The following is a 52,983-nucleotide window of genomic DNA, read 5'->3' on the forward strand; positions in this document are numbered from 1 at the left end:
CGCTTCACGGTCTATCTTTGGACTGAGGGCAATGCCTTCCATGCCGCGACTCTGCTTTGCACAAAAGGTAAGAATAGCCTACTTGGCTAAATGAAATTTTGCTGCCAACTCTACCCAAAAAAGCCGCGGGATCACCACACATGATAATATAGGCGGTTATTTGAAGCTGGCACCCACACCCAAGAATCACATTACAGAACCAAGAATTTAAACATGGAAAAGCAATATGAATGCTGAGTTGCACAAAACGGTTGAGCCATTAATGTCCGATAATAATAGGCTTCAAGTGGTAGATGGCTTGAGGGGCCTTGCCATTTTGCTTGTGATATACCAACACGGCTTCGCCACGAGCTTCAGCAAGTATTTCAAACAAGTAACAGGTCTAGACTTCCCATACATAATCGCAAACGGCTGGATGGGTGTCGGGTTCTTTTTTGTGCTTTCCGGCTTTGTGCTTGCGCTTCCATATTTTTCTGGAAATCGCTCGATGCTAACACGAGAGGACCGAAAGGAATATCTGCTGCATCGTGGCAAAAGACTCATGCCGTTATTTGTATTTATGGCTTTTGTTAGTTTAGCCTTTTACATTCACAAAGGGGACAGAGGTGCTTACAAATCATTTTTCATGACAATAACTTCAGCTAGCATGTTCACCAGAGACTATTTTTTCCCTAAGATTAACGGCCCTTTCTGGTCTTTACTCATTGAAATTTACTTCAGTGCAGCCCTGCCATTAATACTAATTTCAATATACAAGTTCGGGTTAAAAAAAACCGCGATTGCAACTATCACCATTTCGCTTTTACTTCGACTGGCCGGGGCTTATTTCGAGTTTGGAGCTATACACCAGAACCCTGTGAAAGATTTTTTTATTGCTCGATTTGACGACTTTATAGCCGGTATGGTCGTCTGCTATTTATATGTAAATGGAAAACTTCCAAAAAATACGAAGCTTTGCATAGCCTTAGGCATATCCATGATATTGATTGCTGCTTTGATGTGGGATCTTCGACTCCAGAACCAGATACCAATATTTTTGGTGGCTTTTACAAATAATCTTACAAATATTGGATTTTCTCTAACTCTAATAGCAGCTCTCCAATCTAAAGGATTCATAAAAGCATTTCTCTCAATATGGCTATTACGGATTATTGGCGCAATGTGTTTCTCCATTTACTGCTGGCATGGCTTACTCATAGGGCCGCAGCTATTAGAGAATCCACTCAAGCTGAACAATCAGCTCAGCTTTTGGATAACCTTAGCCGCATTGTCCGCATTTACCTACAGGTACATCGAGTTCCCCCAAGCAACGTCGCTTAGAAAGTTATTTCTCCTAAAGCCTAAAGCACTAAAAGTGCCAACAACCTGAGTGCAATTTTTTAGCATTTATGACAGCACTCCTCCAGCTTGGCGGTATTGTTTCAACAGATCGTCAAGCAGATGCTCGCGCTGCCCATATCCAGCAGCTGGCAAGCTGGCCCAGATATTCCTGCACTTCGAAATAGCAGTCTCAATACGACCGGCCACTACGTCAGGCAGCGCACGGGATTCGCGAATGTGCTGGATGGCCAAAAGGTCCTGGCTAATCGGGCTGAAGTCCGGAAGCTTGAGAAACGCCTTGTAATAAGGCCAGTCCTTCAGCATCTGCTGGTACCGGCCAGAAGCATTCGACCTCAAGCCTTTGCTGTTGATGACCTTCGACGCTCGCCCCTTGGCGAACGGGTGGTCGGTGAAGTCATTGAACACCTCCGGCTTGCCGTCGATTCCGGTGACGATCACGTCATAGCCATCAATGGCAGTGGCGCGTGACGTGCTGGTCCCCTCTGCCCAAGCGAGCATATCAAGATACGCCAATACGTTGCGGCCACCGGCAAGCAATTCAGAAATTCGGGACATTACTTTTCTCCAGACAAAAAAAGCCGACTCATCAGCCGGCGCGGGGAGGGTCTGCAGCAACTTCTGCTGGGTGATCGGCATGGCGCCCTACTTCAAAAGAATTCGTCGTATAACTGGGCCATAGTTCCGTCATAGTGAAAAGTATTTCGTCGTGCGATAGTTAGTTGGTCGCCAGTCAAGTAGACACCATAGACTTTTCCATCAAGCTCAACCATGGACAGGTCACTGGCATTTTTGCCTTCGGTGCCAGGATCTGCATCAAGTAGGTAGCTACCTGCCGGGTTTGGCCCGTTGCTGGTGAAATAGCTGAAAGTAAAACAGTTGTCTGAGGATTTTGCCGGGCGCGTTACGAACTTTCCGGACACTGACTTCAAAAACGTCAGCAGGAATGCATTGCGATCAGGCACCCAGTGGATGCTCGGGCAGCCTACGTATTCCCCCGGCGCACCGAGGCGGCCGCCCCTGTAAACCCAATTCACAAGATCTGACGATTCTGCAAAGTAAATAGCTGGCCCTTGGTCATTGGATATCTCAACGATAGCGCGCCACTTGGTCCCGTACTTTGTAATGTCCAAATTATAGAATTTGAACGGAGAGTTCACCAATAGCGCGTCAATTGGTGCTGATGGCGTGAAGGTAGCGGGGTCAAGCGTGGACTTAATGATTTTGTTGTTATACGACGCCCAGTTCGTATTGCCGAAAACATGGATGACATGCGCATCGTCAACCACTACAGTTCCCATGCCGCCCGCCCATGGGTGTGATGCAAGCAATTGATCTGTAAAGAAATCCCGGATTTCGAGCGTGTGCGCAAATGTCGAAAACCAGTCTCGCCTGAATGCTGCCTCTAGTAGCCTCCCTTGGTGAACGAACAGTGAACACTCAAGCCTGCTGTCAAGTTTTGTTTTGCGCAATGCGCTTATTGTACTCATGAATTAATCCTTATATATCAACGACATGGATGTTAATCGGCGATGAATATGAGTCATTGGCAGCGTGCAAAACTGTTACGCGCTCGCCTAAATTTGTTACTAAAAATCTCATCAGTTTGTATTGCAGCAAAATTTGCAACAAATCACTGATTGGTAGAAAATGAAGCATATTACTAAAGAGAATATAAACTGTGCCTATACCTAGATTCATGGCTGCATTGGCATTTATCTGCGTCTCCGCTCACGCCCAGACATCAAATTCAAGCAACCCACCGCTGGTTGATTTTTCATTACAGAGCGGAAGTTACAAAATATCTGAAGCTGCGCTAGGGGGTGGAAGCTATGTTGTTGAGGTTCACTTGGTGAAAAATGGCGATGGATACGATCTCTTTCATCAGTGCGAAATAAACAAGGTTTGCCTGATAAAAGATGCGCAGATCAGTACATCACCGAAGAAGTCATCACCACCAATAATGAAGGAGTCCTGCAGATTTCCTTACTTCTTTACTTATAAACAAACGTATTATTTAACTTGCGGAAAATCAGAAGGTTCTGACGACATGTATCTGTACTCGTCAAAGGATCAAAAGAATTGGATTCCGGCAAATGGAGGCGAGCCGATTGTTAGGCAATCCCCCGGTACAAACTGGGGGCATATCTGGAATGTAGCAATTTTACCTGTCGGCAACAGATGGCACATGCTTGCAGAAACTTCGATATCTTTGGATAGAATGGATATCGCATATAGCTATGTTGATTTTGGTGAAAAAATAGACTTCACGCCAAATCAATCAGGAGTTGTCATACAGAATGGTGGCAACCCCGAGCTAATCATGAAAGAAGGAAGAATGATTGCTTTGCATGGTCTTTATCATGATAGAAGTTCAGAAGATGCCTGGTATATAACCATGAGCATTGCCTCACCTGAAAACCCTCTCAAGTGGACTACGCGCCGCGACAAGCTTTTAATCGAACAAAAAGGAATTCATATAGCAGATCCAACTTACATAGAGTTTAATGGCAAGGGCATACTCGGAATTAGCTATAACCAAAATAGAGTGCTTATGCTAGAGGGCCCACCAATAGAGCCTTAATGCAAGTTATTTAGTGGCCAGTATCTAATCTGGAGCTACTGGCCAAGTTATATTAAGCGGGTATCCGGGCGCGCTTGATACCCGGTTAACTGCTATTCTGTATTGCTTCCAGCGATTTAGCCTTTCAATATCATCGTGGAGGGCCAGATCCAGGTCAATTGCATCCTGCAAAGGGGCAATTCTAAGCGCAGCAACTGCTAATAGCTCATCACGTTTGAGGTCGGCCGAGGCTTTCGCTTGCTCTTCAGTAGGCGGCAGCGCAACAGGCTCTGGTGGTGGTCCGTCGGCTGTAGCTATATAACGTTCAAATCCTTTAATAACATCTTCTGGAGAGTCTATCGACCTGCAGCCAGCGCCGTCTAATCTTATTGCCCAACTCATAAGCCATCCTCCCAGCCAAAAACTTGCGTAAAATTGGTCGATGTTTGTTGTGCGACGTACACGTTCCCAGACTCGAGAATCATGGAAATAAATCCAGTATTTGTTGTGCCTGTACCAGACTGACCAACTACTAATGGCGGCGGATTGGTTGCAGAGTTTGAAGCGCCAAAAGAGTTATTTGGCGCGACTAACAACGTGCCTGTGCCTGTGCCAGTAGTGGCGACAATGCCGATTTTACTGGCGCCAGGGGGAACCAGGGCCGCCACCGACACTGGAACGTAGGTAGGCGTATTGATAGCCCCCTGAATGCCACTGGCAACCAAAGGAAGCGCCGAGAGATTTGAGCCTACAGCTACTTTGTACTGCGAGTAACGTCCAGACTTACTGAAAGAGAGTGGGTATTTGTTCGCCGTAGCGTCCGTCCTCACCCAGGCCACTCGAGCCGCATGCGTATAGCCGGGCGGTAGCGTTGGCGCTGTGGCGCTCAACGACAGAAGTCCGGCGATGGTTGCTCCATTCCAGATTACCCAGACGCTGTACCAGGTCGAGGCCGTTTGTGAGCCTGCCGCGCCAACGTCCAGACCGTTAGCGCCCGCAGCAGCAAAGGAAGGCGCGATGGCGACCGCACGAAGCGTCGCGTAGGCATTGGCGGCATTTTCGACTACGAGCTCGTCAGCGGACGCGGTAACGACTGCGCTAGTGCCCGTCGTCGAAACCTTCAAGTTCTTCGCTGCCCCTACAACTCCCACCAAATTGTTTGTCGCGGTAGGCAATTGATCTAGGAGCACCCAGTCTGTGCCGTCGTAGACCACATCGCCGACTTGATCGGCGAAAAATACCGCAGCCACCTTGGCGCCGGCTGCATTGTACTGCTTCAGCCCTTTCGCCCCTTTCGCAGAGGCGTTCAATGTCGGATTGGCGCCACTATCTATGTGAAACTTGACGCTGAACCGCTGGTTCACCGCGTATGCAGAAATTGCGGGGCTCGGGGTCAGTGTTAGCGCGGTCGCGCTGCCGCCAGTAGCAAAGGCAGTGGCCTTCTGCGCCTGAGCCAATTTGTAAATGGATTGGAGCAATTGATCCTGGGTGCCTTTAACCGGGGTTACGCCGGCGGCGGCGAGAAGGCTGATGAGTTCTTCCTGAACATCGTTCATGAAGTCGTCAGTGACAACCGTGGCCGGGGTGCCGGCGACCGGGTCGCCCTCGGTGAACCTGCTCTCGGCCGTCGCCCCTGGCCCGTCAATTCTGTGCATGCGTTAATCTCCGTAGGCGAAGAGCGCAATGGTGTGCGCGGGCTTCAATTGATTTATTTTGCATTCGAGGGTGTCGTTGCCCCAGGTGCGCAGACGCTCACCCACTGCGGACTGACCGACACGAAAACTTGTTACGGTGACCGCCGGTGCTTTTATCCGCCAGGTAAATACCCAGGCGCCGTTGGTGAGTGCGTCACCTACGCTGGAGAGCCCGACCCGGAACGGCCGGAATTGCTCGATGGTTACGACGTAGCCGAGAGACGCCGCCAACTCGACGAAGTAAGCAGCTGATTGACCGCCAGTGCTTGAGAGCTTTGCCAATAGGACGTTCTTCCGGCCCTGCAGCGTTTCCTCCAATACACCAGAGCATTTGTCGGGCAGGCCGGCGACTCGCTCCCAATCGACCAGTAGCTCGCTGGAGCTGGATGGAATCGCCTCCAAGGGCAGCGCTTCGCCACGGGCATCTACTCGCGCCAGTTCAATCGACATCCCATCAAGTAGGCTGTGGAGCGTGGTGCCGGCTTCGCGAGGGAAGGCCTGGCCAGGAGGCAGCAGCGTTTTCAGCTGCTCCAGGTAGTCGGCAGCTGTCGGCATTACGCCTCCTTAAAAGCTGGAGAAGATTATGTTGCCAGGTACCGCCATGTGCCCGGTGGCATGAACCACATCTGCCGTAGGTGACGTGATCTGGTTGTCGGCTTCGCCGGCGGCAATGGATACAGCCTCGCGCAATCGGCTGATCAACGTCGGACTCCCGGGCTTAGAGTCGCGGACGATCAGATCTTCAACCTCGGCCAGCACGGCAGCTTGGACGGCGGCGGTGTTTGGCGAAAGCTTGACGGCAAGGTTCAGGGGATCAGGTACGGGGGCTGCGACAAATACCTCGGCGGTTACAGGGGCGCGCTCGCTGATGTAAGCCTGCACCTCTGCGACCTTTGCAGCATCAGGAATGATGTCGTCCTCTCCATCACAGACGAAGAGCACAGTGACGGTGCCAGCGCCCATCTGGAGCGGATACACCCACACCCGCGTTACTCCAGGCACCTCCAGTGCCCACAGCTCGTAATCCGTTGCTGCCCCGCCGTGTGGCGGCTGGCGGATTCGCTTCAGAAGCCGGTTGAGCAGTTGCGGGTCGGTTTCAACATCGAGCCCTCCGTCAATGTCCGTGGCCGCTGAACCAGTCGACTGCACCCCGGCCACTGGCGATACCAGAAAAAGCGGAGTACCCGCCGGTGCGTCGCCGTCTGCACCTGCCTCTACCGCGACAATGGTCGGTTGAAGCGAAGTCCCAGTGAACTCCCCGTCAACCAGCACCCGATACTGCACGCCGTCCTGTCGTTGCAGAATAGTTCCGGCCGGAAGTGTCGAGCCGACCGCACCCGCCAGCAGTGCACCTCCCGTGGAGTAGTCCGCGGCCTTGCGGAAAATTTTCCAGATCGCTGCCCAGCGCTCCAAGTATTCCTTCTCGGCGGTGTCAATGATCGCCTGCCTGGCGGCCCACTCGAGAAAGCCGTAGAGCATGTGTACCGCGCCGGCCTCAGACCGGGCCAGAATCCCGAGCAATGAACGGCGTAACACAGCGCTCTGAACGCCCGTCACGCGCCCGCTAATGTCAGTTGTAACCCGGTCGATGAGCTCCGGTAACGTGGGTCGAACAAATGGCATCAGGCAGCCCTCTTGCCGGCCTGCGCCGACCATTCATAGTTGTATCGGTAGCGAACGGCCGGGCCGGTCGGGCGATAGATGTCGATAACGAGCAGCATCACGCCGCGCGAGTGATATGAAGCGGCGACCTCGATTGTCGTGGCCACCACGTCATCAATCATCCAGGCCAAGGCGTCACGGCAATACTGCTCAGCTCGGCTCAGCGTTTGGGGCAGTTCTTTCTCCCTGGCCAATAGCCAGAGCAGCGAACCCGTCTGGTCAGTCGCCGAGAGATTTGTGAGATCACCCCAGTAACCGCGTAAATCGTCCTGCTCATATTCGGGAGGGATCTGCTCAGCACTGGCGCGACGATCGGTGAATAGACTGATGATCACGGCAGTTTCAAGGCCGTCATCGCGTTCAAGGTCAAAACCAAACAGCACCAGGTCCCCGCCGAACTCGGTCATTACCATTGCGGCGTCAGCCATTAAATGGGCTCTCCCGTGTTTGCGGATCCGACCAACACCCCGTTATGTTGGTGGGTGCTGCCGATGTTCTTGCCGTTGTTTGTGACGGTACCGGTGGAATCAATATTCCCCTGGATTTTTACGTTACCGACCATCTCAATCTCTCCGATCATCTTGATGGTCGGGGCCTCCACCTCTGCATGCTGAACAGCCGTGACCTTGACCATTTCGCGCAGCAGCTCAACTTTGTTGCCAAGGTCGTCGTACATCGCGACTTCACCAGCCTTCAAGGTGATGCGATAGCGCCGATCATCAACTGCGAGAACAATCCCCTGCTCGCGGTTGCCGCCAATGAAGGCCACCGCCACATCTCCACCTGTTGCGTGGCTGGTGAAGCCGTAGTTCTGCATGTGTTCGATATCGTCTCGCAGCTCGTCCTTGAGCAACTCCACCTGCAACTGCTGCCGTCCATTCGTATCCGTGACCCTGTGCACAACTCCACGGGCAAACATCATCATCACGCGATTGCTTAGATCGCGAAGTGGGTTACCCATCTTTTTTGTCCTCTTCCCCGATGGCTTCCGCCCAGATATTCCGACCGCCCTTTTTCCCTGCCTTGCTTTTCTTCGAATCAGGAGGCTCCGGCGAAAAGGCTTGCGGGCTGACGATATCGAGCTTGGTAGTGGTACCGCCCTCCCCGCGCTCGTAGGTGGCCTGCCGAATAATCATTTGCCCGTCCATGCGCAACCATGGCGACCTGACCTGTACCAGCATTCCTGGCTCCCAGATTGGCCCGCCCGGGCTTTGCCGCCAGCCCTGGACGGTTATGGAAGCGGAAGCTGATTTTCCCAGCCGGCTGTTGGCCTCCCAGGTAGCTCGCTCTTGGGCGCTGCCGTTCGATCCGCCGGACTCAGCGACGATCAGCATCGGTCGATAACGCCTGATTCCGCTGTCGCTCGCACCGCCCTCGACGTGCGCCTCAGTGCTTCCATCGCTGTTTGGGTTGTATCCGGCCTGGCCTTTAACCAGGTAATTGCGGAACCTCTGGCTGTGATCAATGCTGCCGGTGGCGCTGAGGATGTTTTCACCCTGAACCAGCCCGACGGCGGCCCGCTTGTTACCCGCCCGGGTGATCAGTAGGCCGCCGGCGCCATCCGTCGTCAGCAATAGGCGTCTCTGCTTGGCGTAACGCTCAATTGCTTCGAACGCTGTTTCGCCCTGCTGCAGCTTGCAGACCGTGAATGGAGTGCCCACCGGGACATCAGCCGAAACGCCGACGCCGAATGGCTGGGCCAAGACCTGGGCGAAGCGCAGCAGATCAATGTTCTTCCACTCGTCCGGCGTGTGCACGGCACTACAGTCGATCAGGTCCGATGTCCGGTCGCGCCCTTGGATATTGATGGTGTGGTCATTCGCACTGAACGAAGGCTTGAAGATGTCGACATAGCCAACCACCATCTTTATTCCGCCGAGACGGACCTCGCACTTATCGCCAGGGAGAATGGGCCAGGGCTCAACTTGAGCGCTTCTGCCCTCCTGCCCTTCCCAGCGCTCCGTAAGGGTCACAGTGAACGCGCCAGAGGAAGCATCAACCGCGCGCGTTACTCCAACCTGGGTCCATCCCGCGTAATTCATGCCGTTGACCAGCAGTTCAAGGTCATCCATTTGCAAGAACCTCAAGCTGTTGGCCGCCGATCAGGAAGCCTGGGCGGCGCGGGTCGTTGCGCAGCACGATGTCCTCGGCCCTGCTGGCGTCACCGTAGAGCTGATATGCAACAACGAGAGACGGCAGCGTCTGCCTGGGCGAGAATGTCGCAAGCCTCGGCAAGTCCTGCTCAGGATCCGGAACGGCCTGAACCACGGCGGTCCTTAAATCGGTAACCGCGACATATACCAGGTCGTTACTGGTCGACTCGCTCTCCCCATCCAACCTGTCGGAAAGCTCAGTGCGCACCGCAATGGCCGCCTCGTAGCTATCGTATTTAGTCGGTTCGGAGGTTGTTTTCGTACCGCCATTGGAAACGTCCTCAGTTGCCTGCGTGACCACTGCTGCGACAGCTGCCTCAGAAATTGCGGCCTGACGAACGAGCGCTGAAACGGCGCTGGTGTTCCTCACGACCTGCTGACGGCTCGGCGTAGCAGAAGAGGATGCATCGTCGGAGCTTGGGAAATACTGGCTGTAAAGACTCATCAGCATTCCGAAGGCGCTGCCGCCGAAGGCTGACCGGATGCTGCTGATAGCGTCAACGACCTGGCCAGCGAACTCCAGCGGGGCTTGGATCAGATTGAACGCATCAGAGCCGATGCCTTTGACCTTGTCGTAGTAGTCGGATACTGCCTGTATGTCGCTTGAAACGATGAACTCAGGCGAGCTCAAAAAATCGCTCAACCCTTTTATCTGCGTAGTGGCCGCCTCGGCCACGAAAGACGGGTAACCCTTGGTGAGGAAGTCGGCAACGAAGTTTTCCTTGCTGGCCTCGGTGACCTCGCCCGCCTTTGCGCTGATCGCATTGACGCTGTCGACCTTGGCAGATGGGTAAGACGCCTCGCCCGCCTCGAGAAAAGTCATCGAGATCGTGCATTTACCGCCCTCGTCCGAGGATTCGCTGACGGTTAGCCCCCGGCAGACTACAGTCAGCTCACCCCTGTACGGGTGAACCAACACACCAGGGCCCGCTTGCTCGCAGACCTTGATCAGCTCTTCACGGGCGACGTCGTATTCTTTGCCCAGCAGGTAGCCGGTGATACCGAACTCCCGCGACTTACGGCCAAGGTCTTCTGTGTAGGGAATATCGCGCTGGGCCGCCTCGTGTACCGCCTGGCGCCGGCCGTGACTGCTGTCTGCCGTAGCCACAAAAAAGCCCACGCCGCGAAAGGTCGCGGCGCGGTAGTTGTCTCGCCAAGCCATAGGGAACTCCGGTTACGGGGCCATCATCGAGTAACCGATGTCGGTATCGAATGTCGCTCCCTGGCTGCCCTCGGTTTTCACCTTGGACCCTGCTGGAACGTTGTTCAGGTCGACCTGCACCCTTACTGCTTGCTCCGGCGGCGCCAACTGCTGAACAGCATCCCGCCCGATCTGCGCTGCGCGCCGGCCCAAATCAGTATCGGCACCACCGGTGGCAGCCGACGGCGATCCACCCTCAGCGCCGCCGCTGACCCCGGCACCATCAATGCCAAGCAACTTCTTAGCCCAGTCGGGCAATCCGTTCTTGATGGCGGCAACAGCCTCGGTGATCTTGCTGCCGAGGATTGCGCCCAGGTCCCAGCCTGTCAGGTACTTAATCAGACCGTTGAAGCCTTCCATCATCAAAGTGATGGGGTTGTATTCCTTCCACAGCTTCCAGATACCGTTGATTATTCCGTCACTGAAGGCCGCTTTGACACCCGCCCACTTGTCCTCGAAGAACCCGACGATGTTGTCCCAGTTCTTGTAGATGACGTAGGCCGCGGCGCCAATTGCCACGATCGCCGCCAGGAACCAGCCGACTGGCGTGAGAGTGATAGCCAACCCGAGCCCCTTCAGGGCCAGCGCAAGGTTCAGAACCGCCATCAGGAAGCCGCCACCGATGTACAAGCCCAGTGCCGTGAATATCAGGTTGGCCGTGCCGAAGGTGTCGGAAAGCGAACCGAATATCTCGATCACCGGCTGAACACCGTCGTATAGGTCACCAAGGAAGCCGGTGACTCGTTCGATGTTGCCAGGCAGGTTTTCGGCGAAAGCCGTGGCGAATGCTTCAATCTGGGGACGGTACTTGACGATCGTCTCAATCAACCGCTTGCCCAGCATGTTCAATTGCGGTACCAGGGAGCTTCCGATGCTATTGCTGACACCGCCGAGTGCCGCATGGATCGTGTCAAGCGTATCTCCGAAATCCTCGCCTTCACGAACCGCGCTGTCAGAAATGACGACGCCGAGGCGGCGCGCCTCGTCTGACATTTCCTTCAGGCCCGCACTGCCACCGCGAATCAACGGCAGAAGCTCTGTAGCGCTCTTGCCGAAGATCTTCACGGCGGCCTGAGCCTGCAGGGACGGGTCTTTAATCTTCGAGATTCGATCAACAAAAGTGTCGAACAAAGCATCGGAGCTTTTCAGCTTCCCGGACGAGTCCTTGATGTTGATACCCAGGCCTTTGAACATTTGCGAAAGCTCTTTCGAGCCAGCCGTAGCAGCGCCGATGTTGATCTGCATTTTCTGCAAGGCGCCGCCCAGGGTCTCGGCGGAAGACCCGCTGAGCTTCGCTGCAAAGCTGAGCTCCTGGAATCGCTCGCGGCTGATGCCGGTACGCTCGGCAGTGTCACCAATTGCGCCGGTTGCATCAGCGAAGCCCTGGAAAAACATGTTCAGCGCAGCGCCTGTGATGCCCAGCGTGGCCCCTAGCCCCAGCAGCTTCCGGGTGCTTGAAGCAACCGCGTTCCCCACACCACCTATCGCACCACCAACGTTCTTCAGGCTGTTCGCAAAAATCGGCAGACCGGTACGATCAAGCGCACCGGCAATGCCAGCGCTCGCCGCTTTGACCTTGCCGAAGATCCCACGCAACGGCGCGGTGATCTTGTCCACGGCCGCGATGATGACGTTTAGGGAGTATCCTTTGTCTGCCATCCAACCCACTCCTCGGTGCGCTCAAGCCACCAATTCAGCTCGTCGAAATCCATTTCCATGACTTCCGACGGCTGAACACTCATAACTTTGACGACGACGGTTACGCCTCCTTCCCACCCCCGAGGTGCTTCAGCAAAAAATCCCGGGCTTCGCCGATGACGGCGGCTTGATCGTCCTCGCTCAGCTCGTCGAGCAACGCAGGGGGGTGGCCAACCATCTTGGCCCCGAGGTCAATCAGCGTGGCGAAGTCCATGTCCGCGCCGCCGTTGCCCTTGCCATCCGAAGTGATACGCAACGCATGGCCGCGCAGGTATTTAAGCTTGCGGGTCACGGTCAGCTCAGTGAACGTGTCCTTGCCGAACGTGATTTGCTCGGCGAGTTGAATCGTCTTTTCCTTGGCCATTACGAGATTTCCTCGGCAGAGATGCCTTCGAAGCGGCAAGCGATGTTGCCTTCTTCGGTGTTGCCGGTGCCCTCGCCTGCGTACCAGGCCTCACTCAAGGTGATGACCTTGCCGTTGGCGAGCTCCAGCGTGATGGTTGCGTCATCGAGCGTGACCAGGTCTTCAAGACTCAGCTCGTTGCGATCGGTGATCTCACCCTCAATAAATGGAATCTGAGGGGTTTCCTTGTAGCCGTGGACAACGTCGGAGCCCACCACACCTTCGCGCTTGGGCTTGCCGAGGTTGTAAGTGAAAGCGCCCTTGGCGAAGTAAATGTCGCCGTTGACCTTCAAGGCGATAAGTCCGCCAATACGGTTTTTTCCTGCCATGTTCTTTCTCCTGGCAATCGCCGTTACAGGCGGAACTGAATTTTGTTGGCGACGATTCGCAGCTGGTTGACCAGGTCAGGCGGGATCAGCATATCCAGGCGATTTGGGTCGCTCTCGTTACGCTCGCCGATCAGGTTGGCCTTGAAGTCTTCCATGTTCTCCACCAACCCCAGACGCTCCCACTCACGGAACTTCGAGACCGCCTCGGCCTTCATCACCACCGGTGTTACCACTGGCTGCCCGACGCCGTAGCGCGTGCCATCGTTGGCAAGCTTGTGCCGCGGGTACTTGCGCAAGATGTAGTCGCGCCAGTCGTGACGGATGTACATCAGGGTGAACAGGGTTTCGCTGTCCAGATAACTGATGTCGGGGCCGCCGGCGGTGTTGGTTTTGTAGGTGGTGATCAGTCGCTCAACGACCATGGTGCCGTCATTGTTCACCTTGCTGGTCGCGATACCGTCAAACAGCAGGAGGTTGCGCTCCTGGTTCGTGAGCTTGTCTGCTGTAGCGGGAGCCAGGCACCACGCATAGTTCAAATTCTGGATAGGGCGGGCCGGGTCGATGGCAGCGTACAGAGCAGCAATCGCCATGGTCTCGGCGGCCTTCTCGTAGGTCGGCATCGGCTCGTCGTTGGCCATCATGATGACCAGGTGCTGACTGTTGTGACTATCGCCGAGGGTTCCGAGTGAGCCCTGAGTGCCGCGCGCCGCGGTAAAAGCATGGGCCTCGATTTCTCGATCCCAGGCAAAGCGGCTGTTCAGTTCAGTCTTTACGGTCGCCAGGGTGGCTGCGTCGGTATATGCCAGCCCCCATACCTGGAACCACTCATCACCCAGAGCCGCCAGCGCCGAACCCAGGTCGGGGTTTCCAGAGCCGCCCGTGAAAGCGCTGATGGTGACCGCGACACCGGTAGGCAGTACCTGGCCGGTGTAATAGTTCACACGGGCATTCAAGCTGTTGCCGGCCTCGCCTTTGTGGCGGCTGGTCAGCGTAACGGTGCCTGTCGCGGCGGTGGCCGTTACTGGCATGTCATCTGCGGCGGTGATAGCGGCGACTACAGATGCCGCGATCACAGTGGCGGTGTCGGCACTGATCACGCCGACAGAAACGCGGCGCCCGGCGATCATCAGCTCAATGGTGCCGGATGCTGTGGCGGGGCCGGTGAACGCCAGCGTGGCGGCTGCTGCTACGCCTGCTGGATTATCAACCACCGGCATCACTTGCAGCTCGGTATAGGTATCGATCGCCATGGCCGCGCGAACCATGCCAGCCAGCATTGAGCCCTTCCCGAACTGAACGTCTGCCTGGGTCGGGCTGGTGATGCGGATCAGGGTGTTGGCAGCGGCAGCGCCGGCGGCCAGCTTCTGACCAATCAGTAGGCGACGGTAGCTGACCGGCTGAGGGCCGCGCACCGCCTTGCTGTTGTCGATCTCGCTGTAGACACCAGGCTTGCGAAGCGCGCCGGCACCAGGAATCGTATCCATTCCGATGGTCATTGTTTTTCACCCTTGGTTTCGGCCGGTACTACAGCCTCTTTTATGACGACGTCACCGGCCTTTTCCTTGCGGATCCAGTAACTGTTGAGTTCCACAGGCAAGCCTTCTGGCTTGATCTGCTCATAGGTGTCGGGGTGACGCACCAGGCGGCCCTCGGCCGGTTTCACGAGCACGCGCGTGGTCATGGATTCAGGTCCTCGATGATGGTTTTTGCGCGATCAGCCGGATTCGGCTGCGCGTTGCCCAGGCTGTATTCGGTCTTAACCGACTTCAGGTCTGGCAGGCTTTGGTTGAACAGGTCGTCAGGGTGACGATCAAAATATTCAGCGTCGAAGATGAGGCGGCACGCGCCCGTCAGGTGCTCCGACTGGTCCAGCAGAACCATGCGCGAGCGCACGTACTGCAGGTCATTCACCGTATCGCCGAGCGTGTCGTCCATAAGCAGGAGACGCTCTACCTGGCGGGCGAGCGTGTCGAGCGTGTCGTCCAGCGCTTCGTTGCCTTCGGCGTGTATTTCCACCACCAGCTCTACGCGGCGCCTGTACTCCCTGGGTGCCTGGTTAAAGATCTCTGCCGTTTCGTCCATCGTGTAAACGATGATCGCCGGCAACTCGCTCTGCCAGCCGTTGGAAATGAGCGGCGCCACCCGGCTGGCATAAACGCTTGCCCCCGCATTGGTGGCACCCAGCAGCACCGCGACGGCCTGCTTGCGGATCAGTTCTCGTGGGTGAGCCATATTCAAACCTTGCGAAGGAACAGCGTCACACCCGCCACGCCGTCGGCCTGCACGTCATGGATTTTGTATAAAACACCCCGCGCCTGGACGCGATCCCGGTTCGTGGGTTCGTTCGGCAAGTCAATCACCCGAACCCCGAGGACGGGGTTGTTAGAGGACACCGGCGCGCCAGTCTCAGGATCGACGGTAACGTGGGCACTATCGAACACCGCCTGTGCCAGCGGCACACCAGGCGCAACACCATCGGTCAGCCAGTACACAGCGCCCAATGGATCAAGCGCTGCTGTCGGCTCACTGAAGGTGCGGATCGAAACGCCGAGCATGCGCTGGGCCATTGAGGCCCAGCCCATTTACGCCACCGCCGCCGGCGCGGATACGCCGTTCAGGCGGCAGGCGCCGGTGGCGGATGGGTTAGCCGCAACCTCAGTCGCCATACCCACCAACACCAGGCCGGTGGCCGACACGTTAGTCAGGGCACGGCTGGTGGTGTTCATGTAGATCGGGTCACCGATTGCCCAGGCCTGGGCGCTGATTTTGTTCAGCCCGAACACGCCGTCGAGCTTGAGCACCACCGGTGAATCGGCTGCTTCGGTAGTAGCAGCCACGCCGACAATCGAACCGACTTTGTAGAGCTCGCCCGAAACAGTGCCGCCGGCTGGTGCTGGAACAGTCAGGCAGTCGCCGTGCTGGATGAAAGTCTTCATGAAAGGTCCCCTTTAGAGACAAAAACTGGAAAACAAAAAGGGCGCCACACGGCGCCCTTTTGGGTTTGGAGCGAACTCCGGGCTTAAGCGCCCGGGTTCTTGTATGCGCCGCGGTAGTCGATCCAGCCGGCGCCGAACACCAGGCGGGCTTTGATTTCCATGCCGTCTACTTCGAAGCCCTCGCGGGTTTCGGTGAACACGCCCTGCTCGCCTTCGAGGTAGGCATATTCAAAGGTGTCGATGGAACCTGGCGCAGCGAACAGGTACCACTGGTTACCAGTGATGCGGGCGTCGACGATCACAGTCAGCGAGGCGTTGCGCACATCGTTGATGTCAGCGTTCTTCGCCGGCACGTAAACCGAGCTGGTGAACTGGAAGGCTTCCAGCTCCTTATCCGGACCAACCACCAGGAACTCCGGCGACAGGTTGAGGAACTCGCCAGCTTTGGATTTCTGCTTGCGCATGGCGGCGCGAGCGGCAGCCAAGGTAGTGGTGTTGATCGCACCGCCACTGCCCGCAACGTTGCCGTGGCTTGCGTCGTAAAACGGTACGCCATCAGCGAAGTTCGGGTTACCCAACAACAGGGCCCAAACCACATTCGACTCAGTCGCGGCCGCCGCATTACCCAGCGCAGCCGGGATGCGGGTGAGCGCGCCAAGGTCATCGTTCACGATGGTTTCCCAGGTGAGTGCGATGATCTTGCCGAACTTGGCGACTTTGATAGGCGCCCCGTCCTCGGACAGCGTGCCGTACTTGTACTCGCCGTGTTCTTTGACGGCTTCCAGTGCGGAGATATCACCCAGAGCTGCGCGGGTTACGGCGCGGAAGTCCGGTACCGTGGTCTGACGGCCCAGCGGGCGCCAGGTTTGAGGGGCATTGGCGTAAGCATCACGCAGGGTGCGGTTCACAGTGCTACCGAGCAGCAGCGGGAAGTCGCTGGTGCTGTGCATGCCGGCGGCGCGCACTGCTTGGCGATCACAGCCCAATGCTGCGCGGGCCAGTTCCTGCGGTGTCATGCCCCGCGCGTTACCGCCAGCCATCTCGACGAACTCACGAGCCATGTCCACCAGGCGCATGCCACGAAACTCACGGCCAGCGTCTTCCAGCTTGACGGTGGCGTCGCAGCGGTGCAGCAAAGCGTTCTGCATGGCAGAGCGCTTGGCGTTCAGGACGGTGACGTCTTGGCCGCCATTCACGTTCGTCGCTTGGCTGTTACGGGTTTGTGGCTGATCTTTGTTCTGGCGCTCGGCGACGGCATCGATCAGTGCTGCGCTCGCATCACTCACGGAAACACCGCGAGCAATCAAGTCATCGACGACTGCTTCGTCATCAATGCCGACCTTGCGGGCCATGGTGCGAATGGTCAGGCTGCGCTTACGCTCTTCTTCAGCCGACTCACGGCGAAGCTTCTCGTCGGCCGCGCGCTTCTCTTCTTCGGTCATTGCAACTTCCTCTTGGATAATAGGCACGGCGGCCGGTTCTACGATCGGCTCAATCGCCGACCGAACTTCAAAAACTGTGGGGAATCGACGGCCTGTGTATTCGGCCGGGGTGGCGGCACTGCGGATATTGGCGCCGTCGTCGAAAGCAATGGGCACCACCGACAGCTCCAACGGCTCCCAATCCACCGCCCGATACGTTGGAAGCTTTTCTTCGTTGTCTTCCGTGATCTGGTAGCGGTGCACGACGTACTTGACGCTGATCTTTCGAAGGATTTTGTCTTGGACGTCTTGAAAGATCTTTTCGGCGTCATCGCGCTTACTGAATCGAACGAGCGCGTGGCCTTGCTCGCCTTCGAGCCAGGCGCGTTCAACAACACCAATAACGTCACCCAGGTCATCGCACTTGTGGCTATTGAGAAGAGGAGCGCCATTGTTCAGCCTGTCCATCCGAACGGCTTCTGGACTAACCTCCAGCTCCTCCATGTAGCTGCCGACGTCCCAGTTCCATCGCGGGCCCTTGGCGCCAGTAGTCCAAGTCAGCTCGACGGTGCGGGCTTCGACATCAATCGAGCCTTCGCGTACAGCGGCGCGCAGGCTCAGCACCGGGGTTTCATGGGTCTTGTTCGTCGTCGCCTGGTTCGGAGTTGGCATCGTCTGGTTTCTCTTCGGTGGATGGTGGCTGACTCGGCGAACCTGCGGCCGCAACTCGGCGCGGGTCGCAGTCCAGCACCAACCCGTACTTGTCGATCATGTCGTTTGCTTTTTTGATTTGTTCGGCGTGCCGCTTGGGGTCGGTGATACCTAGCTCGCGCAGCGCGTCAGGCCAAGTGGTGAGGCCGTTGCGCACGCGGGTGATCACGTTTTCCGTTTCTGATTTTGGGTCTACCATGTCTCGGCGTGGTGGAACCCAGTAAGCCTTGACGTCATCCATGACTCCGCCAGGGAGGAGCACCTGCGCCTCTATGAACCAGCGCCAAACCTGATCACATAGCTGCGGGATCAGCATGCGCCACTGCCATACGTCGACCCGGCGAGCGAAGTTCAACCAACCCATACGCCCGCTGGAAAAGTTGACACCCTTGAGGTCGCCGGTGAGCAGCTCATACGGAACGCCAAGACCCACAGCAATTGCGTGGAGTGCCTGCAATGAATACGGCGCGTAGCCGTTGAAGGTCGGCGGGGTGCCAAAACTCACCTCCTCCCCCATCGACAGCTCCTGAAGCATTCCAGGCTCCATGCGATCAATGAGTGGCGGGCGCTTCGTGGCACCCTGAGGGCTGTTGTCTGGGTCTTTGGTTATGAACCCAGCGAAGCAGGCGGCTATCTTTGCCTGCTCCATCACCGCATCTTCCATTTCATCGAAGTTGCGCATGCGCTGAATTACCGGCGCCAGCCAGGTGTAGCCTCGTGCCTGACCGGGTCTCTTCCGGAAGAACACATGAATCACGTCTTCCGCGGGAACCCGACGAGATTGGAGCGAACCCCAAGCAACGTTTGCGCCGGGGTGTTCATCAAACAACCAATAGGCGACTCGCTTACCAAGGGCGTCGAACTCGATACCTTGGATAATGCGGTTGAGCCCAACGATGGCGGCCTTGGACTCGTCGAGAAAATCAGCCTCGATTACCTGCAGCTGGACCGGAACCGGCAGACCATCGGAGCTGAACCTGCGCCGGCGGCGAATTAAGCACTCGCCACTTTCTGCGACGGCCTCCATGATCATGTGCTGCAGGCCGTAGAAATCCTCCAACCCATCAGCATCGCAGGCAGTTGTCTCTGCCCACGCTTGCCAAAGGTCCATCAGCTTCACGCCGTCTCGATCACGTTTGGCCAACGGCAGCGGAACGATCCCCGCCCCGACCACGTTATCGGCAATACCAGTGATGGCGCGCTCGGCAAAAGGGTTGTTCCGGCGCTGGTCCCGCGCGCGGTTACGAAGCTTGGCCAACGCCGGCGCGTTCTCGGCGTTGGCGTCAGTGCCGCTGGTACGCCATCCGTCATTCCTCCGACCGCCCGCCGCACCCTCGAAGCGCCGCTTGATCACGTCCATGGTCATTTCAGTGCGGAGCTTTTTAAGGCGCGCATCTGATCGCTTGGCGGCGTACCCAGGAAACAGGCTGTCGAGCATGCTCATGGGCAGTATCCTTTCGAAAACGAGGTATAACGGCGACCGCCGTCGTCACATGCATTCAGCCCCAGCTCGGTTGCCATCAGCTTGAGGATCCGGATCATCTCGTCGAGTGACCGGTAGGTAACGCTTTTGTCGGCGTAGCGGACGGACAGCGCGCCTTCGGCGATGGCCGCCTGCAAGGCCTGGTACTGCTCGATTGTGAAAGCCATAAGTCTCGCTACCAGAATGTGGATTTTTTCCGTGGCCGCTCTTCCGTGTCGGGTTCATTGCCGCCAGTGACGGCGGCAACCAGAAGATCGAGATCAAGTCCGAACCGTTGCTGGCATATACGCAGGGCGGCGAGCGCGTACACAAAGCAGTCGAGGGCCTCGTTTCGGCGTCCACCGCTGTCCCAGCGCATCACACGCTTGCCTTTGGATATGGCTGCTTTTTTCTTCTCGGAGGTGAGCTGCTTGACCTCCGACTCGTCGCAGATCACATCGTTGGCCGGTAGGTGAACCACCCCCGGCTGAGATACGCCAGCCTGAGAGGAAGCCGTATCTACCGGCAAACCCATGCGGCTGTAGAGCAACTCTTTGGCGTTGTCGGTACCAACCTCGGTGAGGAAGACCTTGTGCACCTTGTTCTTCGTGCGAGGGAAGTTCGCGATCGGCTTGCCGTAGATGGTCGCACCACGGATTGGCACGACCCAGTGCACGCCATGCTTGCGGCTTTCGGCGTATACCTCGTCGGCATAGTGGCCGCCGGCGTCCCACGTCCAGCGCTCAACCTTCATGACGGTGCCGTCAACCCGAGTGAACTGCCGGTGCAGTTCGAGCCCCACCTTGCGGCGAAGCTCTTCGCTGGCCGGGTCCCCCATAAGGATGAAGCGATGGACAAGCCAGGCCTCCTCGCCGGGACCGAATGCCCAGACACGTCCTTCGAAACGGTCATCTTGGGTGTCGATGCCACCCACAAGAACAAGACCAAGGGCCGGGACCTGTGGATAAACCTCGCGGCGCCCGTACAGAACTTCGGAGTCGAGCTTCTCGCCCTGGTCGTCGTCCCACGTTTCGCCGCGCGTGGTGTTCATGAAGGTGATCAGCTTTGAGACATCGCCTTTCACCTTCAGCCATTCTTCGGCCAGGCTGAGCCAGGTACTCCAGGTGCTGTAAATCGCCCAGATGCTGAAGCTGACAGAACGCGGGGTGCGCATAATTTCGCCGTCAACCCCAAACCAGTCCATCCCGTCACAGGTCCAGATGCCGGTGTGCTCGCAGATCCAGCGACCGGACTTCGACGCCTCGACCATCTCGTTGTGCCAGATCACGCAGGCTGCGTGCTCGCACAAGTACCAAGCTTTTTCCGCCTCGCCGAGTGCGTTCTTTTCCCACTTCAGGCCGAATTCGCAATCCTTGCCGCCCCACTTGAGCGTCTGCTCTTGGTGGCAGTGCGGGCAGTCGATGTGAAACTTCAGCAGGTATGGCGACTCCTCGACCGCCTTGGTGATCTGGCAGGAGCCGACACGCTTTGGCGTTGAACCACGAATCGACTTAGGGTAGATCGCACCGTTGAGGCGCTTGTCACCCAGGGTGATAGGAGAGCCCTCCCCTTCGACGCTCTCGTCGAAGTTGGACAACTCGTCGTAGATCACCTCGTCAGCTGACTTCTCGCGGTAGTTGCGCGAAGCCTTGCCGCCGCGGATCCAGAGCGTGCGGCGGTTGGCGAATATCTTCTGGTCGAGTGTGTTATCGCTGTGCTTGCGCCCGAACCATGGGGCCAGGTCGCCCACCGCCGGTACGTCGCGGATCATGCCGTTAACGTGGCTCTTGCTGATGTCCTCGGCGTCCGGGTCGGTTGGGCTCCACATCATCACGTTGCGTCGCTTGTGCTGAATCTTGTAACCGATGTTCGCCATCAACAGCTTGGTGTAGCCGATCCGCGCCGACTTGATGAAGTTGACGACGTTGATCAGGTCGTTGCCCATGCTGTTCAGGATTGCGACCTGGAACGGCTCGGTCGTCCACTTGCCCTCGTTGTAGGAGGACTCAGCCGACATGTAGAAGTTCTTATCCGCCCACTCGACGGCGGTTTGCGGTGGTTCTTTATAGAGCGCCTGGAGTCCTAGCTTGATCGACTTGCGTAGATCATTCAGCCACGGACTCAGCGTACTCATCTAATAATTCCGGAAGTTGCTCACCAAAGCTGGCGGCAATATTTCGAGCAAGCGCGATCTCCCGCTCGACCGACTCGATTATCCGAGGGTCAACCTCGGGGTGACGTCGAGTGACGGTCTTTCCGACGGTGTCCAGTTTCGAGCCGATCTGAGCGGCGATTTTTGCCAGGGCAAATGTGGCGAATGGAACGGGCACGAGCTGCTTGTCGAGCACCAGGTTCTTCTTCTCCTGGGCTATGCGCTGAGCGGCGGTGAGGCCGCGGCGCTCTTCGAGCAGCTTGTACTCGATCAGCGGATCGAGACCTTCGGTTCCATCCCCCGCCGGTTGTTGTTTCCGTTGCGCGTGCTCAACGCGGTTTTCCACCACGTTCTGCACGGTATAGAACGCCTCTCGACCGATGCGTGCGACAGGCGCAACTCCCCATTTGTCAAAGGCTTGCGGGGAAATCCCGAGGCTCGAAGCCATCTCGGATTTGTTCAACCACCCGCGCTGTTTGGTTGTTTCGTTTTTGGCCATGATTAAACAACAACCAACCGTGGGAAAAAGGTCATACATATTTGGCGCGCGGGGCCCGAATTACCCGCATGGGGCTGGGGGCCGGGGAAGGACCCAAAGGGGGGGGGTGGGTGCACCATCCAGGGGCGCCCACCACCCTCCACTCAAGAACTCCTATCGTTTCGTCGCCAGTGCCGTGTCCATTGCGCTTTGGAACTCACGAACCCTGTTCGCTTTCACGATGTTGTCGGCGATCTTGTAGAACGGGAGGATGACCCGGTAGCCTGGCTCGCCATCACTGAAGATGAACACGGGCCGAACCGCATCCCCCCACGCCGTCTTCTTCCGCTCCCAAACACCTTGGGTGCCGTCGACTTCGCCGGCGAAATACTTCTGGGCATTACCCTTACGCTTACTGCGTTTGCTGCCCGTAGCGTTGGCCTGCACACCACTAACAGTCTCGGCCGCACCAAGGCCCGACAGGATCTTCATGATCGTGCCGCGGGGAACGTTGCCGAACTGATTGAGTGCTGATGCTGCTGGAAGTGCGTACTGCCCAGGCTTCATGATCCCTTTTGCGATCAGTGCTTTCTCGAAACGCTTATGAGGTCGACGACCGCCCTTCACTGCCTGCTGCAGGTATGTGTCGGCGGGAACGCCTGATGTCCATGCATCCTTGAAGAACGTGCGGGCTTCCGGCTTACCCTTCGTGGCGGGCTTCACATAAAGGCTATTCAGGGTCGTTGTCGTCGGCCGATCAATACGCGCTTTCAATACCGACAACTCGCCCTTCTTCACCAGCACGGCCAGGCGGGTGGCCATCAGCGCAAAGGCGAATGGCAGTTGTTTTTCACCAACCGTTCGAAGCGCCTTCGATAGCTCTTCGATATTGGTTCGAGCATCGATCTGGAACATCTGAAGTCACCAACTCTTCAGCTGAAGGGGTCAGCCGGCTTAGCGATCGAGCGCACGAACCACATAAAACCTTGCTGCAGGTTGGTCTTTGCCAGTGCCAGCAGTCGAGGGTCGACCCCTTCAATCTGGCCGATCTGCTTGAACAGCTCACCGGTATCAGCTTCCAGCGCCTTGATGGAGTTCATGCCGTCGATCTCGGACTGAGAAAGGTCTCGGTAGCCGGTGATTTTCTTGTGCTGGTTGTCCATGGTGGCTCCTCATGATTGCGCGCCACGATTTGACGCATTCGGATACGTGGCCCGGATTACTTGCTCTGGCTGCGCTTGATCTGGGCGTCTACCTGGTCGGCGCACGTGTCGAGCAGGTTGATTGCCCTGTCCTTCAGCTCCCACACATCGCCATTCAGGCGAAGGTCGGCGGCATCCTCATCTACCCGTTCGCACGGGATCAGCTCAGGGGCTTCCAGCCTTACGGCGTGGGTCTTTGTCACTACCGCCGGCTTTGCCGCGCAGGCCGTCAGGCAGAGGCTGAGCAGCCCAGTCACGAACAGGCTTGCTGTTGCGCTTGAGGTCTTCAAAGTTCTTCTCCGCCTTTTTCGCTTTGTCCTGGCTGGCCTTGAGGCGCTTTGCCAGGTCGGCCTGGTATTCGGCATTGCGCTTTGCTTCGGCGCGCAGGGTGGTGATAGTGGCCTGGCTCTCTTTATTGGCCTCGACGGCATCTTCCTTTGCCTGGGTCTCAACGCGCTTCTCTTCGCGAAGGTCCTCAACCCGCAACTGTTGAATGCCGACCAACAGAAGGCCCACCAGCGCGATGATGATTGCTGCAGCGATCGCCTTCATGCCGAGTCCACCTTCTTGCCCAGGAAGCGGATGATCATGTCCCTGATCGCCGTTACGCCAATGAAGCCAATGGCACCACCAGCAGCAACGGACAAACTAGGCGGCCAGGTCATCCACTCGATAATGCTGCTGGCCGAGAGGCTGAGCGCGCCACAAATGAGCGCCTCCAGGATGATCCGCCACTTGTTTGGCTCTTTGGCTTCGTACAGCACGCGAAGAAGAGTGATCGTGACGGCCATGATTGCGCCCTGCCATAGCGGGTTCGAGAGGGCCAGCCAGATTTGGGCCCACGTGTCTGGCTTGTCTGGCATGGGTGGCATCCGGATTTCCTCCCTCTCGGGGAGATTGATAAATCCGGCCCCATCAGCACTCCCGGCCATAGCAACGGGTGTGGTGGAGCCGAAAACGAAAAAGCCCCGGCGAATGCCGAGGCTCAATGAATTGCAGAAAGCAAAAAGCCCAGCAATGGGCTGGGCTTTAATCGTCGCCTCTCATACGCGCAAGATCGACATGATGGGGTTAATTTACGGCCAGTCGGCCAACTGGTCAAGCGGCATCTACAAAGATTTGCTCACTGTCGAATATCTCGGTTGCGTGGATCACGGCCTGCTCTTCGAGCTGCTCCAAACGCTTGTGGATTCCACCTCGCCAGTTGCGACGGGTGCGCTCCGGTGAGCCCGCCAGGTCCCAGGTGTTCATGTCGTAGAACTCTGCGGGCAGAACGATCATATCCGTGGAGCGCTTGCCAACCTGCACGCCCTTCAGCTTCGGTATGGCCCAGGCCGTCAGCGCCTTATAGATGAACACCTGCGGTGCCGGCGAAACCATGCGAGCGACCAGGCGGCCAATGGCGCTGACCTTGTTGGCCTTGTGGGTGGAGTACTTGGCGACCAGCACATCCCACTGAGCCGGCTCAAGCTGTCGGTGCAGCAGCGCATAGAGGCAGCAGTCGTAATCGAACTTGTCCCGGACAGATAGCGTGCTGCCGGTGCCGCCATGACGCAGGTCGGCGTCGATCAGCTTCTGCCAGGACTGCTTGGTGCTGTTGTCTATGTTGTCTGCGGCCAGCACACGCACCAGGGTGCCCATCACGTCTTTATACATAGCCATGGCTCAATCCCCCTTGTAAGACGAGCCGCCTGGGCCACGGCGGTTCGGTGTCTGGTATTCATCGATGATGCAGCGAGCAGGGTTATGGCCGGCCAACTGGGGGCGCGTCCGACGAACCAGCAGGCCAAGCTGGACAACCAGGTCCTGCATCAGAAGCGGCTCAAGGGTTTCAGCATGGACGAAGCCTGAAGAGTGGCAGCCGATGCATTCGAGCTGATGAAACACACCCTGGATCAGGCCGGCACCACAGCAGGATGGGCACTCAGTCAGCGGTATCTGGCGGCGCACAAAGGCGGGGCCACTGCTCTTTTTCATCATTTTTAAACCTCGCCTTTTATGGTTTCTGGATTTGGCTAGAGGCCGCGCCATTCAAGGCCTCGGCGTCATTGTGCGAATTTCCGTTTCTAGTCATGGTCGAGCGGTGAATGAGGTTGAAACCCTTCCCGTCTAACCAGTCATGCCACTTAACCAACGCCTCGCGCTTGAGCAGTTCGGCCGAGGTGTGGATGTAGGTCTGCACGTTGCGGGTAAGCGTGTGGTTCACCAGCATCTCGCCGATTAGGAAGTCGACGCCCAGGTCCGTCCAACCGGTGCGGGCCACCTTGCGCAGATCGTGGCTCGTCCACTCACCTTTGCCCAAGCGCGTGAACACGGCACACGCCTGGCTATCACTGATCGGCCCACGGCCCCGCGCCGGGAACACGTAGGTGCCTTTGTAGCCTTTGGCCGACTGCCAGTCCCGGTACCGCTCCAGCAGCGCGCACACCTGGTGGGTCAGTGGCAGGTGATGCTCGCAGCGGGTCTTTGTGTTCTCAGTGGGAATGAACCACTCGCCCTGCTCACCCAGGGTGAAGTGGGACCACTGCGCTTGCCTGGTCTCGCCGGCGCGGGTGCCGTGGCACAGCATCATCAGGGCCAGCATGCAGTCCTGGGGGTGCTGGTCGAAGCCGTCGGCCAGTTCGCCTATCACTTCCTCGAGCTGGACGGCCCGTAGGCGTGATGGCTTCGGCTGGATGCGGGCCTTGGTGAAGTCGGTGAACTTGAACCCGGCGATGGGGTTAGCTGCGATCAGGCGCAGCTTCTCGGCCTGGCGGAACGCGACCACCAGCACGCCCCACATCAGACGGACGTAGGACAGGGACATTTCAGCCTGCATCGGCCACATCACCAGCTTGTCGAGGGTGGAGCGGTCAACGTCTTCCACGGCGATATCGGCGAGCCGTGGCTTCAGATGGCACGAGATGATCGAAGTGTTGGTGGAGCGGCGCTTGGCCGACAGGCTGCGGTCAACGGCCTGTCGGGCGGTGAACCAGTCCAGCAACTCGCCGACAGACTGCAAGGTGCCGGCGGCGGCCGAGGCCTTTGGGTCAGCGGCCAGACGCTCGCGTATCTTCGGCAACGCGACGATCAAACCCTTCACAGGCAACTGAGGAAACCCGGCGATCTTGTCCCACTTGCCACCCGACACCAGGTACCAGGTGCCACGCTCACGGTTCTTGTGAAATCGGAAGTAGACGCCCGGGTATCGCGCGTCCCGCATGTCACGGATGTGGGTGCTCGCCGATTGGCGACGGATCTCGGCATCAGAAAACGTGGTCAGCAAGCTCTGGCTCATGGGGTGTTCGGCTCCGAGTCGATCGGGTAATCCCGGATGTGCACGCGCACGGCGCCACCTGGCACAGGGTTGCCAATGGTGATCGTGGTGATGAAGTTTTTGTCGTCGATGCCCAGCCCGTCGGCGATGCCATCCCGGCCAGCCTTGAAGCGGGCCAGCAGGTTGTCATCGTCGTAAGAGCGGCGATTCGGCGGGCAGAACGTCACCCAGAAGTATTTCTTTCCAGCGAGGCTCGGTGCATCGAGCGCCAGTGCAATCAGGCCGCAAGTACGGCGATAGGCTTTCGCGTGCTTGTGTTTTTGCCGCCAGTGCACGCGCGCGTTCGGACTCAACTCTTTCGGCGGCCACGGTAGCGTCATGTCGATCATGCAGCCCCCTTTACGATGAGAATTCCGGCCCGGATCAGGCCTTCATGAGTTTCGGCAATGGCGCGCGGCATGTCCTGCCAGTCAATGTCGCCAACGGCGCGGCCGTCGATTACGTCGTGGCAGTCGCTGCAGGCGTACACCGCTACGGTGTCGAAGCCCTTCATGCCCATGCCTTTCTGCCCGCACGGCAGATGCGCGAGAACGGTGGTTTCTGGATTGTGATTGCAGATGCCTGGCATCCGGACGGTGCATTCTTGGCCGTTGGCCGAGGCGCGGAGTTTCTTCGAGCTCACTCGCATGCCGGTTTCCCCGTGACGACGTCGACGACTTCGTAAGTCCCAGGCCACATCCACGAGCCATAACGCTTGGCCATGGCCTGGTCGGCGAACAAAGCCAACGCGTGATCAGGCGGGGAGCTCAAATCGACCTTGAACGAGCAGCAGAACACTGCCCAGCGGTAGGTATCGATCTCGGGAACCGCCAGGCGGCGATCAGGCATGACGGGCGGCTCCTGATCGAATGGCACGCATGTCGGCAAGCGCTCTGTTGCCGATCTCCGGCGTTCGGCGCCCTTCAGCTCTCTCAGGCAGCGCCAAAGGCATCTTCTGCAATGGCAGGCCCTCGATCAGGCGCCGAACTGTGATGGTGTAATTGCGCTCGAACAGTTTGAGGCTGAGCGATTCCTCAAGCTTGTTCAGGCTTTCAAAACCACACTCTTTCGCGGTGTGCCAAACCGCGTCGTGGCTCCATCGCGCACGGCCGGCCATGCAGGGATGGGCATTGCGGCACGCTTCGCGATGCGCGGCGGAAAGCGTTGGCAGGCCAAGCATCTCGGCGGTGGGCGTGCACCAAGCGATAAACACACCAGGCGCAGGCACGAAGTCCCGACCTGACTGGCGAGCGCCCATCAGACCGAACTGCAGCTGATCCAGGCTGCGCAGTCCGGCCTCAAGAAACGCTTGGAGCCATTCTTTTTTGGCTGCCTTGTAGGCGGACACATCCGGCCAAGCCTGCTTCCAGGCAGGAAAGATCGCGCGCAACTGGCGGAAAAGGCCGTTGATCACGGCGGCAGTTTCGCGATTAAGTTCTGCCTGAACCTCCTGTGGAAGAGCTTGTTCCTTTTCGATGTACTGGCCCGACTGCACCTTCGCCCAGAGCCCAGTAGTTACGACCGCAACGCTTTTCATTGGGAGACCCCCTGCTCATTCCAGCCAGTGTCGTCATCATCAAAGTCTTGAGACGCTTGGCGGGGTGCGAACGGCTTGACGTTGGAGTTTCTGTTGAGGTCGTTGCGCACCCACTTGACCAACATGCTGACCCACTCGGCCTCGGTATTGGTCTGCCCCTTCGGCTCGTAGTAACCGGTGAACGCTTTCAAGGCATCATCGGTGAACAGATCCAACGCTACGCCCTGGTGCAGCGCATAGGTCTTCAGTATTTTCGAGTCTGGCTTCCAGTCGAGAGTCATTTCGCTGGGCATGCGAGGATCAATCGGCATACGCGCAGAGAGAGGTTCTTTATTCTTCTCTACATCTTCTTTAGGTAACGCACCGCTAACGGTGGAAGCGTTACCTTTACCGTTATTTGCCTTGTGATTCGCAACCCGCTTTGCCGTGAGAAGCCGATTCTTAGCGGTCTTCCCGTTGTGCCGGTCGAAATGTGGAAGGCTAATAACGCCGTCGATCTCGATCATCCAGGCGACCGATTTCATGTGTTCGCAGAAACCGATAACGCCAACCATGCGATCAAGTAACTTTTTGCTAACGCTCGGAGCGTTACCGTTTTCGGTTTGTTGGTCGAACCAGCCCCATACGCGCATCAGCTTGCCGACAACAGCGTCTGGGTCGATGTCCGCAAAGTCAGCGATCTGGCAAACCTCTGGCTTGTCCAGGGTGGTGAGTTCGAATTTGATCCAGTCACCGGCCATTACGCGGCCTCCTGCAGTAATTCAGCGAGGCGTGTCAGCCCCTTTGGGGTGATCATTGGGTCGAACGCCGCACGGTCGATGCCGGTCTCCGGATCAGGCTTCAGCGCAGTGACCTTGTGGGTCATGTGCCCGGAGGTTATGCGGGGCTGGTATGCAACCCAGCGCTTGCAGCCGTGTCTGCGGAATATCCAGCGATGCTGTTCTAGCCATGCGAAGAGTCGAGACGGTGCCAAGCCAAGCTGCTTGGCTGCGTCCGTGATACAGATAGCGCCGCCAGCTGCAGCGAGCCGGTTGATGGCGGCGACCTTCGGGGCCTGAACTGAAATCAAGCGCTGCAACTCGCCGTTCTTATCTGCCAGATCGGCAGCCAGCCGAAGAGCTTCTGGCAGGGATTGCGGGATTGAGACGGTCTGTCGCGACACGTTTTCAAGCTCGCTTAAACGTGTCACGACACGATGGCGAAGCGGGATGCTGTACCCGGTCAAAAGGGTTTCAGTCAGGACGCGGTCGAGATTGAATTCAGCGGTGTAACCCCGCCCGTCTTTGACCTCGTGGAGATGGCGCAGATCTGCGCCATCGTCTGCCAGTGCCTTACGCATCACGCGGATGTCACGAATGACGTCCTTGTGTTGCTTTCCGGTGAGATCGGCGATCTCCCGGCTCGACATGGTGACCGTATTGCTTGGAGCGACGATCGTATTCATAATGGCCCCTCAGTGTTGTGCGCTTTAAAGAAGCCGGTCTAGCCACCGGCTTTTTTGCGCCTGTCGTTTAAGTACTGGATGAATCAACAGCTGAATGCGAAGTGCTGCCTCGGGTGTGGTGTCGCCTCATAATTGGCTCAACAGTCAGGCAGCCTGGTCTGGAAGGCTTGGTCGCAAGTCGCGAGCAAGAATCTTCCCGCCAGTAAGGATTTCAGCTCTCAGCGCAACTTCAGCTGAGCAGCCATGAAGTCCGCGAACCCAGCCGCTGACCGAGCCCTGCTTAACCTTTAGGGCGGCCGCGGTCGCAGACTGCGAACCGAAATGCTCAACGAGCTTTTTGAAAGTGGTATTCATCAAATCTCCGCCCATATAAAGGGATGCCTTTATCCTATGGAAAGGGATACCTTTTTGCAACTCTAAAGGTTGGCCTATAAATTGTCTGGCATGGAACTCAAAGACAGATTGAAGCGAGCGCGGAAGAATGCAGGCCTGACCCAGGTCGAGCTGGCAGAGCGCGCTGGCATAAAGCAGGCATCCGTATCGGAAATTGAGCGCGGCCTGACACGCACCTCTGGGCATCTGATAAAGCTTGCCCAGATATGTGGTGTTGACCCTGTTTGGCTTTCGGATGGAACGGGATCACCGGAAGGCAAGTACTCGCCGCCGCCCGACAAAACAACCTCGACCATCGAATCAAACGCGGTACTACTCGGCCCTATAGATGTATGGGACGATGACACACCGCTGGATGATGACGAGGTCTACGTGCCATTTCTCAAGGAAGTCGAACTGTCCGCAGGCACGGGAATTACCTCCGTCCAACAGTCGCCCAAACAGAAGCTTCGCTTTGGAAAAATAACGCTGCGCCGTCAAGGCGTTCAGCCGTCGGAAGCGGTGTGCGTGACCGTTTCCGGAAACAGCATGGAGCCAGTTCTGCCGGATGGCAGCACCGTTGGTGTTGATCGCGGAACGACATCTATTACTGACGGAAAAATGTACGCCATCGACCATGGCGGGCAGTTGCGAGTAAAAACTCTGTACCGACTGCCGGGCGGCGGAATCCGCATGCGGAGCTTTAATCGCGACGAGCATCCGGACGAGGAGTACACAGTCCAGGACATGCTTCAGAAAGAGATTGCAGTGCTAGGCCGGGTATTTTGGTCCTCGGCCCTCTGGTAAGAACCCCTACCCTCCTCCCCAGCGAACAGCGGGAAATCACGGAAGAAACCAATGAAAAAGATCGCAGCCCTCCTATTCCTGCTCGCTTCGAGCGGCATTGTTTCTGCCGAAACGAAGACGGTGACAGCGACAGTGAGCGATTTTCAAAGAGGATTCATTGAGACGGTCCAGGACTACTCTACCCAGTATGAGGCGGCGCCGAATGAACTCAAGAAGTCATCGGTCGCGAAAAAAAGGATGGATGCTTTTGCCAAGCTGCAGGGGGATCCCAGAAAGATCGCTGACTGGTATGGGACCATCCAAAAGCTAGGAACCAATGGCGACGGGGACGCCTTCGTCACGATTCGGCTTCTCGTCGACAACATAACCGTGAGCACCTGGAACAACAGCTTCTCCGACGCAGGCTCGAATACCCTCATAAAAAATGGTACGCCCGCATATGAGGCGCTTTCAGAGATGGCCGAGGGCAACGTCGTGAAATTTTCAGGCGCCTTAGGCAAGGTAAAAAACGTTAGCGAAAAAGGGAAAATGACCGAGCCAGATTTCCTCTTCAAGTTCTCAAAGGTCGAAAAAGTGGGCGACTCGACTACGCAATAACCCCACCTCTTCGCATCCAAAGCCCGGTTAATCCGGGCTTTTTATTGCCCCCGAGAAAATATTTTCCCCATTTTTAAAGGCGAAAACTCCCTCAATCAAAAAAATAAAGGCATACCTGTTGACTGCAAATAAAGGCTGTCCTATATTTTGCCCATCGCCGGATAACAACCGGCCAGAAGAAACGCCTTGCGGCTCTATGCAGGCATCCCGAAAGGGACCGCTCTTTAAAAACATGAAGACAGACCCCGGCGCCAGATGGCGTTTGAGTTCGGGGAACAGTTCGCAAGACAGCCTGCTTCCGTGTCCGAGTGATCGGCACGCAAGGTTTGCTGAAGGAATTTTTCACTGATGCACCTGGTTGGCCGGGTGCATTGGGAAAACAACCGGGAGTCACAGCGATGGAATCAGAAATCGTTAACGGCACATGGAAGGGTCACCTCGGTCGTGGCCTGGCGCCGCGAGAACTTCAATTTCTTTTGTGGGTGGCCCTGGGGTTCACCGCGAAGGAAATCGCACGAGAGGCCGGCATCTCACCGGCCACCGTCGCGAAACGCCTCACCAGCGCAATGTACAAGCTTGGCGTCACCCGCCGGGCTGCCCTGGTCGCCGAAGCGATGCGGCGGCAGATCATCTCCCCCATGTGCTTCGTTCTGGCCGCGTTGATGGCCATGAGCGCAGTGGTCAACGTCCAGTCAGTCGAACCAGCGCGCCGCGATCGCCGGCCGCCGTCGGTGCGAATCGCCCAAGTCCGAATCACCCGCCGCGCCGAAACACTCGAAGCCGCTTAATTCAAACCAGAGAGAAAAATCATGATCGAGCTTGGACAGAAAGCAGAAGACAAGGTCACCGGCTTTTACGGAACCATCACCGCCCGGGCGCAGTACCTCACCGGCTGTAATCAGTACTGCCTAGCGCCGCCCATTCGCCAAGGCCTCAACGAGGTGCAGAAGTCCGAGTGGTTCGACGAGGGGCGCATCAAGATCCTCGGGCCCGGTATCAGCGCCGCGGATGTTGCCGGTCCAGCGCGTGGCGGACCTCAGCGAGATATGCCTACTCGCGGGTAGCGGACAGCATCACTGCTGCACCTTGGCGACAGGGTGCAGCGGGATGACAACCGAGGACGAATCATGAACCTGTACACGCATCAGAATGGTCTGCTCGCTCTCAAGCCTGAGCGGCAGAAAGCATGCAAAGCAGCAGGCGTAACCGTGCTTGGCTTCGGCGAGAAGGTACCAAGGGGCGGGATATTGATCGTGGATACACGTCCACGTGGTTTCGTGGGCGGCCGAGGCCCAGAAGATCCAGCGGCAACCATGATCATCATCGGCAGCGTGTTCAAGCCAGAAAAAACGTACTACTTCGAAAGCTTCGATCAAGCGCTGAAAAAGGCGCAAAAGCTCGCAGCCTGAAAAACCAGCGCCACGACAGCCTGTCGTTAACTGCCCGAGGCCCTGGTACTTCCCAGCACCAGGCCGCATCGGAGATCGCTCGGCTGACTGCCCCGAGATAGCAGGGTGGCCACCTTTACCTGAGCCAGAGCGACGAACAGCGCGGCGAAGACGGTTTACTCGCCAGCCAGATTCGAGCGATCTCCGATGCGGACGAAATCGCGGCCTATAACCGCCCACCTGCATGCAACACCCCTTGAGAACGGTGGCCACTGCCAACCCAGTGAGCGAACAGCGGAGGATTTTCAGCCATGCACAAATAAACCCAGGCGCTCGACCGCCACCCCTGCGTGACATAGGGAGGTCTATGTAACGCAACGAAAAGCCCAGTCCCTACTGGGCTTTTTTACGGGTCGCCTTTATCCGTCAGCCCCCTCCCCTGCGCCCAACGGCAACCAGCAGGCGGTCAGGTTGCTGACGAATAAACGCAACCCCACAGAGGTATCCACCATGCACCCATCAATCAAACAGCGCGTCGACGGGGTTGCGGCCCTGCACATTCGCTCCCGCATCGCCACCGCCGACTTCTACGCCCTGATCGGCAAGGAAATGCCAGTGCAAAAGATTCGTTTCCAGATCAAGACGGCCGGCAAGGCGTACCACATCGTGGAGCTCGCCACCGGCAAGGTGAAGGGCTTTCGCTGGACGTGGAAGGAAGCCAGCAACTTCGCCCAGACCCTGGAATCTCGTGCGGACGGCGTGAAGGTGACGCTCTCAGGCGGTGCGCAGTGATCGGCGTTCCGATGCCCGATCCGAGGGACTCGATCATCACCAACCTGAACCAGCAGATGGAGGCCTTCTTCGGCGCCGGCAATGTGATTCAGGAGATCGCCCAGGGCGTGAGCGGTGAGAAGGCCGGCACCTACGGCGGCGGCCACAGCAACAAGCTGCGCGCCGAGCGCGACAAGATCGCGCCACGCCTGAAGCAGCTGGTCGACTCCGGCTCATCCCTGTACGACGCCTGCGACGCACTTGGTATCGACTACAGACGTGCACGGCTCATTACCCGTGAGAACGACTTCAAGATCCCCAGTGCGCCATGAAACGCATCAACAACCAGGTGCGCCAGCGCCTTCGACAATCGCAGCTACACCTCCCACCCAGCGGCCTACTGGCCATCCCGGAGAAACAGCCATGTCCACCGCAACCAACACCGCCGAATTCCTCGAAGAACTGAATGGCGGCGCCTTCGCCAGCCAGATCGGTCACGCCCTTTCCGAAGTTGCCTCTGGTGTCGTTGACCACGGCAAGGCCGGCAAGCTGGTTATCACCCTGGACTTCAGCCAGATCGGCGAATCCAGCCAAGTGAAGATCAAGCACAAGCTCGACTACAAGGTGCCGACCAAGCGCGGCACCCGCAGCGAGAACACCAGCCTGGACACGCCGATGCACGTCGGCTCCGGCGGCAAGATCACGCTCTTCGCCGAAAAGCACGACCAGCTCTTCACCCGCGAAGAAGCACCCATCAAACCCCGCACTTAACCGCTCGCCCCCCAAGGAACTGAAAAATGTCTCTGACTAAAGATGCGATCCAGCTCATCACCGACACCGCGCTCGAAGCGAGCGGTAAGACGCTGGACACCCAGACACCAACCGTTGTCCTCCCGGAAAACTGCCAAGTCGTGAGCCTTGAGAAATGGCAGGCCGGGCGTAGCCGCTTCCGTGGCATTTACTCCACCCATTCGCTGGCCGACTTCAGCGCCTACGTCGCCGACCGAGCCATCACTACCGCGAAAGGCTTCATCGACCAGGACGAAATGACCTGCACCCTGCTGTTCAACCTTGGCACCGACGTGCTGCCAGGCCATGCAGATGACCGCGCAGTGCTGAAGCTGAAAGCATCGGCTGGCTACAAGGCAGCGCAATCCATCGGTGGCCGCGCCATGTCTCAGAAAGAGCTGAGCGACTGGATCGAGGACTGGCACCAGTACCTGACCCCGGTAGACGAAGAAGGCAAAGCAATCCCAGTGGCCAAAGCGATCGCCGCGGTGCGCACCATCACCGTCAAGGCCACCAGCGAATCCGAAAACACCGTCGGCGATACCAGCGCCAGCCGCAGCGCCATGGACCAGATCGAGGCGCGCAGCAAAGAAACGCTGCCGGCCTCCCTACTGTTCAGCGTGATTCCGTTCGAAGGGTTGACCGAGCAGCAGATCAACCTGCGAATTTCTGTGATCACCAGCGGCGCAGTACCAGCACTAAAGCTGCGCTGGGTCGGGGAAGAAGTTCAGCGTGAGGATGTCGCGCAAGAATTCAAGACGGTGCTTCAGGAGAAGATTGGTACCAACGCTTCACTGTCTCTGGGCTCGTTCGATCCGAAGTAAAGGACCTGGCCGGGAAACCGGCCTGACCCAGCCTCACCTATTGCGCCAAGACCAAAAGGTTCAGGCAAGTGGAATACCATTTCCCATCATAGTGTTTCCTGCATGGAAGTAACCGGAGCCATCATCTACTGAGAACATGACCGTTGTCGCCGCCAATAAATCACGTAGCTTTTGAAGCTCACTCGGAACAGTTGGTAGTTTTACCAGCAACGTTGCAACCATTGTGCGAGGACTGAGCTCAGTCATCGCCAGATACTCGTAGTCCGACAAGCCCTTAATCAGAGACTGATAGCCGCCAATTTGCTTGCCGTTGCTCACTAGAGTCGCGCATATCGTGAAAGCAAATGCATAACCTGAAATTACTGGATCTGGCATAGGCGTGTCTTTCCATTCATGCCCATCTTTGCTTTCGATCATGTAAGGCCCCTCGCCAATGAATTGGCCATAGTTCTCCGCAAGATAGGCCATTTCATAAGTCGATTTAACCGTGCTGGATATTTCCATAACCGGCGTACTCATGCTGACAACGAGCATAGAGGCTGCAGCCAGCCCTCTCAGGTACGTCGGCAAGTCATTTTTTTGAACTAGCTGTTTCATAGAGTATCCCCCCAGCCTCCGGCCCCAAGCCGGGCCGAACACAAATAACCCACTTCTACGAATCACGCCAGCCGGCGAGGATCCCCTATGTCCGCACAACAGAAGAAACACCCCTTCGATTTCAAAACCCAATACGGACTCGGCTTCAACCCTCAGGACGATGAGATCGTTGTCGATTTCTTCTGCGGTGGCGGCGGCGCCGGGACTGGCCTGGAAATGGGCCTGGGCCGCACCGTGAACGTGGCGAAGAACCACAGCCCGCAAGCGATCAGCATGCACACAATGAACCATCCAGGCGCCCAGCACTTCACCACCGACGTGTTTGAAGGTGACCCGGACACCGAGTGCGGTGGCAAGGCCGTGGGCTGGTTCCACATGTCGCCGGACTGCACGCACCACTCCCAGGCAGCCGGCGGCCAGCCGCGCAAGCGCGAGATCCGCAACCTGTCGTGGATCGGGCTCAAGTGGGCAGGCATGAAGCGGCCCCGGGTAATCAGCCTGGAAAATGTTAAGCAGATCCTCCAGTGGGGCCGGTTGATAGCCAAGCGCGACAAGGCCACCGGCCGCGTGGTGACCCTTGACCAGATTCCGCACCCAAGCAAAAAGGGCGCGACCACCAACCGAGTGGCGGCGCCGGGCGAACAGGTTCCGGTTTCCAACCAGTTCTTGGTGCCTGACCCGAAGCAGCGCGGACGCACCTGGCGCCGCTTCGTAGCCCTGCTGGAAGGCATGGGCTATGTCGTTGAGTGGAAGGTCATCAAGGCCTGCGACTTCGGCGCGCCGACCAGCCGGGAACGCCTTTTCATGATCGCCCGGTGCGACGACCAGCCAATCGTGTGGCCGGAGCCTACCCACGCCAATAACCCCGCCAAAGGCCAGCAGAAATGGAAAACAGCCGCTGACTGCATCGACTTCACCGACCTGGGAAAAAGCATTTTCGGCCGCAAGAAGGAACTGGCCCAGGCCACGCTGCGCCGAGTCGCCAAGGGCATGAGGAAATTCGTCATCGACAGCCCTGCGCCGTTCATTGTCCCGATTGCGAACTGGTCGGGTGAAACGGTGCAGTCTGCCGACGAGCCGCTGCGCACCGTCACCTCCTACCCGAAGGGTGGCGCCTTCAGTGTGGTCAGCCCGATCATCGCACCGGCAACGCACCAGGGCAGCGACCGGATCAACGACCCGCTCGAACCACTGCCGACGGTTACCTGCGCGAACCACGGTGAGCTGACTCTGATCAGCCCATTGATGGTTGGGGCCGGTGGCCCGGAGTACTCCGGCAAGCCGGTGGGCACGGACCAGCCGGTAGGCACGCTGATGACACAAAACCATCGTGCGCTCGCGTCGGCCTGCATCGTCCAGGCCGGCCACGGCGAGGGCTCCGGCGCAAACAAGCGCCGCTCCCACGGGGTGAATGACATCTGCGGCCCGGTGGGCACCGTCACTGCCAGCGGCGGCGGCCAATCCGTCAGCGCCGCGGTGATGATCCAGGCCAACGGCGGATTCAACACCACTCACGCCAAGGGCATGCACGAACCCATGACCACAGTCACCAACAGCGGCAGCCAGCAGCAGTTGGCCGTGGCGAACCTGGTGCACCTGCGGGGCAACTGCGATGCACGGGACGTCAATGACCCGCTGCACACCATAAGCGCCGGCGGCCAACACCACGGGTTGGTCAGCGCATTCATGGAGCGGGCATTCGGCGGAAGTGTTGGCCAGGGCCTGGATGATCCAGCGCCGACCATCACCGCCGGTGGCGGCGGCAAGAGTTCGCTGGTGTCGCTCACCCTCTCGCCAGAGCATGAGGCGGGTGCCCTGCGGGTTGCCGCCTTCCTGATCAGCTACTACGGCACCGAGAACATCAGCGCTTGCGACTCGCCGGCGCCGACGATCACCACCAAGGACCGCCTGGCCATGGTCACCGTGATGGTCAAGGGCACGCCCTACGTGATCGTCGACATCTGCCTGCGGATGCTGAAACCGGCTGAGCTGTACAAGGCCCAGGGCTTTCCGGCCGACTACATCATCAGTCACGGCGCCGACGGCAAGCCATTCACCAAGACCCCGCAGGTGCACATGTGCGGTAACAGCGTCAGCCCGCCGCCGATGGCTGCGCTGGCACGGGCCAACGACCCTTGGCGCACCGAGCAAAGCCAAGCGCGCGCCGCGTAACTCCCCCACTCCACCGACCGGGCATGGCCCGGCAAGGACTCCCCGTGAAACGAATTTACCTCAGCGGGCCCATGAGCGGCCTGCCAGGCCTGAACTTCCCAACCTTCCACAGCATGACAGCCAGCCTGCGCGCCGGCGGCAACACCGTCACCAACCCCGCCGAGATCAACCCCGACGGCGGGACCTGGACCGACTGCATGCGCCGCGACATTGTCGCCCTGATGGACTGCGACACCGTGGCCACCCTGCCCGGCTGGGAGCACTCGAAGGGGGCACGCCTGGAAGTCCTGATCGCCGAACGCCTTGGCATGACGGTTGTGAATGCCCATGATCTGGTAACGAGGGAGGCTGTATGAGCACCAGCCAAACGATTAGCTTCCCGCGAGAGCTGAGCGATGAGTTGGGCGAGCTGATCGCCGAGAAGGCGAGGGTTTGTGGTGGGGGTGCGCTCGATATCTGGGAGGCCATCTGCGAGCAATTCGGAGCGCCTGACTTACGGCCGCGCGGAAACCCAGAAGGCAAGCGCGAATATTTTGAAAAGTGGGTAATGGCGACCAAGCACCCCGTGTTCGGCTTTCTGGATGGCCGATCCCTAGCCCGTGGCGATGATCGAACCGGTTACGCCGATGAGTATGTGCAGGGTCTGTGGGTTGCGTATCTGGCGTTCGGCGTCGAGCAGCCTGCCCCGGTAGCGGTGGTACCCGACGGCTACTGCATCATGCCCTGCCGACTGACCGCCGAGAATGGCGCCAAAGCGCTTCTGCTTGGCGAGTTCAAGTTAGTAGCCACCCAAGAGTGTCCTGAGTGCCGCGAGCTGGAAGAGCCCATTGAAGGTTGTGAGATCTGCGACGGTGAAGGCGAATACGCGCAGCAACACACAATCTCGTGGGATCAGATCAAGTTCATCTACAGCAAGGCGGTGGCGGGCCTGGCCGTGAAGACTGAGCCAGCCCAAACCCGATAGGAGTACATCTGTACTCAACCCAAGATAATCTTCACTCAGCCCAGAAAATCTTAATTCTCGGCCCTCTCCCTCACTTTTTATTAACTCAAAGTCGGCCGCTATAGCGGCAAGGACGAAGTCATGCCTGCACAAAAGCCAATCATCATGTACGACGCGCCTGAAGCAGCCAGCCTCAAAACGATAACCGGCTGGGTTTCTGCTGATGGTCGTTTTTTCGGCAGCAATGAGGACCTCGCCCGCTATTCCGGCGCAACTCACCGCCGCTGCGAAGCGAATCCTGAGCACAAAATTTATGAGGTAAACAGCTACTGCAAGGAATGCCACCAGGCAAGGCGCCAAGCGAAGTTTGCGGCGATGCCCATCAAAGAGTGGTCGGGGGAGCCGCTGGTGTTCTTCGACAGCGACCAGTACTTCTTCGATGAGGACAGCCTGCGCGACTACCTGATCGAAAGCGATGTCGACCTGGATGACCTGCAGCTTTGCATCTGCGAACCAAACTACCCCAGCCCGATCGATCCGGCAGACCACTTCTGCGATGACCTGCCGGAGGACGGCGAGATCCGCGACGACCAATTGCTCGCGGCGTTCGAGCTTTTGAACGAGATGATCCGCCAGTCCGAGCCCTTGTCGTGGTCCGAAGGCGAGTATGTCGCACAGCTCCCGCAATCTCTCATCGATGAAATCGAGGCGGCACGGGTGACGCCATGATCGCCACCCTCTGGTTCGCCTACGAGTTCATCTACAAGGGGCCAAGGCCATGAGCGGAATGGTCAGCGTTCAAATCGAAGGCCTGTCCGGCCCCGCGCTTGGCTGGGCTATCGAATCAATTGAAGGTCCAGCATCGCCGCCGGCAGGACAACTGCTGCTGGCCTTCTGCGCACCACCGGTGGACGACGTCCAATGCGAGCGCCTGATCGCGAAGTACGCCGTCTGGGTTGAGCCGGGACACATCGATAACTGGCTGGCTGACACGAAGCGCGATCCATTCCAGCGCGTTGCCGGTGATACCAGGGCGATTGCTGTATGTCGCGCCGTCCTGCTGAAACTTTCCGGCAACACCGTCAGCGTCCCCGCCGAACTCGTTTAACCCCAATCCCCGTACATGCCTGCCGGTGAGCCGACTCAGGGTAGCTGGCTGTCGATCCAGCGCTCAGCAGCGGCCATAGCCTCATCGAGCGCGGATGGGTAGTCAGGCCACGGCCCCTTCAACTCAGCAGCAACCTCGCCTAAGCCACTGATGGGTGCAGGCTCGATGATCGTGGCCGCGACCGGAACGTCGTCGTTCGGACGTCGCCAATCGAACTTTAGAAACATTACGTGCCCCCGGTAAGCGTGAGCAATCGGGGCATCAAGATTGTGTGACACGTCCATGCCTCATCACGAACTTAGTTGAGCCTTTTTGTACACCAAACCCCACGCACTTTAAATATCAGCAAAACGCCATTACTCCATTCCCCTACATACCTGCCGGTGAGCGGCGGGCGAGGTATTCCTATGTCTGAGATTCAACGCAAAACGATGTGCATCTATCACGGAAACTGCGCCGATGGCTTCGGTGCTGCTTGGGTTGTCCGGAAAGCGCTCGGCGCTGACGTCGAGTTTGTGCCCGGCGTTTACGGCCAAGAGCCGCCTGATGTCACGGGTAAAGACGTGATCCTCGTTGACTTCAGCTACAAGTACGACGTGCTGGCGGCGCTCGCGTATAAGGCGAACAGTATTATCGTACTCGACCACCATAAAAGCGCGGCTGAAGACCTTGCCCGCTTTGAGCCATTTCACGCTGGAATAGAAGAAGACACCCGGCACGATGACGGGTCTCCTTTGCTCGGCTGGAAGACGGCGCACGACATGGCTAACTCGCAAAATGGTCCAGCCATTGCCTGCTGCTTCGACATGAACCGCAGCGGAGCCATGCTGGCCTGGGATCATTTCTTTCCTGATCAGGAACCTCCGCAGCTCCTTCGCCACATCGAGGATCGCGACCTGTGGCTGTTCAAGCTGGACGGCACTCGCGAGATCCAGGCCAATCTCTTCAGTTACCCCTATGACTTCGAGGTCTGGGACCAACTGATGGCAGCCGACGTGCAAGCACTCCGGTCCGATGGCGCAGCGATCGAGCGCAAGCACCACAAGGACGTCGCCGAGCTGGTCTCCGTAACAAAGCGACGCCTGGTGATCGGTGGCCATGATGTGCCAGCTGCCAGCCTCCCGTACACGCTGACCAGCGATGCCGGCCATCTCATGGCACAGGGCGAGCCTTTCGCCGCCTGCTACTGGGATACGCCGGACGGCCGCTCGTTCAGCCTGCGCAGCACAGACGAAGGCCTCGACGTTTCCGAGATTGCCAAGCAATACGGCGGGGGCGGCCACCGCAATGCCTCCGGCTTCCGCGTCCCGTTCGGCCACGAACTGACCTTGTAACCATTCCCTACTTCTGCCGACCTGCACGGCGCGGAGCATCATCATGGCAAAAGTCATCGCTCAAATTACAGCCAGGCTGCCGCGCCTCATGGAGGCCGGCGAATACCGGAAGCTGCGCTACGCCGGCGGAAAGCCCAGCCTGCAACAACTGAAGAAATGGATCGAGGAAGGCGAAGTGATAGGCGAGGTAAAAGGCGGGATGTATTTCGTGGACCTGCAGGCCGCAGTGATTGGGTCGAATGACCCGCTGTTGGCCAAGATGATGGAGGTGGGCTGATGGCTCCCCCACGCGCCAGGACGGCAAAGAACAGGGCCTTGCCGGCAAACCTGTATCCCAACGGGAAATACTGGCAGTACAAGAACCCGGTCACCGGCAAGAAGACCAGCATCAACAAGCCGATGGCCGAGGCGATCAAGCTGGCGAATGCGGCGAACGCCAAGCTGCTCCCGCTGTTGGCCGACGACGGGGCGCTGCTGGAGATGCTTACCGGCGATGTCGCCCCCAAGTTCAAGACCTGCTTGGAGCGCTTCGAAAACGAATGGCTGACGACCAAGACCTACGCCGCCAGCACCCTAAAGGAGATCAGATTCAAGTTGGCCAGGTACCGCGAGGACCTGGGTGATCTGATGATGGGGCAGCTAGACGTGCTGACTGTGGCTGAGTACCTGGACGGTTTCGAAAACAACGCATACACGAAGCACCGGGGGCTGCTGGTCCAAGTGTTTGCCTTCGCGGTGGCCAAGGGGCTGTGCGATCGCAACTCAGCCGAACTGACGCTGGTGAAAAAGGAGGCAGAGAAGAAGCGGCAGCGGCATACGGTCGAGGGGCTGAACAAGATCCTGGCCTACGTCGGTACGCCGGTTTGGCTGAAGCGTGCAATTCGGCTGGGCTTACTCAGCCTGCAGCGAAGGGAGGACATCGTGATGTGGCCAAAGTCGGCCGTTGACCTCGAGCAGAACACCATCAAGGTGTCACCCGGGAAGACGCAGAATTACGGCAAGCCCGTGCACCTGGAGATTGTCATGGGCCAGGCTCTGCGAGAGGTGGTGCTGGAGTGCATGAAGTCACCGGTCGTTTGCCCGTACCTGATCCACTACTCGCCCAAGGCGCGCAAGCGGACGCAGCTGGACGCCAAGCTGCATTGGAACGCCGTGACGGCCGACTACCTCACCAAGTCATTCGCCCAGGCGCGAGACGACTCGCAAGCATACAGCGATGTGCCAGCCGGTGAGCGACCTACGTTTCACGAGATTCGCGCACTGGGTGCATGGCTGTACGAGCAGCAGGGATTTGCGCAGGAATACATACAGGGATTGATGGGGCACGCAGACGTGAAAATGACGGAGCACTATCAGGCGGGCCACGGGGAGGACGCAGTGATTTACATGAAGGTGAGCGCCGACCTAAAAGCGTAGCTCGGTGGTCGTTTGCCCAAAGTATTCCCAATGTTTGCCCAAACAACAGACGACAAAAAAGGGCCCACCTTTCGGTGAGCCCTTCTAGACCGCCCAGCAGAGCGGATTTTGTTTGGTAGGCGCGATTGGACTCGAACCAACGACCCCCACCATGTCAAGGTGGTGCTCTAACCAACTGAGCTACGTGCCTGCTGTGAGGCGGCATTCTACGGAATTCCGGAGGGGTGTCAACATCTTTTTTGCAGCTAACCCTATGAATATGCGAATTTTTTATTTGCGCGGAGCACGCCCGTGAATTTCGGGTGGCTGGCAGGCAATTTTCAACTCAGGTAGGATCGACGCACTCGTAAAAAATATAAAACAGAGGTTCCAGGATGGCGAACACCCCCTACCCCCAGTCGTATTACGCCGCGTCCGCGAATGCCGTTCCACCTCGCCCGGTGCTGCAAGGTGAGGTCGAAACCGATGTATGCGTGATTGGTGCCGGCTACACCGGCCTCTCCAGCGCGCTGTTCCTGCTGGAGAACGGTTTTCGCGTGACGGTGCTGGAAGCCGCCAAGGTGGGGTTTGGCGCCTCGGGCCGCAACGGTGGGCAGATCGTCAACAGCTACAGCCGTGATATCGATGTGATCGAGCGCAGCGTCGGGCCCAAACAGGCACAACTGCTGGGAGAGATGGCGTTCGAAGGCGGCAGGATCATCCGCGAGCGCGTCGCCAAGTACCAGATCCAGTGCGACCTGAAGGACGGCGGTGTATTCGCCGCGCTCAACAGCAAGCACATGGGCCACCTGGAGTCGCAGAAGCGCCTGTGGGAGCGCTACGGTCATACGCAGCTGGAGTTGCTGGACGAGCGCCGTATCCGCGAAGTGGTTGCCTGCGACAACTATGTGGGCGGTTTGCTGGACATGAGCGGCGGCCACATCCACCCGCTCAACCTGGCACTCGGCGAAGCGGCGGCCGTGGAATCTTTGGGCGGCACAATCTACGAGCAATCGGCAGCCGTGCGAATCGAGCGCGGCGCCAACCCAGTGGTGCATACCGCCGAGGGCAAGGTCAGGGCCAAGTTCGTTATCGTCGCGGGCAATGCCTACCTGGGCAACCTGGTGCCGGAGCTGGCAGCCAAGTCGATGCCCTGTGGCACGCAAGTGATCACCACAGCGCCTCTGGGTGACGATCTCGCAAAGACGCTGCTGCCGCAGGATTACTGCGTCGAAGACTGTAACTATTTGCTCGACTACTATCGACTCACCAGCGACAAGCGCCTGATCTTTGGTGGTGGCGTGGTGTATGGCGCGCGTGACCCGGCGAACATCGAGGCGATCATCCGTCCGAAGATGCTCAAGGCGTTCCCGCAGCTCAAGGACGTGAAGATCGACTACGCCTGGACCGGTAATTTCCTGCTGACCCTGTCGCGCCTGCCGCAGGTGGGACGCTTGGGCGATAACATCTACTACTCACAAGGCTGCAGTGGCCATGGCGTGACGTATACGCACCTGGCCGGCAAGGTACTGGCGGAGGCACTCAGAGGCCAGGCAGAGCGTTTTGACGCGTTTGCCGACCTGCCGCACTACCCGTTCCCGGGCGGGCAACTGTTGCGCACGCCGTTCGCGGCAATGGGCGCCTGGTACTACGGGCTACGGGACAAGCTGGGTTTCTGATAGCGCGATGGGTGCCGGCAAGCTGGCGCCCATCATGAACCACCAAATCGCAGACACAAAAAACCCCGGTCTTTCGACCAGGGTCTTTGCTATCGGATCAAAGTAGCCAGAGGCTTGCTTTGTGCTCCAAGGCGTTCAGTGGGCCTTGAGGCAGATATGGCGCAGCGGACGGGACTCGAACCCGCGACCCCCGGCGTGACAGGCCGGTATTCTAACCGACTGAACTACCGCTGCGCGTCGGTGCAACCTTTAACGTTGCGTCTTGCCCTGGGGCAAAACTCTCAAGAAGTGGTGGGTGATGACGGGATCGAACCGCCGACCCTCTGCTTGTAAGGCAGATGCTCTCCCAGCTGAGCTAATCACCCTTTGCTTCGTTGAGGCCGCGAAATTTACGCAGGTATCGGACCTAAGTCAATAGCCTGCTTGAAGTTTTTCTGAAAAAGACAAAATTGCTTCAAGACGGCTACCCGCCCTACTCGCTGTAAATCATCTTCTTGCTCATGCCACCGTCCACGACAAACTCTTGCCCGGTGACAAACCCCGCCTGGCGCGACAGCAGCCACGCCACCATCGCCGCCACGTCTTCTACAGTGCCTACCCTGCCCGCCGGATGTTGCGCATGATCAGCGTCACTCAACGGCTCGGCGCGACGCGCAGCCGGATCACGCGCATCGATCCAGCCAGGGCTGACCGCATTGACCCGCACTTCCGGGCCCAAGCTCATTGCCAGGGCGTGCGTAAGGGCCAGCAGGCCACCCTTGCTCGCCGCGTAGGCTTCGGTGTCCGGCTCAGACTGGCGAGCCCGGGTGGATGCCAGGTTGACGATGGCACCGCCATGGGCGCGCAGGTAAGGCGCACAGTGCTTGGCCAGCAACATCGGCCCACTGAGATTCACCGCAAGCACTCGATTCCAGTACGCCAGGTCGAGGCTTTCCAGGGTGATATTGCGCGGGTCAGCCACCGCCGCATTGCAGACCAATGCGTCCAGGCGCCCAAACTGCCCCAATACCTCGGCAACACCTTGGGCCACCTGCTTTTCGTCGGCCACGTCCATGCTGATAAACCAGGCGTTATCACCCAGCACCTTGGACACCTTGGAGCCGCGCTCACGGTCCAGGTCGGTCAACACTACCTGCCAGCCTTCGCTGATCAACCACGCGGCAATCCCAAGGCCAATGCCCCGCGCGGCGCCCGTCACCAGCGCGACACGCCCGTTACTGGCTGCCGCAGCTTCCATGGACCACTCGATCACAAGGCCGCCAGCCCGCGAGCCAGGTCAGCTTGCAAGTCAGCAACATCTTCCAGGCCGACCGCAATGCGGATCAGGCTGTCACGGATACCAGCCGCTTCACGCTCCTGCGGTGCCAGACGACCATGGGAAGTGGTGCTCGGATGAGTAATGGTGGTCTTGCTGTCACCCAGGTTGGCAGTGATGGAGATCAGACGGGTCGCATCGATAAAGCGCCATGCGCCCTCTTTGCCACCCTTCACCTCAAAGCTCACCACCGCCCCGAAACCACGCTGCTGACGCTGGGCCAACTCGTGTTGCGGGTGGCTCTTGAGACCGGCGTAATGCACCTTTTCGATACCGTCCTGCTGCTCCAGCCACTCGGCCAAAGCCTGGGCGTTGGCGCAGTGGGCCTTCATCCGCAGGTTGAGGGTCTCAAGCCCCTTGAGGAAGATCCACGCGTTGAACGGGCTCAAGGTCGGGCCAGCCGTGCGCAGGAAGCCGACGACTTCTTTCATCTGCTCGCTGCGACCCGCGACCACGCCACCCATGCAACGACCTTGGCCGTCGATGAACTTGGTCGCCGAGTGCACGACAATGTCCGCACCCAGCTTCAACGGCTGCTGCAGCGCCGGGGTGCAGAAGCAGTTGTCTACGACCAGCATCGCGCCCTTGGCATGCGCCACTTCGGACAACGCAGCGATATCCACCAGCTCGGCCAATGGATTGGACGGCGACTCGACGAACAGCAACTTGGTGTTGGCCTTGATCGCCGCATCCCAACCGGAAAGATCCGCCAGGGGCACGTAGTCCACTTCGATGCCGAAGCGCTTGAAGTACTTCTCGAACAGGCTGATGGTCGAACCGAACACACTGCGCGATACCAGCACATGGTCGCCGGCACTGCATAGGCTCATCACCACCGCCAGGATCGCCGCCATGCCAGTGGCCGTGGCCACCGCCTGCTCAGCGCCTTCCAGTGCCGCGAGACGCTCTTCGAACGCGCGCACGGTCGGGTTGGTATAACGCGAATACACGTTGCCCGGCACTTCGCCAGCAAAGCGCGCAGCAGCATCGGCCGCCGTGCGGAACACATAGCTGGAGGTGAAGAACATCGGGTCACCGTGCTCAGCTTCCGGGGTGCGGTGCTGGCCGGCGCGCACAGCCAGGGTATCGAAAGCTACGCCATCGAGGTCGCTGTCCAACCGACCGGCATCCCATTCCTGACTCATGCTGCGACTCCTTACTCAATTCTTTATTTAAGATACAAAACCGGCCCCTCAGGGCCGGTTGTCACTCAGTTGTTGTACAGGTCGATGATCGCGCTGACCGCCTGGGTCTTGATCTTCGACGAGTCGTTACGCGCCTGCTCGATCTTGTTCAGGTAAGCCTCATCGACATCACCAGTCACATACTTGCCGTCGAACACGGCGCAGTCGAACTGGTCGATCTTGATCTTGCCACCGCCGACCGCCTCGATCAGGTCCGGCAGGTCCTGGTAGATCAGCCAATCAGCGCCGATCAGGTCGGCCACGTCCTGGGTCGAACGGTTGTGAGCGATCAGCTCATGGGCGCTCGGCATGTCGATGCCGTAGACGTTCGGGTAACGCACGGCAGGCGCTGCGGAACAGAAGTACACGTTCTTCGCGCCGGCTTCGCGGGCCATCTGGATGATCTGCTTGCAGGTAGTCCCGCGCACGATGGAGTCATCCACCAGCATTACGTTCTTGCCGCGAAACTCCAGCTCGATGGCGTTGAGCTTCTGACGCACCGACTTCTTGCGTGCCGCCTGACCCGGCATGATGAAGGTACGGCCGATGTAGCGGTTCTTCACGAAGCCTTCGCGGAACTTGACGCCCAAGTGGTTGGCCAGCTCAAGCGCAGCGGTGCGGCTGGTGTCCGGGATCGGGATCACCACGTCGATGTCGTGCTCAGGACGCTCGCGCAGGATCTTCTCGGCCAGCTTCTCGCCCATGCGCAGACGCGCCTTGTACACCGAGACACCGTCGATGATCGAATCCGGACGCGCCAGGTAGACGTGTTCGAAGATGCACGGGGTGAGTTTAGGTGCCACGGCGCACTGACGGGTGTGCAGCTTGCCGTCTTCGGTGATGTACACCGCTTCGCCCGGCGCAAGGTCGCGGATCAGGGTGAAGCCCAGCACGTCCAGGGACACGCTTTCGGACGCGATCATGTACTCGACGCCTTCGTCGGTGTGACGCTGGCCGAACACGATCGGACGGATGCCATGCGGGTCACGGAAGCCGACGATGCCATAACCGGTAACCATGGCCACCACGGCGTAACCACCGACGCAACGGTTGTGCACGTCAGTGACGGCGGCGAACACGTCTTCTTCGGTCGGCTGCAGCTTGCCGCGCTGGGCCAGCTCATGAGCGAACACGTTGAGCAGCACTTCCGAGTCGGAGCTGGTGTTGACGTGGCGCAGGTCAGATTCGTAAATCTCCTTGGCCAGTTGTTCAACGTTGGTCAGGTTACCGTTATGCGCCAGGGTGATGCCGTAAGGCGAGTTGACGTAAAACGGTTGAGCTTCGGCCGAGGTCGAGCTACCGGCGGTCGGGTAACGCACATGGCCAATGCCCATGTGCCCGACCAGGCGCTGCATGTGACGCTGATGGAACACGTCACGCACCAGGCCATTGTCCTTGCGCAGGAATAACCGGCCGTCGTGGCTGGTCACAATACCGGCAGCGTCCTGGCCGCGGTGCTGGAGGACGGTTAGCGCGTCATACAGCGCCTGATTGACGTTCGACTTACCGACGATACCGACGATGCCACACATGCGACGCAACCCCTACTTAATGAATCTTGACTGAACACAGCTTACTGAGGCGTTTTGGCCGGCAAGAGGTGTTCCTTGAACGGAAGATCAGCGGGTACGCTGATTCCGCTGGCCAGCCACTGACTGCTCCACCCCAAAATGAGGTTCTTGGACCAATCTGCAACCAATAGAAATTTTGGCACGAGTACCGACTCCTGCCACCACGAATCCTGCTGTACCGGCCCCAGGCTCAACAGCCCGACTGCCACGACCACCAGCAACGCGCCACGCGCGGCGCCGAAGGCCATGCCGAGAAATCGATCGGTCCCGGAGAGGCCGGCGACACGTATCAACTCGCCGATAAGATAATTGACCATTGCTCCCACCAGCAGCGTGGCGATGAACATGATGGCGCAGCCCGCGATGACGCGAGCCGAAGGTGTCTCGATGTATCCGGCCAGGTAGACCGACAATGAACCGCCGAACATCCAGGCTACGACTCCTGCGATGATCCAGGCCAGCAACGACAGTGCTTCTTTTACGAAGCCGCGGCTTAGACTGATCAAAGCGGAGATGGCGACGATTGCGACGATCGCCCAATCAACCCAGGTAAATGGCACAGTTCAGCCTACGGACAGATGAGGCGGCGCATTTTAGCAGAGCGTCGGGCTGTCGGTAAGCTGTGATTGTCAGTGCCTTGCAAATCAGTAGTTTGGGGCGAGCGAATCCGATCTCAACCCCACATTTGACCCGCATTTCCAACCGGAATCGGCAGTTACTCAGCCGCGCTCAGGCTGGAAACGGGTGACAAACCCCTTGAGGTTCTGCTGGCGATCCAGCAAGTCTCGCAGGCGATCCGCTTCGGCACGCTCGATCAGCGGGCCGATAAACACACGATTCTTGCCATCGGCGCTGCGGATGTAAGCGTTGTAGCCTTGACTGCGCAGCTTCTTCTGCAAAGCGTCAGCACCTTCGCGATTGCCCAGACTGGCGACTTGAATAGACCAGCTGATCGGCAGGCCATTCGGATCAATACGGCTCTGCCCCACATCCGGCTTGCCCGGTGCCGCCGGTTGCGGCGCTACCGGCTTAGGTGCGGGCGCAGGCGCGGCAGGCTTGGCCGCTACGGTCGGCGCAGGTGCTGGCTTGACCACCGGCACGCTCGGCTGAACCGGCATCGACGGGGCTTGCTGGGCGGCAACCTCCGCATCGGTAGGCACCGGCTCTTCTTCCGGCAAGGCCTGGGGCTCAGGCACCACCACCGGCTCAACCTGTACTTGCGGCACCGCCGGCGCCTGTGGCGCAGCCGGGGCTTCGACGACCACTTGGCGCTCTTCGTCCTGACGCGAGAACAGCATCGGCAGGAAAATCACCGCCAACGCCACCAACACCAGGGCTCCGACCATTCGCTGCTTGTATGCGCTATCCAGTAATGCCATGTGCAGCTTCCTCCGTGGAGCGCCGGGCCAACCACTCGAGCGCCTCGGCAACACAATAAAATGACCCGAACAACAGAATCTCGTCATCGGGGGTGGCAACGACGCACTGCGCTTCAAGGGCAGCGGTCACGCTTGCATACGACGCCACCGGCGCACCAAGGTTCTGCAAGGCCACTTGCAGCTCGGCGGCCGGACGGCTGCGCGAGGTATCCAGGGGCGCTACGGCCCACGCCTGGACATTGTCCAGCAAGGGTGCAACCACACCGTCCAGGTCCTTATCGGCCAGCAAGCCAAAGACTGCAAGGCGACGACCGACCGGCGGCGTGCGCGACAAGCGTTGCGCCAGGTACTCGGCCGCATGGGGGTTATGCCCCACGTCCAGCAACAGGTTCAGGCGCTTGCCTTGCCATTGGAACTCACGACGATCCAATCGCCCGACTACACGTGTCGCCAGCAAGGTGGCGGCAATCTGCTCAGCATTCCACGGCAGATCCAGCAGTAGATAGGCCTGCAGTGCGAGCGCGGCGTTTTCCATTGGCAGGTTCAGCAGCGGCAGGTCGCACAGCTCTACGGCCTGGCCGCGAGCATCGTGCCCACGCCATTGCCAGTGCTGCGCACCGATTTCCAGATTGAAGTCGCGACCACGCAGGAAAAACGGGCAATCCAGCTCGCGCACCTTGTCGAGCAAGGTATGCGGCGGATCCAGATCACCGCACAGCGCAGGCTTGCCCTGGCGGAAGATCCCGGCTTTTTCGTAGGCCACGGATTCGCGGGTATTGCCCAGGTAGTCGGCGTGGTCCACACCAATACTGGTGACCAACGCCAGGTCGGCATCCACCACGTTGACCGTGTCCAGACGCCCGCCCAGGCCGACTTCCAGCACCACCACATCGAGTTGCGCACGCTCGAACAGCCAGAACGCCGCCAGGGTGCCCATTTCGAAGTAGGTCAGGGAAATCTCGCCCCGACCAGCATCGAGCGCGGCGAAGGCTTCGCACAGTTGCTCATCGGTGGCTTCGACACCATTGAGCTGCACCCGCTCGTTGTAACGCAGCAGGTGCGGGGAATTGTAGACGCCGACTTTCAGCCCTTGAGCCTGTAGCAGCGCCGCGACAAAGGCACAGGTAGAGCCTTTGCCGTTGGTGCCGGTCACCGTAATCACACGGGGTGCCGGCCGGCCCAACCCGAGGCGGGCCGCTACCTGTTGCGAGCGCTCCAGGCCCATGTCGATGGCGGACGGATGCAACTGCTCAAGGTAGGCGAGCCATTCGCCCAGGGTACGTTGGGTCATAGGTTTGCAGGCACCGGCGGCACGACGATTGGTTCAACTTTAGGCGCGACGTACACAGGGGTCGGCAGACCCATCATTTGTGCCAGCAGGTTACCCAAGCGTGGACGCAACTCACCGCGCGGGATGATCAGGTCAATCGCACCGTGCTCCAGCAGGAATTCGCTGCGCTGGAAGCCCTCAGGCAGTTTTTCACGTACGGTCTGCTCGATCACACGCGGGCCGGCAAAGCCGATCAGCGCCTTTGGCTCGCCGACGATCACGTCACCCAGCATCGCCAGGCTGGCGGAAACGCCGCCGTAGACCGGGTCGGTCAGCACGGAGATGAACGGGACGCCTTCTTCACGCAGACGCGCCAACACCGCAGAGGTCTTGGCCATTTGCATCAGGGAGATCAGGGCCTCCTGCATGCGCGCACCACCGGAGGCAGCGAAGCAGATCATCGGGCAACGGTTTTCCAGGGCATAGTTGGCGGCGCGGACAAAGCGCTCACCGACGATGGCACCCATGGAGCCGCCCATGAAGGAGAACTCGAACGCCGACACCACGACAGGCATGCCCAGCAGCTTGCCGCTGACGGAAATCAGCGCGTCCTTCTCGCCGGTCTGCTTCTGCGCGCCGACCAGACGGTCCTTGTACTTCTTGCTGTCGCGGAACTTGAGGCGGTCAACTGGCTCCAGGTCGGCACCCAGCTCGTTGCGGCCTTCGGCGTCCAGGAAAATGTCGATGCGGGCGCGGGCGCCGATACGCATGTGGTGGTTGCACTTGGGGCAAACGTCCAGGGTCTTTTCCAGCTCCGGACGGTACAACACCGCGTCGCAGGATGGGCACTTGTGCCACAGACCTTCAGGAACCGAGCTTTTTTTCACCTCGGAACGCATGATCGAAGGGATCAGTTTGTCTACTAACCAGTTGCTCATGCTTTCTTTCTCCAGTACCGGTGGCTTGAACACAGCCCCGCGTATGCCCTTGAGCTAAATTCATATGTGGCGATGACACATGCTGGACGGGGTCAGACGTTCGACCGGCCTTTTCCCGCATGCCTCCTCAGCCTTCCAGACAACCTGCCAGTGCAGGGTTGCCACTTCGTTTCCAGGCCACCCTCAGGCGGCGCCGGGCTGTTTTACACAGTGGTAGTTATGGACGGCGGCAGACTGCCAGCCGTCACATCCCGCGCACAGCTTGCATAAATGCGCGAATCTTGTCGTGATCCTTGATGCCCTTGCCCTGCTCCACGCCGCCGCTGACATCCACGGCATAGGGGCGCACCTGCTCTATCGCCGCCCCGACATTGCCGGGGTTGAGCCCGCCGGCCAGGATAATCGGCTGGCTCAAGCCAGCAGGAATCAACGACCAATCAAACGCCTCACCGGTACCGCCGGGCACGCCTTCGACATAGGTGTCGAGCAGGATCCCGCGAGCGCCACCATAGGCCGCACACGCTGCCGCGATGTCATCCCCGGCCTTCACGCGTAACGCCTTGATATACGGACGCTGGTAGCTTTCACATTCGTCGGGCGTTTCGTCGCCGTGGAACTGCAGCATGTCCAGCTGTACGGCATCCAGGGTCTCGTTGAGTTCGCAGCGACTGGCGTTGACGAACAGCCCCACGGTGGTCACGAACGGCGGCAAGGCGGCGATGATCGCCCGCGCCTGCAACACGTTCACCGCCCGCGGGCTCTTGGCATAGAACACGAAACCAATGGCGTCCGCCCCCGCCTCGACTGCCGCCAGCGCGTCTTCTATGCGGGTAATCCCGCAAATCTTGCTGCGAACGGCTGACATGTCGTG

69 protein-coding genes and 3 tRNA genes (1 of these 72 only partly in view) are annotated in these 52,983 nt (G+C 58.6%); 20 read left to right on the top strand and 52 right to left on the bottom strand.

From position 1 onward, the window contains the following. Nucleotides 1-42, bottom strand: partial view of a hypothetical protein gene (locus H096_RS23535; protein WP_033901745.1) — the 5' end (the start) only. Its footprint begins 186 nt before the window's first position; 42 of the gene's 228 nt are visible here — the first part of the coding sequence; its start codon is at nucleotides 40-42; its stop codon lies off the left edge, out of view. Between the two features lie 184 nt (nucleotides 43-226). Here H096_RS23535 and H096_RS23540 point away from each other — a divergent pair, with 184 nt between their 5' ends. After that, on the top strand, nucleotides 227-1,369 hold the full coding sequence (locus H096_RS23540) for an acyltransferase (protein ID WP_033901746.1): 1,143 nt from the start codon (nucleotides 227-229) through the stop codon (nucleotides 1,367-1,369). 17 nt (nucleotides 1,370-1,386) lie between these two features. On the opposite strand, the gene H096_RS23545 is transcribed toward H096_RS23540, so the two are convergent. Then, nucleotides 1,387-1,896: a glycoside hydrolase family 104 protein gene (locus tag H096_RS23545; RefSeq protein ID WP_033901827.1), complete on the bottom strand. Its 510-nt coding sequence runs from the start codon at nucleotides 1,894-1,896 to the stop codon at nucleotides 1,387-1,389. Nucleotides 1,897-1,988: 92 nt separating this feature from the next. Then, on the bottom strand, nucleotides 1,989-2,828 hold the full coding sequence (locus H096_RS23550; protein ID WP_033901747.1) for a hypothetical protein: 840 nt from the start codon (nucleotides 2,826-2,828) through the stop codon (nucleotides 1,989-1,991). Nucleotides 2,829-3,037: 209 nt separating this feature from the next. On the opposite strand from H096_RS23550, the gene H096_RS34015 reads away from it, so the two are divergent. After that, entirely contained in the window at nucleotides 3,038-3,922 is an 885-nt protein-coding gene (locus H096_RS34015; RefSeq protein ID WP_156717519.1) for a hypothetical protein, read from the top strand. 24 nt (nucleotides 3,923-3,946) lie between these two features. Here H096_RS34015 and H096_RS33545 read toward each other — a convergent pair whose 3' ends face one another. From H096_RS33545 to H096_RS23725, 36 genes are all read right to left on the bottom strand, one after another. Next, nucleotides 3,947-4,303: a tail fiber assembly protein gene (locus tag H096_RS33545; RefSeq protein ID WP_033901749.1), complete on the bottom strand. Its 357-nt coding sequence runs from the start codon at nucleotides 4,301-4,303 to the stop codon at nucleotides 3,947-3,949. Then, a complete protein-coding gene (locus H096_RS23560; protein ID WP_051422156.1) occupies nucleotides 4,300-5,556 on the bottom strand; it encodes a hypothetical protein in 1,257 nt (418 codons plus the stop codon). The genes H096_RS33545 and H096_RS23560 overlap by 4 nt, the downstream gene beginning before the upstream one ends. A 3-nt stretch (nucleotides 5,557-5,559) precedes the next feature. Next, complete coding sequence (locus H096_RS23565; RefSeq protein ID WP_033901750.1) at nucleotides 5,560-6,150, bottom strand: putative phage tail protein; 591 nt, start codon at nucleotides 6,148-6,150, stop codon at nucleotides 5,560-5,562. 9 nt (nucleotides 6,151-6,159) lie between these two features. Continuing rightward, nucleotides 6,160-7,218, bottom strand: a complete 1,059-nt coding sequence (locus H096_RS23570) for a baseplate J/gp47 family protein (protein WP_033901751.1) — start codon at nucleotides 7,216-7,218, stop codon at nucleotides 6,160-6,162. Further along, entirely contained in the window at nucleotides 7,218-7,685 is a 468-nt protein-coding gene (locus tag H096_RS23575; protein ID WP_033901752.1) for a phage GP46 family protein, read from the bottom strand. Before H096_RS23575 ends, H096_RS23570 begins: the two co-directional genes overlap by 1 nt. Continuing rightward, nucleotides 7,685-8,218: a phage baseplate assembly protein V gene (locus tag H096_RS23580; protein WP_051422158.1), complete on the bottom strand. Its 534-nt coding sequence runs from the start codon at nucleotides 8,216-8,218 to the stop codon at nucleotides 7,685-7,687. Before H096_RS23580 ends, H096_RS23575 begins: the two co-directional genes overlap by 1 nt. Then, the gene (locus tag H096_RS23585) at nucleotides 8,211-9,329 is read right to left on the bottom strand and encodes a phage baseplate assembly protein (RefSeq protein ID WP_051422160.1); all 1,119 of its coding nucleotides are present in this window, start codon (nucleotides 9,327-9,329) and stop codon (nucleotides 8,211-8,213) included. The genes H096_RS23580 and H096_RS23585 overlap by 8 nt, the downstream gene beginning before the upstream one ends. After that, nucleotides 9,322-10,572, bottom strand: a complete 1,251-nt coding sequence (locus H096_RS23590; RefSeq protein ID WP_033901753.1) for a DNA circularization N-terminal domain-containing protein — start codon at nucleotides 10,570-10,572, stop codon at nucleotides 9,322-9,324. The genes H096_RS23585 and H096_RS23590 overlap by 8 nt, the downstream gene beginning before the upstream one ends. A 12-nt stretch (nucleotides 10,573-10,584) precedes the next feature. Beyond that, nucleotides 10,585-12,270, bottom strand: coding sequence for a phage tail tape measure protein (locus H096_RS23595; RefSeq protein ID WP_033901754.1), 1,686 nt, complete (start codon nucleotides 12,268-12,270; stop codon nucleotides 10,585-10,587). A gap of 100 nt (nucleotides 12,271-12,370) precedes the next feature. Continuing rightward, a complete protein-coding gene (locus H096_RS23600) occupies nucleotides 12,371-12,673 on the bottom strand; it encodes a hypothetical protein (protein ID WP_025858882.1) in 303 nt (100 codons plus the stop codon). After that, the gene (locus tag H096_RS23605; RefSeq protein ID WP_033901755.1) at nucleotides 12,673-13,041 is read right to left on the bottom strand and encodes a phage tail tube protein; all 369 of its coding nucleotides are present in this window, start codon (nucleotides 13,039-13,041) and stop codon (nucleotides 12,673-12,675) included. The genes H096_RS23600 and H096_RS23605 overlap by 1 nt, the downstream gene beginning before the upstream one ends. Nucleotides 13,042-13,064: 23 nt before the next feature. Further along, nucleotides 13,065-14,525, bottom strand: coding sequence for a phage tail sheath subtilisin-like domain-containing protein (locus H096_RS23610; protein ID WP_206542899.1), 1,461 nt, complete (start codon nucleotides 14,523-14,525; stop codon nucleotides 13,065-13,067). Between the two features lie 8 nt (nucleotides 14,526-14,533). Next, nucleotides 14,534-14,722, bottom strand: coding sequence for a DUF2635 domain-containing protein (locus tag H096_RS23615; RefSeq protein WP_025858885.1), 189 nt, complete (start codon nucleotides 14,720-14,722; stop codon nucleotides 14,534-14,536). After that, a complete protein-coding gene (locus H096_RS23620; RefSeq protein ID WP_033901757.1) occupies nucleotides 14,719-15,273 on the bottom strand; it encodes a hypothetical protein in 555 nt (184 codons plus the stop codon). Before H096_RS23620 ends, H096_RS23615 begins: the two co-directional genes overlap by 4 nt. A gap of 2 nt (nucleotides 15,274-15,275) precedes the next feature. Continuing rightward, nucleotides 15,276-15,623 (bottom strand): hypothetical protein, encoded by a 348-nt coding sequence (locus H096_RS23625; RefSeq protein WP_051422162.1) that lies wholly within the window; start codon nucleotides 15,621-15,623, stop codon nucleotides 15,276-15,278. Then, a complete protein-coding gene (locus H096_RS23630) occupies nucleotides 15,624-15,977 on the bottom strand; it encodes a DUF2190 family protein (RefSeq protein WP_033901758.1) in 354 nt (117 codons plus the stop codon). Nucleotides 15,978-16,060: 83 nt separating this feature from the next. Further along, the gene (locus H096_RS23635; protein ID WP_241495537.1) at nucleotides 16,061-18,070 is read right to left on the bottom strand and encodes a prohead protease/major capsid protein fusion protein; all 2,010 of its coding nucleotides are present in this window, start codon (nucleotides 18,068-18,070) and stop codon (nucleotides 16,061-16,063) included. After that, nucleotides 18,030-19,553 carry a phage portal protein gene (locus tag H096_RS23640; RefSeq protein ID WP_051422164.1) on the bottom strand — a complete coding sequence of 508 codons (1,524 nt, stop codon included), beginning with the start codon at nucleotides 19,551-19,553 and terminating at the stop codon, nucleotides 18,030-18,032. Before H096_RS23640 ends, H096_RS23635 begins: the two co-directional genes overlap by 41 nt. Next, the gene (locus H096_RS23645; protein WP_033901760.1) at nucleotides 19,550-19,759 is read right to left on the bottom strand and encodes a hypothetical protein; all 210 of its coding nucleotides are present in this window, start codon (nucleotides 19,757-19,759) and stop codon (nucleotides 19,550-19,552) included. The genes H096_RS23640 and H096_RS23645 overlap by 4 nt, the downstream gene beginning before the upstream one ends. An 8-nt stretch (nucleotides 19,760-19,767) precedes the next feature. Continuing rightward, nucleotides 19,768-21,705: a terminase gpA endonuclease subunit gene (locus H096_RS23650; RefSeq protein WP_033901761.1), complete on the bottom strand. Its 1,938-nt coding sequence runs from the start codon at nucleotides 21,703-21,705 to the stop codon at nucleotides 19,768-19,770. Then, nucleotides 21,677-22,222, bottom strand: coding sequence for a terminase small subunit (locus tag H096_RS23655; RefSeq protein ID WP_033901762.1), 546 nt, complete (start codon nucleotides 22,220-22,222; stop codon nucleotides 21,677-21,679). Before H096_RS23655 ends, H096_RS23650 begins: the two co-directional genes overlap by 29 nt. Before the next feature lie 153 nt (nucleotides 22,223-22,375). After that, nucleotides 22,376-23,116, bottom strand: coding sequence for a hypothetical protein (locus tag H096_RS23660; RefSeq protein WP_033901763.1), 741 nt, complete (start codon nucleotides 23,114-23,116; stop codon nucleotides 22,376-22,378). 17 nt (nucleotides 23,117-23,133) lie between these two features. After that, the gene (locus H096_RS23665) at nucleotides 23,134-23,364 is read right to left on the bottom strand and encodes a hypothetical protein (RefSeq protein ID WP_033901764.1); all 231 of its coding nucleotides are present in this window, start codon (nucleotides 23,362-23,364) and stop codon (nucleotides 23,134-23,136) included. A 56-nt stretch (nucleotides 23,365-23,420) separates the two neighbouring features. Beyond that, nucleotides 23,421-23,606, bottom strand: coding sequence for a hypothetical protein (locus H096_RS23670; RefSeq protein ID WP_033901765.1), 186 nt, complete (start codon nucleotides 23,604-23,606; stop codon nucleotides 23,421-23,423). Further along, complete coding sequence (locus H096_RS23675) at nucleotides 23,569-23,955, bottom strand: hypothetical protein (RefSeq protein ID WP_033901766.1); 387 nt, start codon at nucleotides 23,953-23,955, stop codon at nucleotides 23,569-23,571. The genes H096_RS23670 and H096_RS23675 overlap by 38 nt, the downstream gene beginning before the upstream one ends. After that, nucleotides 23,952-24,275 (bottom strand): phage holin, lambda family, encoded by a 324-nt coding sequence (locus H096_RS23680; protein WP_033901767.1) that lies wholly within the window; start codon nucleotides 24,273-24,275, stop codon nucleotides 23,952-23,954. The genes H096_RS23675 and H096_RS23680 overlap by 4 nt, the downstream gene beginning before the upstream one ends. Before the next feature lie 226 nt (nucleotides 24,276-24,501). Next, the gene (locus H096_RS23685) at nucleotides 24,502-25,065 is read right to left on the bottom strand and encodes a hypothetical protein (RefSeq protein WP_033901768.1); all 564 of its coding nucleotides are present in this window, start codon (nucleotides 25,063-25,065) and stop codon (nucleotides 24,502-24,504) included. A gap of 3 nt (nucleotides 25,066-25,068) precedes the next feature. After that, on the bottom strand, nucleotides 25,069-25,383 hold the full coding sequence (locus tag H096_RS34020) for a hypothetical protein (RefSeq protein WP_156717520.1): 315 nt from the start codon (nucleotides 25,381-25,383) through the stop codon (nucleotides 25,069-25,071). A 16-nt stretch (nucleotides 25,384-25,399) separates the two neighbouring features. After that, a complete protein-coding gene (locus tag H096_RS23690) occupies nucleotides 25,400-26,680 on the bottom strand; it encodes a tyrosine-type recombinase/integrase (RefSeq protein ID WP_033901769.1) in 1,281 nt (426 codons plus the stop codon). Continuing rightward, on the bottom strand, nucleotides 26,677-27,048 hold the full coding sequence (locus H096_RS23695) for a hypothetical protein (protein ID WP_033901770.1): 372 nt from the start codon (nucleotides 27,046-27,048) through the stop codon (nucleotides 26,677-26,679). The genes H096_RS23690 and H096_RS23695 overlap by 4 nt, the downstream gene beginning before the upstream one ends. After that, nucleotides 27,045-27,347, bottom strand: a complete 303-nt coding sequence (locus tag H096_RS23700; RefSeq protein WP_033901771.1) for a nuclease domain-containing protein — start codon at nucleotides 27,345-27,347, stop codon at nucleotides 27,045-27,047. The genes H096_RS23695 and H096_RS23700 overlap by 4 nt, the downstream gene beginning before the upstream one ends. Beyond that, entirely contained in the window at nucleotides 27,338-27,547 is a 210-nt protein-coding gene (locus tag H096_RS23705) for a hypothetical protein (protein ID WP_033901772.1), read from the bottom strand. The genes H096_RS23700 and H096_RS23705 overlap by 10 nt, the downstream gene beginning before the upstream one ends. After that, nucleotides 27,540-28,235, bottom strand: a complete 696-nt coding sequence (locus H096_RS23710) for a replication protein P (RefSeq protein WP_033901773.1) — start codon at nucleotides 28,233-28,235, stop codon at nucleotides 27,540-27,542. The genes H096_RS23705 and H096_RS23710 overlap by 8 nt, the downstream gene beginning before the upstream one ends. Next, the gene (locus H096_RS23715; protein WP_051422166.1) at nucleotides 28,232-28,975 is read right to left on the bottom strand and encodes a DnaT-like ssDNA-binding domain-containing protein; all 744 of its coding nucleotides are present in this window, start codon (nucleotides 28,973-28,975) and stop codon (nucleotides 28,232-28,234) included. The genes H096_RS23710 and H096_RS23715 overlap by 4 nt, the downstream gene beginning before the upstream one ends. Beyond that, nucleotides 28,975-29,643: a phage regulatory protein/antirepressor Ant gene (locus H096_RS23720; RefSeq protein WP_033901834.1), complete on the bottom strand. Its 669-nt coding sequence runs from the start codon at nucleotides 29,641-29,643 to the stop codon at nucleotides 28,975-28,977. The genes H096_RS23715 and H096_RS23720 overlap by 1 nt, the downstream gene beginning before the upstream one ends. A gap of 180 nt (nucleotides 29,644-29,823) precedes the next feature. Then, complete coding sequence (locus H096_RS23725) at nucleotides 29,824-30,033, bottom strand: Cro/CI family transcriptional regulator (protein ID WP_033901835.1); 210 nt, start codon at nucleotides 30,031-30,033, stop codon at nucleotides 29,824-29,826. A gap of 90 nt (nucleotides 30,034-30,123) precedes the next feature. On the opposite strand from H096_RS23725, the gene H096_RS23730 reads away from it, so the two are divergent. Together H096_RS23730 and H096_RS23735 are read left to right on the top strand one after the other, a co-directional pair. Then, the gene (locus H096_RS23730) at nucleotides 30,124-30,858 is read left to right on the top strand and encodes a helix-turn-helix transcriptional regulator (protein ID WP_033901836.1); all 735 of its coding nucleotides are present in this window, start codon (nucleotides 30,124-30,126) and stop codon (nucleotides 30,856-30,858) included. Nucleotides 30,859-30,909: 51 nt separating this feature from the next. Further along, entirely contained in the window at nucleotides 30,910-31,455 is a 546-nt protein-coding gene (locus tag H096_RS23735) for a hypothetical protein (RefSeq protein ID WP_033901774.1), read from the top strand. A gap of 27 nt (nucleotides 31,456-31,482) precedes the next feature. On the opposite strand, the gene H096_RS34025 is transcribed toward H096_RS23735, so the two are convergent. Next, nucleotides 31,483-31,689 (bottom strand): hypothetical protein, encoded by a 207-nt coding sequence (locus H096_RS34025; RefSeq protein ID WP_156717521.1) that lies wholly within the window; start codon nucleotides 31,687-31,689, stop codon nucleotides 31,483-31,485. A 164-nt stretch (nucleotides 31,690-31,853) separates the two neighbouring features. Here H096_RS34025 and H096_RS23740 point away from each other — a divergent pair, with 164 nt between their 5' ends. The 7 genes from H096_RS23740 to H096_RS23765 all read left to right on the top strand — a co-directional run bounded on the left by H096_RS23740 (nucleotide 31,854) and on the right by H096_RS23765 (nucleotide 35,227). Next, nucleotides 31,854-32,243, top strand: coding sequence for a helix-turn-helix transcriptional regulator (locus tag H096_RS23740; protein ID WP_033901775.1), 390 nt, complete (start codon nucleotides 31,854-31,856; stop codon nucleotides 32,241-32,243). A 21-nt stretch (nucleotides 32,244-32,264) separates the two neighbouring features. Further along, nucleotides 32,265-32,519, top strand: coding sequence for a hypothetical protein (locus H096_RS23745; RefSeq protein ID WP_033901776.1), 255 nt, complete (start codon nucleotides 32,265-32,267; stop codon nucleotides 32,517-32,519). Nucleotides 32,520-32,582: 63 nt separating this feature from the next. Beyond that, nucleotides 32,583-32,864, top strand: a complete 282-nt coding sequence (locus H096_RS34030; RefSeq protein ID WP_154845486.1) for a hypothetical protein — start codon at nucleotides 32,583-32,585, stop codon at nucleotides 32,862-32,864. Between the two features lie 489 nt (nucleotides 32,865-33,353). Next, entirely contained in the window at nucleotides 33,354-33,635 is a 282-nt protein-coding gene (locus H096_RS23750; protein WP_033901777.1) for a hypothetical protein, read from the top strand. An 11-nt stretch (nucleotides 33,636-33,646) separates the two neighbouring features. Beyond that, entirely contained in the window at nucleotides 33,647-33,946 is a 300-nt protein-coding gene (locus H096_RS23755; RefSeq protein WP_241495538.1) for a hypothetical protein, read from the top strand. A 91-nt stretch (nucleotides 33,947-34,037) separates the two neighbouring features. Beyond that, nucleotides 34,038-34,385 (top strand): hypothetical protein, encoded by a 348-nt coding sequence (locus H096_RS23760; protein ID WP_033901780.1) that lies wholly within the window; start codon nucleotides 34,038-34,040, stop codon nucleotides 34,383-34,385. Nucleotides 34,386-34,411: 26 nt separating this feature from the next. Beyond that, nucleotides 34,412-35,227, top strand: coding sequence for a DUF2303 family protein (locus H096_RS23765; RefSeq protein ID WP_033901781.1), 816 nt, complete (start codon nucleotides 34,412-34,414; stop codon nucleotides 35,225-35,227). A 60-nt stretch (nucleotides 35,228-35,287) separates the two neighbouring features. On the opposite strand, the gene H096_RS23770 is transcribed toward H096_RS23765, so the two are convergent. Continuing rightward, nucleotides 35,288-35,824: a hypothetical protein gene (locus H096_RS23770; protein ID WP_033901782.1), complete on the bottom strand. Its 537-nt coding sequence runs from the start codon at nucleotides 35,822-35,824 to the stop codon at nucleotides 35,288-35,290. A gap of 87 nt (nucleotides 35,825-35,911) precedes the next feature. On the opposite strand from H096_RS23770, the gene H096_RS23775 reads away from it, so the two are divergent. From H096_RS23775 to H096_RS23815, 8 genes are all read left to right on the top strand, one after another. Continuing rightward, nucleotides 35,912-37,996: a DNA cytosine methyltransferase gene (locus H096_RS23775; protein ID WP_033901783.1), complete on the top strand. Its 2,085-nt coding sequence runs from the start codon at nucleotides 35,912-35,914 to the stop codon at nucleotides 37,994-37,996. A gap of 44 nt (nucleotides 37,997-38,040) precedes the next feature. Further along, on the top strand, nucleotides 38,041-38,352 hold the full coding sequence (locus H096_RS23780; protein WP_033901784.1) for a DUF4406 domain-containing protein: 312 nt from the start codon (nucleotides 38,041-38,043) through the stop codon (nucleotides 38,350-38,352). Beyond that, on the top strand, nucleotides 38,349-38,960 hold the full coding sequence (locus H096_RS23785) for a hypothetical protein (RefSeq protein ID WP_051422168.1): 612 nt from the start codon (nucleotides 38,349-38,351) through the stop codon (nucleotides 38,958-38,960). The genes H096_RS23780 and H096_RS23785 overlap by 4 nt, the downstream gene beginning before the upstream one ends. Nucleotides 38,961-39,080: 120 nt before the next feature. Beyond that, nucleotides 39,081-39,668 (top strand): hypothetical protein, encoded by a 588-nt coding sequence (locus H096_RS23790; RefSeq protein ID WP_033901785.1) that lies wholly within the window; start codon nucleotides 39,081-39,083, stop codon nucleotides 39,666-39,668. A gap of 49 nt (nucleotides 39,669-39,717) precedes the next feature. Beyond that, entirely contained in the window at nucleotides 39,718-40,047 is a 330-nt protein-coding gene (locus H096_RS23795) for a hypothetical protein (protein ID WP_033901786.1), read from the top strand. Nucleotides 40,048-40,454: 407 nt separating this feature from the next. Next, the gene (locus H096_RS23805; protein WP_033901787.1) at nucleotides 40,455-41,381 is read left to right on the top strand and encodes a DHHA1 domain-containing protein; all 927 of its coding nucleotides are present in this window, start codon (nucleotides 40,455-40,457) and stop codon (nucleotides 41,379-41,381) included. A 43-nt stretch (nucleotides 41,382-41,424) separates the two neighbouring features. Continuing rightward, nucleotides 41,425-41,658: a hypothetical protein gene (locus H096_RS23810; protein WP_033901788.1), complete on the top strand. Its 234-nt coding sequence runs from the start codon at nucleotides 41,425-41,427 to the stop codon at nucleotides 41,656-41,658. Further along, nucleotides 41,658-42,797, top strand: coding sequence for a tyrosine-type recombinase/integrase (locus tag H096_RS23815; RefSeq protein WP_033901789.1), 1,140 nt, complete (start codon nucleotides 41,658-41,660; stop codon nucleotides 42,795-42,797). Before H096_RS23810 ends, H096_RS23815 begins: the two co-directional genes overlap by 1 nt. A gap of 113 nt (nucleotides 42,798-42,910) precedes the next feature. Here H096_RS23815 and H096_RS23820 read toward each other — a convergent pair. Next, nucleotides 42,911-42,987, bottom strand: a tRNA-Val gene (locus H096_RS23820). A gap of 184 nt (nucleotides 42,988-43,171) precedes the next feature. Here H096_RS23820 and H096_RS23825 point away from each other — a divergent pair. Beyond that, entirely contained in the window at nucleotides 43,172-44,455 is a 1,284-nt protein-coding gene (locus tag H096_RS23825) for an FAD-binding oxidoreductase (RefSeq protein WP_033901790.1), read from the top strand. Between the two features lie 157 nt (nucleotides 44,456-44,612). On the opposite strand, the gene H096_RS23830 is transcribed toward H096_RS23825, so the two are convergent. The 10 genes from H096_RS23830 to H096_RS23875 all read right to left on the bottom strand — a co-directional run bounded on the left by H096_RS23830 (nucleotide 44,613) and on the right by H096_RS23875 (nucleotide 52,977). Further along, nucleotides 44,613-44,689: transfer RNA gene (locus tag H096_RS23830), tRNA-Asp, on the bottom strand. Between the two features lie 55 nt (nucleotides 44,690-44,744). Beyond that, nucleotides 44,745-44,820: transfer RNA gene (locus H096_RS23835), tRNA-Val, on the bottom strand. A 107-nt stretch (nucleotides 44,821-44,927) separates the two neighbouring features. Next, nucleotides 44,928-45,692, bottom strand: coding sequence for an SDR family oxidoreductase (locus tag H096_RS23840; protein ID WP_033901791.1), 765 nt, complete (start codon nucleotides 45,690-45,692; stop codon nucleotides 44,928-44,930). Nucleotides 45,693-45,703: 11 nt separating this feature from the next. After that, entirely contained in the window at nucleotides 45,704-46,915 is a 1,212-nt protein-coding gene (locus H096_RS23845) for an O-succinylhomoserine sulfhydrylase (RefSeq protein ID WP_033901792.1), read from the bottom strand. Between the two features lie 65 nt (nucleotides 46,916-46,980). After that, entirely contained in the window at nucleotides 46,981-48,486 is a 1,506-nt protein-coding gene (purF, locus tag H096_RS23850) for an amidophosphoribosyltransferase (protein WP_015884965.1), read from the bottom strand. A 41-nt stretch (nucleotides 48,487-48,527) separates the two neighbouring features. Next, nucleotides 48,528-49,085, bottom strand: coding sequence for a CvpA family protein (locus H096_RS23855; RefSeq protein ID WP_033901793.1), 558 nt, complete (start codon nucleotides 49,083-49,085; stop codon nucleotides 48,528-48,530). Nucleotides 49,086-49,244: 159 nt separating this feature from the next. Next, a complete protein-coding gene (locus H096_RS23860) occupies nucleotides 49,245-49,904 on the bottom strand; it encodes an SPOR domain-containing protein (RefSeq protein WP_033901794.1) in 660 nt (219 codons plus the stop codon). Continuing rightward, nucleotides 49,888-51,195, bottom strand: coding sequence for a bifunctional tetrahydrofolate synthase/dihydrofolate synthase (gene folC / locus H096_RS23865; RefSeq protein ID WP_033901795.1), 1,308 nt, complete (start codon nucleotides 51,193-51,195; stop codon nucleotides 49,888-49,890). The genes H096_RS23860 and folC overlap by 17 nt, the downstream gene beginning before the upstream one ends. Continuing rightward, a complete protein-coding gene (gene accD, locus H096_RS23870; protein WP_033901796.1) occupies nucleotides 51,192-52,112 on the bottom strand; it encodes an acetyl-CoA carboxylase, carboxyltransferase subunit beta in 921 nt (306 codons plus the stop codon). Before accD ends, folC begins: the two co-directional genes overlap by 4 nt. Nucleotides 52,113-52,356: 244 nt before the next feature. Then, nucleotides 52,357-52,977: a phosphoribosylanthranilate isomerase gene (locus H096_RS23875; protein ID WP_033901797.1), complete on the bottom strand. Its 621-nt coding sequence runs from the start codon at nucleotides 52,975-52,977 to the stop codon at nucleotides 52,357-52,359. Nucleotides 52,978-52,983: the final 6 nt, after the last annotated feature.

It is taken from the genome of Pseudomonas sp. FH1, assembly GCF_000510895.2.
Classification (GTDB): Bacteria; Pseudomonadota; Gammaproteobacteria; order Pseudomonadales; family Pseudomonadaceae; genus Aquipseudomonas; species Aquipseudomonas azotoformans_A.

Excerpts from the sequence above, each read along its gene's own strand:
- H096_RS23540 (WP_033901746.1), top strand. The coding sequence starts at position 227 with ATGAATGCTGAGTTGCACAAAACGGTTGAGCCATTAATGTCCGATAAT.
- H096_RS23545 (WP_033901827.1), bottom strand. The coding sequence starts at position 1,896 with ATGTCCCGAATTTCTGAATTGCTTGCCGGTGGCCGCAACGTATTGGCG.
- H096_RS23550 (WP_033901747.1), bottom strand. The coding sequence starts at position 2,828 with ATGAGTACAATAAGCGCATTGCGCAAAACAAAACTTGACAGCAGGCTT.
- H096_RS34015 (WP_156717519.1), top strand. The coding sequence starts at position 3,038 with ATGGCTGCATTGGCATTTATCTGCGTCTCCGCTCACGCCCAGACATCA.
- H096_RS33545 (WP_033901749.1), bottom strand. The coding sequence starts at position 4,303 with ATGAGTTGGGCAATAAGATTAGACGGCGCTGGCTGCAGGTCGATAGAC.
- H096_RS23560 (WP_051422156.1), bottom strand. The coding sequence starts at position 5,556 with ATGCACAGAATTGACGGGCCAGGGGCGACGGCCGAGAGCAGGTTCACC.
- H096_RS23565 (WP_033901750.1), bottom strand. The coding sequence starts at position 6,150 with ATGCCGACAGCTGCCGACTACCTGGAGCAGCTGAAAACGCTGCTGCCT.
- H096_RS23570 (WP_033901751.1), bottom strand. The coding sequence starts at position 7,218 with ATGCCATTTGTTCGACCCACGTTACCGGAGCTCATCGACCGGGTTACA.
- H096_RS23575 (WP_033901752.1), bottom strand. The coding sequence starts at position 7,685 with ATGGCTGACGCCGCAATGGTAATGACCGAGTTCGGCGGGGACCTGGTG.
- H096_RS23580 (WP_051422158.1), bottom strand. The coding sequence starts at position 8,218 with ATGGGTAACCCACTTCGCGATCTAAGCAATCGCGTGATGATGATGTTT.
- H096_RS23585 (WP_051422160.1), bottom strand. The coding sequence starts at position 9,329 with ATGGATGACCTTGAACTGCTGGTCAACGGCATGAATTACGCGGGATGG.
- H096_RS23590 (WP_033901753.1), bottom strand. The coding sequence starts at position 10,572 with ATGGCTTGGCGAGACAACTACCGCGCCGCGACCTTTCGCGGCGTGGGC.
- H096_RS23595 (WP_033901754.1), bottom strand. The coding sequence starts at position 12,270 with ATGGCAGACAAAGGATACTCCCTAAACGTCATCATCGCGGCCGTGGAC.
- H096_RS23600 (WP_025858882.1), bottom strand. The coding sequence starts at position 12,673 with ATGGCCAAGGAAAAGACGATTCAACTCGCCGAGCAAATCACGTTCGGC.
- H096_RS23605 (WP_033901755.1), bottom strand. The coding sequence starts at position 13,041 with ATGGCAGGAAAAAACCGTATTGGCGGACTTATCGCCTTGAAGGTCAAC.
- H096_RS23610 (WP_206542899.1), bottom strand. The coding sequence starts at position 14,525 with ATGGATACGATTCCTGGTGCCGGCGCGCTTCGCAAGCCTGGTGTCTAC.
- H096_RS23615 (WP_025858885.1), bottom strand. The coding sequence starts at position 14,722 with ATGACCACGCGCGTGCTCGTGAAACCGGCCGAGGGCCGCCTGGTGCGT.
- H096_RS23620 (WP_033901757.1), bottom strand. The coding sequence starts at position 15,273 with ATGGCTCACCCACGAGAACTGATCCGCAAGCAGGCCGTCGCGGTGCTG.
- H096_RS23625 (WP_051422162.1), bottom strand. The coding sequence starts at position 15,623 with ATGGGCTGGGCCTCAATGGCCCAGCGCATGCTCGGCGTTTCGATCCGC.
- H096_RS23630 (WP_033901758.1), bottom strand. The coding sequence starts at position 15,977 with ATGAAGACTTTCATCCAGCACGGCGACTGCCTGACTGTTCCAGCACCA.
- H096_RS23635 (WP_241495537.1), bottom strand. The coding sequence starts at position 18,070 with ATGCCAACTCCGAACCAGGCGACGACGAACAAGACCCATGAAACCCCG.
- H096_RS23640 (WP_051422164.1), bottom strand. The coding sequence starts at position 19,553 with ATGAGCATGCTCGACAGCCTGTTTCCTGGGTACGCCGCCAAGCGATCA.
- H096_RS23645 (WP_033901760.1), bottom strand. The coding sequence starts at position 19,759 with ATGGCTTTCACAATCGAGCAGTACCAGGCCTTGCAGGCGGCCATCGCC.
- H096_RS23650 (WP_033901761.1), bottom strand. The coding sequence starts at position 21,705 with ATGAGTACGCTGAGTCCGTGGCTGAATGATCTACGCAAGTCGATCAAG.
- H096_RS23655 (WP_033901762.1), bottom strand. The coding sequence starts at position 22,222 with ATGGCCAAAAACGAAACAACCAAACAGCGCGGGTGGTTGAACAAATCC.
- H096_RS23660 (WP_033901763.1), bottom strand. The coding sequence starts at position 23,116 with ATGTTCCAGATCGATGCTCGAACCAATATCGAAGAGCTATCGAAGGCG.
- H096_RS23665 (WP_033901764.1), bottom strand. The coding sequence starts at position 23,364 with ATGGACAACCAGCACAAGAAAATCACCGGCTACCGAGACCTTTCTCAG.
- H096_RS23675 (WP_033901766.1), bottom strand. The coding sequence starts at position 23,955 with ATGAAGGCGATCGCTGCAGCAATCATCATCGCGCTGGTGGGCCTTCTG.
- H096_RS23680 (WP_033901767.1), bottom strand. The coding sequence starts at position 24,275 with ATGCCACCCATGCCAGACAAGCCAGACACGTGGGCCCAAATCTGGCTG.
- H096_RS23685 (WP_033901768.1), bottom strand. The coding sequence starts at position 25,065 with ATGGCTATGTATAAAGACGTGATGGGCACCCTGGTGCGTGTGCTGGCC.
- H096_RS34020 (WP_156717520.1), bottom strand. The coding sequence starts at position 25,383 with ATGATGAAAAAGAGCAGTGGCCCCGCCTTTGTGCGCCGCCAGATACCG.
- H096_RS23690 (WP_033901769.1), bottom strand. The coding sequence starts at position 26,680 with ATGAGCCAGAGCTTGCTGACCACGTTTTCTGATGCCGAGATCCGTCGC.
- H096_RS23695 (WP_033901770.1), bottom strand. The coding sequence starts at position 27,048 with ATGATCGACATGACGCTACCGTGGCCGCCGAAAGAGTTGAGTCCGAAC.
- H096_RS23700 (WP_033901771.1), bottom strand. The coding sequence starts at position 27,347 with ATGCGAGTGAGCTCGAAGAAACTCCGCGCCTCGGCCAACGGCCAAGAA.
- H096_RS23705 (WP_033901772.1), bottom strand. The coding sequence starts at position 27,547 with ATGCCTGATCGCCGCCTGGCGGTTCCCGAGATCGATACCTACCGCTGG.
- H096_RS23710 (WP_033901773.1), bottom strand. The coding sequence starts at position 28,235 with ATGAAAAGCGTTGCGGTCGTAACTACTGGGCTCTGGGCGAAGGTGCAG.
- H096_RS23715 (WP_051422166.1), bottom strand. The coding sequence starts at position 28,975 with ATGGCCGGTGACTGGATCAAATTCGAACTCACCACCCTGGACAAGCCA.
- H096_RS23720 (WP_033901834.1), bottom strand. The coding sequence starts at position 29,643 with ATGTCGAGCCGGGAGATCGCCGATCTCACCGGAAAGCAACACAAGGAC.
- H096_RS23725 (WP_033901835.1), bottom strand. The coding sequence starts at position 30,033 with ATGAATACCACTTTCAAAAAGCTCGTTGAGCATTTCGGTTCGCAGTCT.
- H096_RS23730 (WP_033901836.1), top strand. The coding sequence starts at position 30,124 with ATGGAACTCAAAGACAGATTGAAGCGAGCGCGGAAGAATGCAGGCCTG.
- H096_RS23735 (WP_033901774.1), top strand. The coding sequence starts at position 30,910 with ATGAAAAAGATCGCAGCCCTCCTATTCCTGCTCGCTTCGAGCGGCATT.
- H096_RS34025 (WP_156717521.1), bottom strand. The coding sequence starts at position 31,689 with ATGTTTTTAAAGAGCGGTCCCTTTCGGGATGCCTGCATAGAGCCGCAA.
- H096_RS23740 (WP_033901775.1), top strand. The coding sequence starts at position 31,854 with ATGGAATCAGAAATCGTTAACGGCACATGGAAGGGTCACCTCGGTCGT.
- H096_RS23745 (WP_033901776.1), top strand. The coding sequence starts at position 32,265 with ATGATCGAGCTTGGACAGAAAGCAGAAGACAAGGTCACCGGCTTTTAC.
- H096_RS34030 (WP_154845486.1), top strand. The coding sequence starts at position 32,583 with ATGAACCTGTACACGCATCAGAATGGTCTGCTCGCTCTCAAGCCTGAG.
- H096_RS23750 (WP_033901777.1), top strand. The coding sequence starts at position 33,354 with ATGCACCCATCAATCAAACAGCGCGTCGACGGGGTTGCGGCCCTGCAC.
- H096_RS23755 (WP_241495538.1), top strand. The coding sequence starts at position 33,647 with ATGCCCGATCCGAGGGACTCGATCATCACCAACCTGAACCAGCAGATG.
- H096_RS23760 (WP_033901780.1), top strand. The coding sequence starts at position 34,038 with ATGTCCACCGCAACCAACACCGCCGAATTCCTCGAAGAACTGAATGGC.
- H096_RS23765 (WP_033901781.1), top strand. The coding sequence starts at position 34,412 with ATGTCTCTGACTAAAGATGCGATCCAGCTCATCACCGACACCGCGCTC.
- H096_RS23770 (WP_033901782.1), bottom strand. The coding sequence starts at position 35,824 with ATGAAACAGCTAGTTCAAAAAAATGACTTGCCGACGTACCTGAGAGGG.
- H096_RS23775 (WP_033901783.1), top strand. The coding sequence starts at position 35,912 with ATGTCCGCACAACAGAAGAAACACCCCTTCGATTTCAAAACCCAATAC.
- H096_RS23785 (WP_051422168.1), top strand. The coding sequence starts at position 38,349 with ATGAGCACCAGCCAAACGATTAGCTTCCCGCGAGAGCTGAGCGATGAG.
- H096_RS23790 (WP_033901785.1), top strand. The coding sequence starts at position 39,081 with ATGCCTGCACAAAAGCCAATCATCATGTACGACGCGCCTGAAGCAGCC.
- H096_RS23795 (WP_033901786.1), top strand. The coding sequence starts at position 39,718 with ATGAGCGGAATGGTCAGCGTTCAAATCGAAGGCCTGTCCGGCCCCGCG.
- H096_RS23805 (WP_033901787.1), top strand. The coding sequence starts at position 40,455 with ATGTCTGAGATTCAACGCAAAACGATGTGCATCTATCACGGAAACTGC.
- H096_RS23810 (WP_033901788.1), top strand. The coding sequence starts at position 41,425 with ATGGCAAAAGTCATCGCTCAAATTACAGCCAGGCTGCCGCGCCTCATG.
- H096_RS23815 (WP_033901789.1), top strand. The coding sequence starts at position 41,658 with ATGGCTCCCCCACGCGCCAGGACGGCAAAGAACAGGGCCTTGCCGGCA.
- H096_RS23825 (WP_033901790.1), top strand. The coding sequence starts at position 43,172 with ATGGCGAACACCCCCTACCCCCAGTCGTATTACGCCGCGTCCGCGAAT.
- H096_RS23840 (WP_033901791.1), bottom strand. The coding sequence starts at position 45,692 with ATGGAAGCTGCGGCAGCCAGTAACGGGCGTGTCGCGCTGGTGACGGGC.
- H096_RS23845 (WP_033901792.1), bottom strand. The coding sequence starts at position 46,915 with ATGAGTCAGGAATGGGATGCCGGTCGGTTGGACAGCGACCTCGATGGC.
- purF (WP_015884965.1), bottom strand. The coding sequence starts at position 48,486 with ATGTGTGGCATCGTCGGTATCGTCGGTAAGTCGAACGTCAATCAGGCG.
- H096_RS23860 (WP_033901794.1), bottom strand. The coding sequence starts at position 49,904 with ATGGCATTACTGGATAGCGCATACAAGCAGCGAATGGTCGGAGCCCTG.
- folC (WP_033901795.1), bottom strand. The coding sequence starts at position 51,195 with ATGACCCAACGTACCCTGGGCGAATGGCTCGCCTACCTTGAGCAGTTG.
- accD (WP_033901796.1), bottom strand. The coding sequence starts at position 52,112 with ATGAGCAACTGGTTAGTAGACAAACTGATCCCTTCGATCATGCGTTCC.
- H096_RS23875 (WP_033901797.1), bottom strand. The coding sequence starts at position 52,977 with ATGTCAGCCGTTCGCAGCAAGATTTGCGGGATTACCCGCATAGAAGAC.